This is a genomic window from Streptomyces sp. NPDC048483, from assembly GCF_040651455.1.
Lineage (GTDB): Bacteria > Actinomycetota > Actinomycetes > Streptomycetales > Streptomycetaceae > Streptomyces.
In genome coordinates this window covers 1-45,778 of the sequence record NZ_JBEZJZ010000065.1, presented here as the reverse complement: position 1 = coordinate 45,778, position 45,778 = coordinate 1, and the positions used below count along the sequence as shown (strand labels likewise).

Below are 45,778 nucleotides of genomic sequence, written 5' to 3'. Positions count from 1 at the left end.
AGACGGACCGGGGCCGACCCGAAACCGACGGCCGCGCCCGGCTCTTCGAGCTCACCGTCCGCCTCCTGGAGCGCCTCGCGGCGGACCGGACCCTCATCCTGGCCCTGGAAGACCTGCACTGGGCCGACCGCTCCACCCGCGAGCTGCTCAGCTATCTGCTGCGCGCCCTCATCGGCAGCCGCCTGCTCATCGTCGCCACCTACCGCTCCGACGACCTGCACCGCCGCCACCCCCTGCGCCCCGCCCTCGCCGAGTACGAGCGCCTGCACTCCGTCACCCGCCTCCCCCTGCCCCGCTTCGACCGCACCGAGGTCCGCCGCCAACTCGCGGCCATTCGCGGCGAGCTCCCGGCCGAGCAGGAGCTCGACCGGGTCTTCGCACGCTCCGAGGGCAACGCGTTCTTCGTCGAGGAGCTGGCCTCCAGCCTCCTCGAAGGCTTCCCGGGCGGCATCAGCGACTCCCTGCGCGACCTCTTGCTGGTCCGGGTCGAGGCGCTGCCGGACGAGGTGCAGCGCGTGGTGCGGATCGTCGCCGAGGGCGGCTCCGAGGTGGAGTTCCGCCTCCTTGTCACCGTCACCGGCCTTGCCGAGGACGAGCTGATCGAGGCCCTGCGATCCGCCGTCGGCGCCGCAGTCCTGCAGCCGTACGACGAGGGCGAGTCCTACAGTTTCCGGCACGCCCTGATGCGCGAGGCCGTGGCGGGCGACCTGCTGCCCGGTGAGCGCTCCCGGCTCAGCCGCCGCTATGCGGAGGCGCTGGAGGCCGACCCCACGCTCGTACGGTCCGAGGAGCGGGCCGGGCGCCTCGCCGGCTACTGGTTCGGCGCCCGTGACCCCGCTCGGGCACTGCCCGCCGTGATCGCCGCGGCGGCCGCAGCCCGCGGCCGGCACGCGTTCGCCGAGCAGCACCAACTGCTTGAGCGGGCACTGGAGCTGTGGGAGGACGCCCCCGAGGAGCTGCGCCGCAAGGCGATGCGGCAGGGCATGGCGGACGGCTTGTGCCTGGCCGGCTACCCCGACATTCCTGGGGACCTCGTGGACCTGCTCGCCGCGATCACAGTCGCCGCGCGTCTCACCGGAGAGCGGGAGCGGGCGCTCGCCCTCTGCAAGCGGGCGTTGCGCAAGCTGGCGGGCGACCCTCTGCGTGCGGCCTGGTTCTGGATCGAGCGCTACCAGCTGGTGCGCGACTTGTCCCGCTCGGACGGCTGGGACGAGATCGCCCATGCCCAGAAGCTGGTGAAGGGCCTGCCGCCGTCCGTCGTGCACGCCGATGTACTGACGTATGCGGCGCACTGGTACATCGTGCACCGGCCGGCGCCGAGCGCGCACGAGACCGCGGAACAGGCGGTGGAGCTCTGCCGGATCACGGGCGCCGAGATCACCGGACTCGCCGCGCGGCACACCCTGGCCTGGCTCACCATCCACTCGGGCAACGTCGAGGCCGGGCTCGAGCAGGCCCGCGACGTGTGCGCCAGGGACCTGGAGCCGGGCAACGCCAACGTAGTGCTGCGTGGCTACGGCAATCTGTCCACGGCGCTGCACGGCCTCGGCCGCTACACCGAGGCCGTCGAGACTGCCGAGCAGGGCAGTGGCCTTGCCGAGCGGCACGGGCTGCCGAATACCGCCTCGTACATCGACAGCAACCTCGCCGAATCCCTCATCCACCTCGGCCACTGGGCCGACGCCGACAAAGTCCTCGAGCGGGCCCTCGGCCGCCGCGGGGTGAGCGCCCGCATCCGGGCGCTGATCGCCGAGCGGAGGGCCGAACTGGCCCTGGCCCGGGGAGCGTACGACGAGGCCCGGCGCTGGATGGAGAAGACCGACAGCAGCACCACCGGCCCTTACCCGGAGCCACAGCACACCCTGGCCATGGCCCGCATGACCATCGCGCTGGCGGCCGCCGACGGCCGCATCCTCGACGTCCGCTCCCTGCTGGATACGGCGGTCGGCGAGGCCATCCCCTTCGGCCACCACCGCTACGGCTGGCCCCTGTTGTACGAGGCCGCGACGGCGGAAGCGCGGGCCCGCGGGCTCGCGGTGGCCGGGCCGGGGCGCGCGGCGGCGGTGGCGCGGATCCGTGAGGCGATGAAGGGGCAGCCCCAGTTCGTACCGCTGTGGGCCGCGCAGGCCCTGATGATCGAGGCCGAACTGCTCACCGTCGAGGGCCGGGACGCCACCGCCCGCTGGACGGAGGCCGTGGCTGCCACCGAGCAGCTGGAGGCCCCGACGCTCCTTGCCACTGCCCGGCTGCGGCTCGCGGAGGCGCTGATCACCCAGGGTGGTGCAGGGCCCCGCGGTGCGGCCGGCGAGCTGCTGCGGCAGGCCGAGGCGGTGGCGCGCGACTTGGGCGCGGCGCCGCTCGAGGCGGAGATCGTCGCGCTGGCCCGCCGTGCCCGGATCCCGCTGCGGCAGGCCGACGACAAAGCGGCCCCGGCGCCGGGGGCGGCGCTGGGGCTGACCGAGCGGGAGCGGGAGGTGCTGCGGCTGGTCGCCGCCGGGCGCAGCAACCGGAAGATCGCGGAGGAGCTGTTCATCTCGCCGAAGACGGTAAGCGTGCACGTCTCCAACATCCTGGCCAAGCTGGGCGCTTCAGGCCGAGGGGAGGCCGCGATGATCGCGCACCGGCTGGGGGGCTTCGACGAGTGACACTCTGCTGAGGTGCACAGCTTGGTGGGGTCCACGAGCTCCGCCCCCGGACCCCATCAGTCAGCCGATCTCCAGCCGCAGAATGCGGTCGTCCTCCTCGCGCGGGTCGCCCTGGGACGCCGCTGCCCGAGCGGTCGAGGGCGTCATGCCGGCTGGCGGGAACGACGGTTGCGGTCCCGCGGAGCGAGCCGCGGCAGCAGCTCGGCCAACTGGGGTCCCGGAATACGTCAGAGACGTCGGCGTCAAATGCGATGCGACCCCCAACCGCTCCAAGGACGTCATCTCCGACACCCGTACCGCGTACGACGACGGTGCTTACGGCGCCGCGCCCGGCAAGGGTGACGCGACCGCGACGGCTCAGCTGAAGAAGTACGACGGCGCCACCGCGATGTATCTGGAATCGAGCGCCACCTACGACGCATACGGCCGCCAGCAGACCGTCACCGAACTGTCCGCTGACCTCACCAGCACGGGTGGCAAGAGTCCTTCGCGTACCGAACGCACCGACGGTCTGACCACCAGCACCGTCTATTCACCAGGAACTGGGCTTCCCACAAAGATCACCAAGACCAGTCCACCCGCCACACCTGGTGACAGCACATCGGCCCAGACCACCACCACGGAGCTGGACCCTCTGCGCGGACAGACCGCAGCATCCGTCGACACCAACGGCAAGCGCACCGAGTTCCGCTATGACGCCTTTGGACGATCCTGGATGCTCTGGCTCGCCAACCGCAAGACCACCGACCTGCCCAACTACCAATTCAATTATTACGTCGAGGAGGGCAAGCCCACCGCGGTGGCAACTCGTACCCTGAACCCCGTCGGGGACAGCCAGGTCACCTCGTACACCCTCTACGACGGGCTCCTGCGCGCCCGCCAGGTTCAGGCGCCCGGCCCGGAGGGCGGCCGGTTGCTGACCGACACCTTCTACGACCCACGAGGGCTCGTGACAAAGACCTTCGCGCCTTACTACACCACTGGCAGACCCGACCGCTTGCTCTTCACACCCGACAATGCCCTGAGCGTCGAGAGCCAGACCTGGAAGCCATACGACGGCCTGGGCAGGGAAACCGAGTCCCGCCAAGTCGCTGGGAACGGGGACGGCGGCAAGATCCTGGCCGCAACCCACACGACGTACGGCGGCGACCGCACCACTGTGATCCCGCCCACCGGCGGGACCGCCACCACCTCCCTCACCGACGCCCGTGGCCACACCACTGAGTTGCGGCAGCATCAGAACGCGTCGGCGGAAGCCCCGTATGACACAACCCGCTACGTCTACACACCGGCGGGCAAACTGGCCAAGGTGACCGACCCGACGGGCAACATGTGGACCTACACCTTCGACCAGCGCGGCAACCAGGTGGCGTCCACCGACCCGGACAAGGGGACCACCAAAGCCACATTCGACGACCGGGGGCACCAGACCAGCAGCACCGACAGCCGCGGAGTCACTCTCGCCACCACCTACGACGGACTCGGCCGCACGACCACACTCCGGGACGACACCGCGGACGGGGCTCTCCGCGCCAAGTGGGTCTACGACACTGTCCCCGGCGCCAAGGGGCAACTCGCCGAGTCCACCCGCTTCGTCGGCGGACAGGCATACACCCACAAGGTGACGGCTTACGACCGGCTCTACCAGCCACAGCGAACCGCCATGGTTGTCCCCGACTCCGAGGGAAAACTCGGCGGCACCTACCTGGACGACACCGGCTACTACGCCAACGGCCTCGTCAAGAGTGCGTCCTTCTCCGCGGCCGGGGCACACCCGGGCGGCAACTGGACCACAACATATGAGGACGACACGCTGCGACCGATCGCTACTTTCGACGGGCAAGGTGTGCGCGCCGATACCTCCTACAGCTACACCGGCCAACCGCTGTAATACCGCCTCGGTGGCACGGGAAGTGCCGGCGGCGGCAAGAAGATCCAGATCACCAACACCTATGAGTGGGGCACCGAACGACTGGCCACCACTCGCGTGGACCGGCAGGACATCGCGGGAGTCGATAAGTTCGCGAGCTATGGCTACGACCCCGCGGGCAACATCACCTCGATCTCCGACGTCTCACGCTCAGGTACCGACACCCAGTGCTTCACCTACGACTACCTGAGGCGCCTTACCGAGGGATGGACACAGGACGAGAAGGCCTGCGCCGGAGCACCCGCCAAGGACCACATCGCAGGACCCGCCCCCTTCTGGCAGTCCTACGCCTACGACAAGGCGGGCAATCGCACCGCCCGCACGGACCACGCTCCAGGTGGTGACACCACCAAGGAGACCAAGACCAACTACACCTACGCCGCCCCGGACGGCCGCAGCCACACGCTCTGCTGTCCACCAGAACGGACGGCGACGAGACCTCAGCGAACTCCTACGACTATGACCCGGCAGGCAACACGACCAGCCGTCAACTGAGCAGCAACAAACAGACACTGACCTGGGACGCCGAAGGCCATCTGGCCAAGGCAACCACCGAAGGTCGCGCAGCCGAGTCCGTCGAGTACGTCTACGACGCAGACGGCAACCGCCTCATGGCACGCACCCCCGACAAGACCACCCTCTACCTCGGCGACAAGACCGAGATCAGCCTCGCCAAAGGCGCGGAGAGGCCCGAAGCGACGCGCTACATGCCCCTCGGCGGTGGCCACCAGGCAGTCCTCGCCGACGACGGCAGCTACACGATCACTCTCGCGGACCACCACGCCACGGGCCAGCTCGCCATCACCACGAACGACCTGGCGATGGTCCAGCGACGGGCTCTGCCTTCGGCAGCAGTCGAGGCGACAGCCCCAAGGCGTGGCCCGGAAGCAAGGGTTTCGTCGACGGCATCGACGACACCGACATCACCGGCCTGACTCACCTCGGAGCACGTGAGTACGACCCGGAAACCGGCCGCTTCCTCTCCGTCGACCCGGTGATGGACCCATCCGACCCGCAGCAGATGCAGGGTTACGCATACGGCAACAGCAATCCGGTCACCAACGTGGACCCCGACGGCCGTCAGGTCCTGATGCCCGACGGACTCGGCCACGGCGTATCGAACGGCAAGATATCCGGCTGGCCGCCGCCCGGCCGCAGTGGCGCCGGAGGCGGGTCGTCGTACAGCACCTACGAGCAGGCCAGGACGGCGATGTGGAGCCGGGGTCCGACCGGAACCCAGTTCACGAAGTTCAACATCGGCAAGGGCGAAAACCGAGGCATCATCATGGTGCGTTACTTCATCCACACGTACGACGCCATGCGCGTGGTCCCGGGCACCGCCCTCCTCCTGGGAGACAACAGATCCTTCTCCCTTGCACCCGATACCGACGCTTACCGCATGGTCCTCTTCTGGGACACCGCGTCCGGGGACGTCACGTTCAAAGTGTCGCCCTCACACACACCGCCCCGGGACACGGAGATTTCGAGCTACGCCCAAGGGGGCGGACGAGCCCCCATTCCGGTTCATGTTCCCTCAAAGATGCTGCCGGCGAACCCGCTGTATCTGAACATGGCGTCCTGGAAAACGATCCTGGGGCGGAACATACTGAACGACAACGGCTCTGACTCGGACGCCCTCAGAGTGAGCGTTCACGGAGTCCAGCCTGTGGCGTCTGTGGGTGCCGTGGACAACTCACTGGAGATCAGTGCGACTCAACACTCCGTTGGCGTGGCGCGTTCAGGTAACGCATACCCGGACTTCGAGGTCGTCCAATATCGCGATGCGTGGAGCGTGAAGAGCATCGCGCGCGACGAAATGGCCAACGAGGATGGCTACGATGCCGTCGACGGATTCCCGGGACGTCAGTTGATCAATAACCGTAAGTGGATCGACGGAAAATGCGTACGGAGTTGCTGAAAGTGAAGAAAATTTCCCAGGGAGTGGTTGCGGATTCCACGGCTCGTTGGCTCGTCCGCTGCGGGGTCCGGTATGCGATCACCTTCGTGGCGGGATGGCTTCTTGTTTCAGCGCTGGCTGAACGCCCTCTCGCTTCGACGACATCAGAGTTTTCCACGCGTCTTCCCTTCTGGGAATCTTTCCTGCGCCTTGCGGCCGACGGGTGGCGGCCGTTGCTGATGCAGGGATGCCAGTCCCTGTTCATCCTGGGATTGACCGCCCGTCACAGGCATAAGGAGACACCGGTATCCTTCAGGCTCCGCGCGTCGTTCCTACTCCTCATCCCGTTGTGGTCATATCTCTTCTTCACTCCGCCCAGCATGCTTCTGGTCATGGTGGCTGTGCAGGTGGTGTTCGGGGCACTGATCATGCCGCTGAACACGAAGCGGCGATCGAAGCGCGGCAGCCAGGAGAGCGCCTCTCCTGGCCTTGCTTGGCCGGGAGCGCCGGACAGCTGACGGCGAGGGCCCCGCACAGGGCTGTTGTGCGGGCGGGGGTTACGCGACGCCGAAGAACACGCTGCCCGTGCCCCCCAGGTTGGGGGAGTGGAAGTACGCGTTGATCGCGCGGCTCAGATCGCCCTTGCTAACACGCCTGTGCCACTCGAGATCGCCGCCCACTGGCCAGGCCACACGGCCCACCTCGACGTGAAGAAGGTGAGTTGACCATCGGTGAGTCCTTGTCCACCAGTGCTGGCCCACCGCATCCGCCTGCCCGCCGAACGATCGGACCAGGTGCGGATTGAGCCTTGGTGAGGAGCTCACACCACAACAGGCCGCTGCACTGGTAGTCGCCCACCTTCCCCTCGATTGCGGGCCGGCCATCGACGGGCCGTGGCCCCCGCCCAACAGCCGTACTGATTGAGCTGTCTCAGGCCGCCCGGTCTGGAAGGCCGTCCCATGCCGAGCCTCGGCGGCAGACGCGGCGGGCCGGCCAAAGTCACCTGTCAAACGGGGAGCCGCGTCAGCTGTATCCCCGCGGTCGCAGCACATGGACCCTCGCTCGATGCGTTGTCTTAGCCCACCATTAGGTCCTTGCTGGTCAGCTGCGCCCGAATGCCGTTCTTCGTCACGGAGATGTCGCGCAGCCGAATGTCGCCCGGCAGGCTGTCCGGCAGCTGCGCGGAGAACTCCATCTGCTGCGCGACCTTCGGCTCCCGGAGCTTCTGTAGGCCCTGGATGAGCGAGGGATCGATGCCGGTGGGCTTGAGCAGCGACGGATGGTCCACGAGCGTGTCCAGCACGCGGCCCTTCATCATCTGCTGCGGAAAGACGTGCTTCCCAGTTGCCTGTTGCAGCTCGCCCTCGTCCATCTTGTCGGCGACGGGTGCAGTCAGCTGCAGGCCACCGCCCTTGCCGGGTACGTAGGTGAGCAGGCCGGGCACCACCACGCGGGTGTCCTGCAGGGTCATGCGCAGGCCGCGGTCCCCGGTGCGCTGCAACTGCGCACGCCCCCGGATCCGAGCCTGCTTGTCACCCACCGGCAGGTTGCCGCCGGCCAGCACCGTGTTCTTCTCAGGTCCGGGCATCAAGTGGACCTGCGACGCGCCGACTTCGCGGTTCAGGTCCTTGAAGTCGAGCAGGATGTCACCGCGCACCCGGCTCAGCACCGCACCCTTGACCGAGGACGGCAGGCTGCCGACGATCCGGATGTCGTCCACCGTCCCCTTCACCTGAGCGACGGAGACCGGCCCGGCATCGACATCGGGGACATTGACCTCGACGTGGTCGATGTTGCCCGCGAGCACCTGCCCGATGAACGGGAAGCCGGCGATGTGCACCTCGGGCTCGGCGTGCAGCTTCAACGCCTTCTGCACCTGCTGCGCCGCCAGGTTCTCCGCGTAGAGCACGGCCCACCGGTCACCGAGCGCAAGAAACGCAAGAACGACGGCCAGCGCGACAACCACCTTCGCGGTCCTCCGCACGATCCGACGCGGCTTGCCCCCGGCCCGCGGGTGCTCCCTCTCGTCGCCGGCGATCGTGTTGTCAGTGCCTGCGCCGGCCGCGGTTGGGACTCCAGCTGCGCCGACGACGCTGGTGTCGGCGCCGGTGGCCATGGCCGGGCCCGTGCCGCTGTCGGCGGCAGCAGCGGTGCCAGTAGCGGCGGTACTGGAGCCGAAGTCAGCGCCGGCGCCCGAGTCGGTGCCGTAGTCGGTGTCAGCGGCGGTGGCGCTGCCGGCGCCCGTACCGGAGTCGGCGGTGTTCCCCTGGGCCGACAAGGCATCCGGCTCTTCGCCGCCCTGGGCCGACGGCTCGTCCGGGCCGTCCTGGGCAGCACGGCTCGCCGGTACCCGCGCCTTGGAGTCTGCGGAAGGTTCGTTGGAGAGCATCCCCACCATGCGACCACAGCCCAGGCACGCGAACCAAGTTGTGCACAGTCTTCGAGACACCTACGCAGAGGACGCCGAAACCGGAGTCGGTGCCGTGCCCGAGCGCTGTGTTGAGTTGAAGAAGGTCTGTCCCGCTCACTCGAGAACGAAGCGGTAGTTGCGTCAGTGTGCGCCGCATAAGCTCCCCGTATCCGGTCTAAACGTCTCATTCTGACCACTTGTCAGCGTCACAGTTATGCCACCTTCTGTGACACCGCAGGTCACGGCAGAGATTGTGAGCGCAGCCTGTCATCATGCGTCCATGAGGCATGCGGAATGGGCTGTGGGAGGTCGCGGAGCCCATGATCCCGCCGCCGAAGGTGCGGCCGCAGGGCGGTGGGAGCCAGGACACGCCTGACGAGACGGCGTTCGCGGCGATCGTCTACGTGCCGGTGAGCGGCTGTGTCTGGCGTGCGTTCCCGCCGTGCTTCGGGATGTCGAAGTCGACCGCCCACCACCGGTTTCTGCTCTGGTCGCGGGCAGGGGGGTGGGGCCGGCTGCACGAGGCGGTCCTGCACCGGTTCGACGGCGCTGGCCTGATCGACGTTACTGGGCTCCGCCCACGTTAGGCCCAAGAAGGCGGGCGAGCCCACGGGCCCGAGCCCCGTGGACCGGGGTAAAGCGGGTTCCAGGGTGCACATCCTGTCGGACGCGAACGGACTGCCCCTGGTTGTCGGCCTCTCCGCAAGGGGTCACGCGGCTGTACGACGTGACGGTGCGCCTGCCGCACTGACCCACCGCCCGTGAACGCCATGGAGCCCCGGACGAGACCGTCCGGGGCTCCGCTGTCTGCCAGGTCAGGCCGGGAGGAAGGCCGCGGCCGTCGCCGCGCCGAGGCACGCGCCGGCCACGGTCTGGGCGACAGTGTGGTACGTCAGCGCCACCCGGGACCAACACACCGCGATGGTGAGCAGGTAGGCGAGCAGCCACCAGGGCGAGTGCACGACGGCGAGCAATGCGGGGACCGCGGACGCGACCGCGGAGTCCACGCTGATCTTCCATACCGTGTTCACGGCCAGAAGGACGATGGTCATGGCCCACAGGGCGAGCATGGCGATGAGGATGCCGGTCGGGGCATGGCCGAGGACCATGACGAGCGACCCGAGCCCGATGGACGCCAGGATCACCAGGAAGATCGGGCCACGCTTCGCACGGTCCACGACGTGCCGGTCACCCCAGGTGCCCCGCTTGCGCTCCCACTCGATGTACCCCGCCGGGACGAGCCCGGCGCACAGGCACCGAGCAGGCCCCACGGAATGCCGCTCCAGTCGCCGGCGGCCGCCAGGCCGATGCCCACCATGCCGACCACGAGGACGTTACGGGGCTGAAGAACATCAGTGACGGTCCGGGCCGTAATGGCGTAACGCGTCATGCGACTGACCCCCCAGCCGCGAGCAAGCTTTGCGCATGGGACGGGCTGCTCTTCTTGTACGCCCTGGCCACTCGGCGGAGCCATGCGATCTCTCCGTCCTGGTCCGTGTCCGCGGGCTGCTCGAATGCCGCGACCGGAGCCGCGGGCGCCCCTCCCGCCTTGGCTGCAAGTGCGGCCTTGATCCAGTATGCCTGAGCGACAGCACCGTGGGCGGCCCCCTTTCAGTGGCCGCCATCAGGTTGTCGGGGACCTGATGACGCAGTTTCTCGATCGCGTCTGCGACATCGTGGATCCACCTGTCGAGCCGCAGCCCAGCGTCCATGTCGCGGCGGGTCAGCTCGCGGTAGCGGGAGAGCGGCGGCTCCATCGGGATGGCGGGGAAGGCGGTCGCCATCTCGCGCCACATCGGGTACGGACCCGCAAGGGCCCACCAGGCGCGGGCGCGGCGGAGGACCTTCGATGCCGGACTGGCTCAATGCCGTCCGGCAGGACATCTGCCCAGCCTGCGGAGCATTTTGGCGATCATGGTGGACGACCACGTGCGGGCGGCTGGGGGAGTGATCCCCTCGGTATTGAATGCCTTGGCGATGCTGTACGCCGATTCCCCCGACATGAAGTCCTGGAAGATGCGGGTGACGACGTCGGCCTCTTCTGGGACGAGTTGCCCCTTCTTCTCGCCCTTGCGGACCCAGCCGTAGGCGATACGTCCCTGGGCCTGGCCGTTCTGGGCTGAGGAGAGATGCTGGCGGGCGACGCGGCGTGCGGTGTCCTCTGAGGACTTGAGCGCCATTACGCACATCATGCGGGCCATGTGGCGGTCGCTGTCGTTGATCAGGTTCATGTGGCCGCCGGTGGCGCCGGTGACCGGGCGCTTGACGTATTCGACGATGTCGATGAGGTCTTCGAGGTCCCGTGGTTGTCGGACCAGCCGGTCGAGGTCGTAGAAGATGACGCCGTCGATCACACCGTGAGCGAGGTCGGCGAGCAGTTGGCGGAACTCGGGGCGCGGCACCATCCAGTCGATAGAGCCGTCGGGCTTGACGATCTTGCGCTTCTTGAACGCCGAGGTGTCGTTCTCCTTGTAGATCTTGGCGAAAGGGCCCCAGCGAAGACGAGCGCGTGAGTCCTCGGAGTCTTCGAGCTGGTGGTCTTCGCCGGTTTCGAGGCCGAAGCGGTCGGAGGAGATGCGCAGGTACGCGCCAGGGCGCTTGGGCGCGTAGGCGGCCAGATGGTCGTAGAGGTTGAGGGTGACCTGCCCGCCGCGGGCGTGTGCGGGGACGTCGAAGTCCTCCCAGACGGTGGGAGCTGCGGTTGTCACGGTGTTCGGCTCCTGGTGCTCAGTGGCTCCGATACCGGGCACTTTCCGTTGAAATCACGGGCTTGGTGGTGCCGTGGATCCGCTGCAGGATCCGCGGCCGCCGGTGTGGATACTGATCACCATGCGTATCGACTTTGACCCCGCTGAGATGTCCCGCAACGAGTTCTACAAGCTGCTGACCGCGACGGTGGTGCCGCGGCCGATTGCCTGGGTGTCCACGGTCTCGGCGGACGGGGTTCATAACCTCGCACCGCACTCCTTCTTCAGCATTGCCAGCGTGGCCCCGCCTGTCGTGCAGTTCAGCTCTGTCGGGCGGAAGGACACGCTGCGGAACGTCGAGGCCACCGGGCAGTTCGTGGTGAGCTTTGCGGCGGAGGGGATGGAGCAGCAGATCAATGACAGTGCTACGGACTTTCCGCGGGGGGTGAGTGAGTTCGAGGCGGCGGGGATCGCTTCCGAGCCGAGTGTGCGGGTGAAGCCGCCGCGGGTGGCGGCCTCGCCGGTGGCGCTGGAGTGCGAGGTGCACAGCACGCTCGGGATCGGGGACTCCACGGTCGTGTTCGGGCGGGTGGTGCATGCGGTGGTGTCGGACGAGGTGCTGGCTGACGGGCATCCCGAGATCGCGAAGCTGCGGCCGTTGTCCCGGCTGGGCAAGGACGAGTGGGGCACCGTCGGCGGCCTGCGGGAGCTTTCGCGTATCCGGCATGCGGAGTGGCAGGGGCCCACCCGGCAGCAGTGAGCGGGGAGGGTTTCAAGTCGGTTCTTTTCGGGGCCACTTCCGGCTCATGGAAGTCTTCGAGACTCTGCGGTGACGGTGTCGGTGCCGGCCGGCGCAATGGGCGAATGGAGTCGCTGTGAACGACGACCTTGTTCCCGTCCGCGAGTCTCTCGGGGCCGAGTCCGCCTCCCGTTCCGTGGCGGCGGCGTTCAGCAGGCGGTTTGCCCTGCGGGCAGCGGCCGCGGGCGCGGTTGCCGTACCGGTGACGGCGTACGGGACCCAGACCGCGGCCGCCGCCGACCGCGGACGGGGGCTGCGGGTGATGACCTTCAACCTGCGGTACGCCTCCGACACCCGGCCGAATTCCTGGGCCGAGCGGCGTCCCGTAATGCGCTCGCTGCTGCGGCGCGAGGCCCCGCACCTGCTCGGCACCCAGGAGGGGCTCTACGGGCAGCTGCGGGATATCGCGGAGGATCTCGGTCCGCAGTACGCCTGGGTGGGGACGGGTCGGGGTGGCGGCAGCCAGGATGAATTCGCGGCGATTTTCTATGATGCGCGGCGGCTCGCACCGGTCGCGTACGACCATTTCTGGCTGTCCGATACGCCGTATCTGATCGGGTCGGCGACATGGGGGAACACCGTCATTCGGATGGTGACCTGGGTCCGGTTCCGGGACGTACGGGCGGGGGGCGAGTTCTATGCCTTGAACACGCACCTTGATCACGCGAATCAGTACTCAAGGGAAAAGTCCGCCGCGCTGATCACCGAGCGGCTGGGCGCGCTCGATCCGTCACTGCCGCGGATCGTCACGGGCGACTTCAATGTCGCGGCGCACAAGAATCCCGTGTACGAGGCGATGCTCGGTGACGGGGCGCTCGTCGACAGCTGGGACGTGGCCGAGCAGCGGAGCGCGCAGTACGCGACGTTTCACGGGTACCGGCCGCTGGTGCCGGACGGGGACCGGATCGACTGGATTCTCACCTCGGCGGGCGTGCGGACGCGGCGGGCCACGATCAATACGTTCTCCGAGCACGGACAGTTTCCGAGCGACCACCTTCCGGTGCAGGCGGTGGTGGAGTGGTGAGTCCCGGCCTCGACCGGACGACCTGCGCGGGATCCGGGGCCGGTCATGGGGCTGGGGCGTGGCCGTCGCGGCATCTGCTGGGTGATCAGCGCTGGTGGGCGGCCGCCCCGCGGATCTGGAGGCCGTCGAGGAGTTCCTGGGTCGCGGCCGCCACGGCGTCCACCGCGTGATCGAAGACCTCGCGGTTGTGCGCGGCCGGCGCGCGGAAGCCGGAGACCTTGCGGACGTACTGCAAGGCCGCGGCCCGGATGTCCTCGTCGGTGACCTCGGGCGTGATGGGCGGTCGGAGAGTCTTGATGCTGCGGCACATGGGTCCAGTCTGCCCCCTCGTCGGTGGATACGGAGCCGCCGCAGTTCAGCCGAGCCCCGTGACCCGCATCGTGATGTTGAGGCGGCCGCTGGTCAGACCGGACGCAGGGTCGCAGGTGCCCGGCCGGACCTTGGGCACCCCGTGGTACGCGAACCGGGACGGCCCGCCGAAGACGAACAGATCGCCGGAGGCCAGCTCGATGTCGGTGTACGGCTTGGTACGCGTCTCCGTATTGCCGAAGCGGAAGACGCAGGTGTCGCCGATGCTGAGGGAGACGACCGGCGCGCCGGACCGTTCCTCCTTGTCCTGGTGCATGCCGAGCTTCGCCTCGGCGTCGTAGAAATTGATCAGCGCGGTGTCGGGCGTGTAGCCGTCGCCCGAGGTCGCGTCCTGGTACGCCTCGACCAGCGCCCGGCGGCCCAACTCCACCATCCAGTCAGGGAATTCGGCGACGCGGGCGCCATTCACGTCGTCGGCGGTACGGGTATACGCGTACGGCTGCCAGTGCCAGCCGATGCACACCGTCTGGACGGACATTACGCCGCCCCGGGGGAGCTTGGTGTGCCGGATCGGAGCCGGGCCGCGTGCCCAGCCGCGGCAGGCGGTGACCAGCTCGCGCTGCTGGGCCAGGGTCAGCCAGCCGGGGACGTGGACGGCACCGGGGGCGAGTTCGCGGCGGGAGCGGGGGGCGCCAGGGGGATGCGAGGGGCTCAAGGTTTCAGAGCGGCCGGATGGGCTTGTGAGCTGCCTGGGCGCCCGCCGGCCCTCGAGTCCCCCGACGTTCTCGAAGTCCTCGAAGCCGGGAAGTGGCGTGCTCATGTGCTCCTCGACCTGCCTTGCTGTCGTGCCCGGTATCTCGTCGGGCGCTGCCCGGTGTCTCGTCGGTCGCGTGGCCTCGTCGTGTCTCTCTTCAGCGTGCCACGGGGCGGCCTGCCGCGGAGTCTGGGGGCGGCCGAGGGGCAACCATCGCCGACCATTCTGCCGCTCGCCGGGGCGCCACGGCGCCCGGCCGGGCTACTTCAGGTCGATTTCAGATCGATCTGGAACACCTTGTCGGAGCCGTCGCCACCGTCCCCGTTGCTGTCCGCGTTCGTCGTCGTCAGCCAGAGCGAGTTCTTGCCGGGTACGGACTCGACCGTACGCAGCCGCCCGTAGTCGTGGGTGTAGTACGCCTCGGGGGTGCCCGCGGTGGTGCCGTCGACCGGAATGCGCCACAGGCGTTCGCCGCGCAGCGCCGCCATGTAGACCGCCCCGTCGGCGTACGCGACCGCGCTGGGGGAGGCCTCCTTGACCGGCCACTGGCGCTTGGGGTTGGTCATGCCGGCGGTGGAGCAGGTGCCCTCACACAGGGGCCAGCCGTAGTTCTTTCCCGGCTCGATGAGATTCAGCTCGTCGTACTTGCTGTCGCCGAACTCGGCTTCCCACAGATGTCCTTGGGTGTCCCAGGTGATGCCCTGCGGGTTGCGGTGGCCGTAGGAGTAGAGCAGGGAGCCGAACGGGTTGCCGGGGGCGGGTTTGCCGTCGGGGGTCATCCGCAGGATCTTGCCGTTCAGAGACTTCTTGTCCTGCGCCAGGTCGGGGGTCTGCGCCTCGCCCGTAGTGGCGTACAGGTATCCGTCCGGCCCGAATTTGAGGCGCCCGCCGTTGTGGTACTTGTTCTTCTTGATGCCGTCGACGAGGACCTTGTAGTCGCTGAGCTTGCCGCCGTCGAAGGTCATTCTGGCGATGCGGTTGCCTTCCGGGGCCGTGTGCATCACATACACGTCATGGTCGCTGGTCCAGGACGGCGATACGGCGATACTCAGCAGTCCGCCCTCGCCGCCCGTGGTGACGGTGTCGGGGACCTTGCCGACCTGCGTCTTCGTACCGTCCTGGGTGAGCGTGGAGACGGTGAACGAGTCGCGCTCGGTGAGCAGGGCGGAGCCGTCGGGCAGCCAGCTCAGGCCCCAGGGGATGGACCAGCCCGACGAGATGGTCCTGGGGGTGCCCGGTACGGAGGCGGGGGCGCCGGGCGGCTTGGTGGTGGCGCCGTCGGTACCGGCCCCAGAGACGAGGATTCCGGTGGCAAGGGCGGCGGCCACCATCGTGAGCGGGGCGTGACGTGCGGCTCTGGTGCGGATGCGCATGGGGTTCCTCCGGTCGGAAGGCGTGACGGGGTGTTCCCTCGGGCGGGCATCAGCGGCGCCGGGCTGATAGGCGAGCGAAGCTAGGGCAAACCTGATAGGAAAGTTTCCTGTCTGATTCTCTGTTGGCGGGAAAGTACTGCGGTCGCGGGTGCCGGTCAAGGGGTGGGACGTTGGAGGTATCTCCGTTTCCGTTCACGGGAGTTGAGGGCGGATGAGGCCAGATGAAGTCAGCTGAATCAGGGGTGGGAGAGGCTGGAGGGTGAGTTGCTATCGCGCCATTGGTCGGAGCGTTTTCCCTCCGCCCCATTGACCGGAGCCCGTTGGCTGAGGATTCTGCAAAGCGATACAAGGCGACACAACGCAACGCGGTCGATGAACCGCCGACGGCCGGCGCCCCCTGGGACCGTTGGCGAGCTGACCGGCATGAGTCGCCTTCCTGGCCGCCTCCTCAGTCGCCTCCTTCGCAGTGCGCGCCTGAGCAATGCGGCCATGCCATGTCCCTTGCACGGCACCGCCATTCCCGTACCGCACCGCCACTACCTGTACGGCACCGCCACACCCCCCCCACGAAAGGCCGCCCCGCATGAACGACGCCATGGAACGCAGGCCCCAGACCCCCGAAACCCCCCAGCGCCCGCCCGCCGCATGCCCCGCCGCCCCGTACGGCGAGCAGACCGCCTGGCAGACGCCCGACTACACGGTGATCGAGACGGCGCTCGAGGTCACCGCCTACTCCCTGACTGCCCGCTGACCGCCCGCCATGCTGCTGCAGGTGCTCGGCACCGCGGCGGGTGGCGGAGTGCCCCAGTGGAATTGCGCGTGCCCCGGGTGTTCCGGGGCACGCGCCCATCCCGGAAGGCGCCGCCGCCATGCCTCGCTCGCCGTACGAGCCGACGACGATCACTGGTTTCTGATCAACGCCACCCCCGACCTCGCCGACCAGATCGAGAGCACGCCGGCCCTGCACCCGGGCCCCGCGACACGCCGGACCCCCGTGGCGGGACTGGTACTCACCGATGCCGAACTCGACCACACCCTCGGCATCGCCCGCCTCCGCGAGGCCGACCGGATCGAGATCCTCGCCACCGGCCCGGTCCGCTCCGCGTTACGCGACCGGGCCCGCCTGGACGACATCCTCACGCCGTACGCCGCGCTCGTATGGCGGGAAGTGGGCCCCTGGCCGGTGCCGCTCTGCGACGGATCCGATGTCGAGATCAGCGCCGTACCAGTCTCCGGCAAGCGGCCCCGTTACGCGGCCGGGGAGAGCGATGCGGCGGATGCCAACGACGCATCGGATGGCTGCGACGTGTCGGGTGGCTACGGCACGTCGGGCGGCTACGGCGCATCAGGTCGCTACGGCGCATCGGATCGCCACGACGCGACGGGTGGCTCCGGCACACGCCCGCACGGTGAACCATGGGTGATCGCCGTCCGTCTGCACGACCGTCGCACCGGCGGCACCGCCGTCTACGCGCCCGCGCTCGCCTCCTGGCCCGACGCGTTCCAGGAGGCGCTTGCCGACGCCGACTGCGTCCTGCTCGACGGCACCTTTTGGGACGACGACGAACCGCGCCGCAGCGGATTCTCCCGCCGTACGGCCACCGGTATGGGCCATCTGCCCATCGACGGACCGGACGGCACCGCCACGCGTCTCGCCCCGCTCGCCGCCCGCTGCCTCTACACCCACCTCAACAACACCAACCCCCTCGTCGACCCCGATGCGCCACAGCACAAGCAGCTGGCCGAACGGGGGCTCGCGGTGGCCGCGGAAGGGATGGAGATCGCCCTATGAGCACGCCGTTCGAGGAGCGACTGCGCGCCGTGGCGCGCGAGAGTTACCACGACCGACATCCCTTCAACATCCGTATGCATCAAGGGGAGTTGACGCCGGACGAGCTGCGCCGCTGGATCCGAAACCGCTTCCACTACCAGCGCCATATCCCCGTCAAGGACGCCCTGATCACCGCAAAGCTGCGCACGCCGGAACTGCGCCGGATGTGGCTGCGCCGGATCGAGGACCACGACGGGCGGCAGCCGGGGGAGGGCGGCATCGAGCGCTGGCTGCGGCTGGGCGAGGCGGCGGGGCTCGACCGGTCGCTGCTGATGGACGAGACGGGGGTGCTGCCGGGCGTACGGCTCGCCGTCGACGGCTATGTCAACTTCTGCCGTCTGCGGTCCCCGCTCGAGGCCGTCGCCGCCTCGCTCACCGAACTGTCCGCCCCGGACATCATGCGCACCAGGATCGACGCCTTCGAGCAGCACTACCGCTGGATCGACGCCGACGGCCTGGCCTACTTCCGCGGCCGCCAGAGCCAGGGGCGGCGGGACAGCAAGGAAGCGCTGGCGCTCGTCCTGGACTGGGCGCGTACGGAGGCCGAGCAGGACCTGGCGGTCGCCGCCCTGACCTTCAAATGCCAGGTGCTGTGGGCGCTGCTGGACGCGGTCGAGCTGGGGGAGCGGCCGGCGGGGGAGCGGGCCGGGCAGGTGCGGCCATGACGGCGATGGCGCGATGGTGGCCCGTACTCGCCCCCGCCGTCCACCTCCGGTACGACCGGGTGCGCGACACCGATCTGCTGCTTCTGCCCGAGCGCGTCGTGGTCCTCGAGGGCAACGCGGGCGCCGTACTCCGCCTGTGCGACGGAGAGCGCGACGTCCCCGAAATCGTGGCGGAGCTGACCCGTCGCTTTCCCGGCGCGCCGGTGGCGGACGAGGTGCCGGACTTCCTCTGCCGAGTACGGGAGGAGGGCTGGCTGCGATGACCGCCGCCTCGCCGGCCCGCCCCTGGGCCTTACTGGCCGAGCTCACCCACGGCTGCCCGCTGCACTGCTCGTACTGCTCCAATCCGCTCCAACTCACCCAAAAATCAGCCGAGTTGACGACACTCCAATGGAAGGACGCACTCCGCCAGGCGGCCGACCTCGGCGTCGTCAGCACGCATCTCTCCGGCGGTGAGCCGCTGCTGCGCCCGGACCTGGCGGCGATCGTCGCGGCCGCCGACGGTGCCGGGATCCACACCCAGCTCGTCACCAGCGGCGTCGGTCTCGACCGGGCGCGGCTCGCCCGGCTGACCGACGCCGGGCTGCGCAGCGTCCAGCTCTCCGTCCAGCACGCCGACCCCACCACCTCCGACCTGATCGCCGGCCGCCGCTCCTTCGCCGCCAAGGAACGGGCCGCCGCCCTGGTCCGGGCCGCCGGACTGCCGCTCGGCCTCAACGTCGTCCTGCACCGCCACAACCTCGATGCCCTGGACGCGCTCATCGATCTCGCGCCCGCCTGGGGCGCGGACCGCATCGAACTCGCCAACACCCAGTTCTACGGGTGGGCGTTGCGCAACCGCGCCGCGCTGCTCCCCTCCCGTCGCCAGCTCGCCGACGCAGAGCGGACCGTGCGACGCCGACGCGCCGAGCTGGCCGACGACCGGATCGAGGTCGTCTGGGTCGTGCCGGACTACTTCGACGGCAACGCCAAGCCCTGCATGGGCGGTTGGGGCGCCCTCTCGCTCACCATCACGCCCGACGGGACGGTCCTGCCCTGCCCGGCGGCCGCGGCGATCCCGGGTCTCGACGCACCCAACGTCCGCGACCACGACCTGGAATGGATCTGGAACCATTCCGGGGCGTTCACCCGTTACCGGGGCACGGAATGGATGCGCGAGCCATGCCGCAGCTGTGACCTGCGCGAGAAGGACTTCGGCGGCTGCCGCTGCCAGGCGCACGCGCTCACCGGCGACGCCACAGCCACCGACCCCGCCTGCCGGCTCTCTCCGCACCACCCGCTCCTCCGCGACCTGGTGGACACCCCGCCCGAGCCGCCCGCCCAGGGCCTCGGCCCACCGCGCAGACCCGCCCGGCGCGTGACGGCCCCGGCAGGGGATGGGCGAAGGCCACCGATGACGCGGCAGCAGTGGGTGCGGCCGATCGGCCCCGGCCAACCCTGAATCCTGCCAACTCCTCCAAGCCCGCCAACTCCACTTGTCCCGCCAACTTCACCCACCCCGCAAGCCCCAGAAGGAAGCGACCCATGACACGACCGCACCGCTCCCGCCGATCCCTGTCGGTCGGCCTAGCAGTCCCCGCCCTGCTGCTCGGCACCGCCGGAGCCACCGGGGCCGCCGGCGCGGCGACTTCGCCCGTCGTCGCGCCTCGGGTGGCCGTCCCGATGGCCGCCGCGCCGTACGAATACCTGGGCTGGGGCGATCCGCAGAAGCCCGCCGAGGTGATGGCGGCGACCGGGACCAAGTGGTTCACGCTGGCCTTCATCCTCTCCGACGGCGGCTGCAACCCGAAGTGGGACGGAAACCGGGCGCTGACCGGCGGCAGCGATGAGTCGGCCATCAAGGAGATACGTGCCAGGGGCGGCGATGTGGTCGTCTCGGCGGGCGGTTGGAGCGGCGCCAAGCTCGGCGAGAAATGCGGCAGCGCCGCCGCGCTCGCCGGGGCGTACCAGAAGGTGATCGACGCGTACCGCCTCAAGGCGCTCGACATCGATATCGAGGACACCGAATTCACCGATGCCACGGTCCGCCGACGGGTCGTCGACGCCCTGAAGATCGTCAAGACCAAGAACCCCGGCATCATCACCTACATCACCATGGGCACGACCCCGGACGGCCCCGACGCCCATGGCAAGGACCTGATCAAGCAGGGCGCGGCGGCCGGTCTGGACAACGACGGCTGGATCGTCATGCCCTTCGACTTCGGCGGCCACAGCGGGACCATGGGCCAGGCCACCGTCAGCGCTCTGGAAGGCCTCAAGTCCGCGGTCAAGAGCGCCTACGGGTACGGCGACGTGGACGCCGACCGCCACCTCGGCGTCTCGTCGATGAATGGCAAGACCGACCAGGCCGACGAGACCGTCACCCTCGCGGACTTCCGTACGATCCTGGCCCATGCCCAGCAGCACCACCTTGCCCGCTTCGCCTTCTGGTCCGTCAACCGCGACCGCCAGTGCGGCTCCGGCAGCGACGGTGACAGCTGCAGCGGGGTGCCGCAGGAGCCGTATGCGTACACAAAGATCGTCGTGAAGTACATGGGGTGAGGGCGGAGCGGGGGAGGGGGCGGCGTACGGCGCTGTGGTCGCGGGCGGGGCCGGCATGGGACCCGTTCATCCGGGTGCTCGCGGCGGAGCCTTCGTCGTCGTACCTCGTCAGCGGGGGACGTCTACGCCGCCTCAACCACCTCTGAACGCACCGCCGTCGTCCAGACCTCCAGCAGCACCGCATACTCCGCCATGTCCTGCGCCGTCCACGCCAAGCCGTGCCGGGTGCGCACAAATCGCCTGATCGATTCATTGGCCTCGGACGCAGGAACGGGCATCCCCGTAGGGGCGGGAGGAGTTGGGGACATGTGAGACATGCTAGGGGCAGTCACTGACAATTCATCACCACGCGCGCCCGTCGTACGCTCCCCGCGCGCCCTCCCGCTGCCCTTCCCTCCGCCACTCCAACTCTCTGACCAGCAAGGACCATCGGCGACCCGTCCGCGCCTCGCTCTCTGCATGTGTCCAGTCCCACACGCTCCGCGTTCGCCCGATTTCCGGTTCGTTGATCCACTCGTACGGCCCCACCGGTTGTCACCGGAAGCGGCTACGGGTCGCCTACAGGCCGTCTACAGGCCGCCTACGGGTCGTCAACCCGCCGTCGGCCAGCCGTCGGCGACCATCAACCGACCATTGACGAACCGAGAGCGAGCTAACGGCACTTCCACACACCCTCAGCGAACCGCCCGCGGCAACCTGTATGCCACGCGCCTCAATTCAGGAACAGGCAGAACGGGTGCCCGGCTGGGTCGAAGAACACGCGGACGTCGTCCTGCGGCTGGGCCTCCGCCCGCGTCGCACCCAGCGCGACCGCATACGCTCCGGACTCGTCGAGGTCGTCGACGCGGAAGTCGAGATGGAGCATCTTCTGTTGCTCCGCCGCCCGTTCCGGCCACACCGGCGGCCGATACCCCGACTCCGACTGGAACGAGAGCCCCGTACCGCCCTCCGGTGGCCTGAGCAGTACCCAGTCCGGTTCGCTGCATTTCACCTCCCATCCCAGCAGTCGCTGATAGAAGCCCGCGAGCACATGGGCATCGGGGCAGTCCACGACCACCGTCGCCAGCGCGAACCGAGGTCTTTCCGTCATCAGCTCTCCTGTCGTTACGGCCGGAGCGTGGCTCGGGCGCGATCCGGACCGGTGCCATCCGGCCCGATCCGAAGCGCACGCTGATCGGGCTGTCGGCCGCCGAACATTACTCCGATCGGGTGGGCGCCGGAGGCCCGGTCATCACCAGTGCCCCACGGGTCAGATGCCGGTCCATGCGGGCGGCTCCAGGGCCCATTGTCAGTGGCCCCCCGTACGGTGGTCCCCGTAACTATCCGAGCTGCTGGCGCTTCTCGGACCCGCCCCGCCCCGGTGACAGCGCACCGGGGCGGGGCACCCGCTGCCTACCGGCAGCGGGAGGTGTGGTGCGACGAGCTTGGGAAGCAGGTGTGCCGCCCTGCGGCGCCCTGCCACTGCTCGGAGTCGTCTCGCACCGCAGCGTAGGCGCCGTGCATTCCGGCGTCCTGGAATGCCTTGAGGGTCCTGTCCAGCGCCGCACGGTCGGGACCGGGCCGCTCGGCGGTCGAGATGGCGGCGGCATCGGCGGCATCGGCGGCCGGCGTCGCGGGGGCCCGGACGGCCTCGCGCCATCAACCCTCGGAACTACCTTGATCCCAAATCCAGATGACACCTGCCAGGTATGGCGCCGTCGTCGCCGGTAGTCCGGCCCACTGTCCACTCCCCGGTCCCTCCTGAGGCGCGCCGCGGCTGTGTGAGTGACGATGGAATAGCGAAGGTGTAGCGGTGTACCGCGCAGGTGAGGGAGGGGCGCCGCAGGCACCTGCAGAGTCAGTTCGGGAGGCCCGGATGGATTACCCGGAACGCTATGAGCTGGTATTTCAGGCACTCGCTGTGGAAGACGACGTGGTGGTCGTCCGGCGTACCGAGAAGGCGGGAGCGGGCGGGTATCCGGTCTACGAGGATGAATCGGGGATCGTACGCGCGGAGATCAGCGACCGGGGCGAGGTGCGGATGTTGGCCAGCGGGGGCCACCAAGCGCCCCGGACGCCGTTGCTGGCGCGGCCGCTGTGCCCGTGAGCCGGGCCGGGTGAGGCCCTGGGGCAGGCGTGGCCCAGCCGATGGTGGGGCGAGCCACGCAGGAGGTCGGGTTGCGCCGGTGATCTGCGTAGCGGTCGGGCGTTCACCACTAGGGGAGGTAGTACGAAGCCATCGGGCGAGCGGCGGTCGGGCCGGGCCCCTCCGTTGAACGGTGCGGCGAAGGGGCCGCTATAGGCCCCGGAGGTGGCCCCGGCTCTGCGGCTTTTCCCGGTCGGCTCGCTGTTCGGCGGAGGCGGAGGCGGGGGACGAGGCGGGTGAAGAGGTAGCGGCGGAGGGGGAAGCAGAGGCGCCGCTGTGATCGTCTGCGGGGTCCACGTCCGGGTCCACGTCCGGGTCCGTGGTGGCCGAATCCGGCTCGGGTTCCGTGGTGTGTCCTCCGAGTACCGCCATGGCGCGCTCCAGCGTCTCTCCGGTGACCTGCATCCGGATCCTGGCCAGTCGTTCTAACTCGGTCTGCGACACCACGTCAGGGTACCCGGCGTCAGTTCAAACCCCGGCCGACGCAGGGGATTTGTCACGGCGGAGAGTCATGCGCCGGGGGAGCGGAGGCGAAGGCGGCGCGGGACGCGGCAGCCAGTCATGGGTTCCCGAGCTGGGTGGGATGTGGGTTGTCCGCCAGCGCCAGCGCATGCCGGACCGCCGCTTCCGCATGCAGCCGGGTGGTCGGGAAGACGGGCACCGGGCTGTCGTCGGGGCTGATCAGCAGCTCGATCTCGGTGCAGCCGAGCACGATGCCCTCGGCCCCGGCGGCGACGAGTTCCTTGATGATCGCTTGGTAGGCCTGACGAGACTCCTCGCGGACGATCCCGACGCAGAGTTCCTCGTAAATCACCCGGTGGACGGTGCTGCGCCCGGCGGCGTCCGGGATGAGTACGTCCAGACCATGGGACGCGAGCCGGCCGCGGTAGAAGTCCTGCTCCATCGTGAAAGCGGTGCCCAGCAGCCCCACGCGGCGCATACCGCTCGCGAGGATGGCGCCTGCGGTGGTGTCGGCGAGGTGCAGCAGCGGGATCGTGACCGCGGCGGCCACCTCGTCGGCGACCTTGTGCATGGTGTTGGTGCAGATCAGCAGCAGGTCTGCACCGGCGGCCTCCAGCGCCTTCGCGGCCTCGGCCAGTACCTCGGCCGCCTCATCCCAGCGACCTTCCGCCTGCAGCCGTTCGATCTCGGCGAAGTCGACGGAGTACAGCACACAGCGCGATGAGTGGAGACCGCCCAGACGCTCGCGCGTCAGCTCGTTCAGCAGCCGGTAGTACTCCGCCGTCGACTCCCAGCTCATGCCGCCGAGCAACCCGATAGTCCTCATCCGGTCACTCTCGCACAGATGCGCCCACCAGCTCCATTTGCGGGAATGAGCAGTCAAGTCGGGGGTGGAGAAAGTGATTTGGCGGCCTTGGGCACTGCGGTGCCGATGAGTGAAGTGGTCGACTTCGTCGATGGTGTCGTGGCCCGTGGCAGGTGCCGTTCTTGGGTACGGCTTTTGCGGGGAACTGTTGGTGAACCTGGCGTAGTTACGGGCAAGCGGGCGGGCCCCGTTGCATTAGTTATACGATCACGACATGACATCCGAAAGCCTCGTGGGTCCGCACGGCGTTTCCGTTCTCATGTGTGCCCCGGGTGGGCACATGCTGAGCGACGCAAGCGCCGCACTCGATCTGATCGGCGAGGCGATGGGGTGTAGTGCTGAAGTGGTGGTGGTGCCCGTGGAGAGGGTCGCCGACGACTTCTTCTCATTGAGCTCCGGACTGGCCGGCGAGATTGTCCAGAAGTTCGTGAACTACCGCATTCGTCTTGTGATCATCGGCGACATCAGCCCTCATGTGGCCGGGAGCCAGGCTCTGCGTGACTTTGTGCGCGAGGCGAATCGCGGCAGCCAGGTGTGGTTCGTGGCGACGCAGGAAGAATTCGACGAGAAGCTGCGGTAACGGCGGTTCCCGTCCGGACGGAAACGTTGATCGTCCGGGGCGATGTGTGCAGGCACGGTTATTATACGGGGCCGGGCCTCGCCGATCAACGTCCCCCGCGGAATCGCCCCTTGGTGTGCGTGGCCGCGTTCGCAAATTGGTGTGTCTGCATGTCATGGACGCGAATCGATGGTGTGGGACAAGTGCTGCAATGAGTCTTGAATCGACGCTCCGCGAGGCCATCGCCGAGCGCATGATCGGAATCCCTGCCGGGGAGATCGTCCTGCGGGACGAGGGCACGAAGACGAACTGGAAGGCCGAAGTCGGGGCCTTCCGACTGGCGCCGTATCCCGTGACACGCGAGCTCTACCTCGCCGTTCTGGGCGAGACGCCCGTGAGTTCGGCGGGGCCGAGGGTGCCGGTGACCGAGATCTCCTGGAAGGAGGCCGTTCGGTTCTGCAACCTGCTCTCGCAGGCGACAGGGCTCGAACCCTGCTACGCGATGGGCGACGGCCCCGACGCCCCCGACGACCCCGACGCGCAGGACGTGGTCTGCGACTGGGAGGCCGACGGCTACCGCCTCCCGGCCGAGGCGGAGTGGGAGTACGCGTGCCGGGCCGGGACGCCCGACGTCCGCTACGGAGAGCTGGATGAGATCGCCTGGTACCGCGGGAACTCCGGCGACGAGGTGCATGACGTCGCGACCAGGGCGCCGAACGCGTGGGGCCTCTACGACATGATCGGCAACGTGTGGGAGTGGTGCTGGGATGTCTACGATCCCAGCGTCTATGGCCCGTACCGCGTATTCCGAGGCGGAGGCGCCTACGACCAGCCCCGAGGATGTCGGGCATCGTGCCGCCGCAAGAGTCACCCGACCTTTCGCGTCGATGACCTCGGGTTCCGGCTCGCCCGATCGCTCCAGTAGGGCGCGCCGGACCAGATCCCCGGCACCCAGCCTGACCGGCACCGCCCCGCTCGGCCGCCAGCCCCTTGCGCAGACCAGGTCGGCGTAGGGCCAAGGTTGCCCAGAGCGGGGCAGAACCGGGTACCACGGGTACTCACCGTCCTTGCCCTTGACCCGGCGACGCCTACGACCGCGGCTTCGCCGTCCAGCGGACCGGAAGCTGCTCCGTGCCCCGGATGAGCATCCCGGTGCGCCAGGTGAGGTCGTCCGTAGCGCAGTCCAGCGCGAGATCGGGGCAGCGGTCCAGCAGGGCGCCGATGGCGATACGGGCCTCCAGGCGGGCCAGCGGGGCGCCGATGCAGAAGTGGATGCCGTGACCGAAGGCCACATGGCCGCGGGGATCGCGGGTGATGTCGAAGTCGTCGGCGGCGGCGAAGCGTTCGGGGTCGCGGGAGGCGGAGGCCAGGACGACCCAAACGGGATTCCTGGCCGGGATGACTGTGCCGCCGATCTCGACCGGCTCCACGGTGAAGCGCCAGGTGGCCGTCTCCACCGGGCCGTCGTAACGCAGCATCTCCTCCACGGCGTTGTCCAGGAGGGAACGGTCTGCCCGCAGGGCGGCCAGCTGGGCGGGATGCTGGAGCAGGGCACGCACCCCGTTGGAGATCAGGCTGACGGTCGTCTCGTGGCCCGCGACCAGCAGCAGGAAGGCCATGCCGACCAATTCGTCACCGGAGAGCCGGTCGCCGTCCTCGTCGCTCGTACGTATCAGGGCGCTGAGGAGATCATCGCCGGGGGCGCTGCGCTTGTGCTCGATGAGGCCGATGAGGTAACCGGCCATCGCCTGGGTGGCTTCGTTAATGGCCTCCGGGCCGGTCGGCGCGATGATCTCGCGCGACCAGGCGCGAAAGCTGTCCCGGTCCATGGAAGGGACGCCGATCAGTTCGCAGATGACGGTCATCGGCAGGGGGAAGGCAAGCGCGTCCACGAGTTCGGCACGCCCGCCCGGGGCGGCCAGCATCGTATCGAGCAGCTCGTCGGTGATCTGTTGCACGCGAGGTCGCAGCGCCTCGACACGGCGCGAGGTGAACTCCCGGGCCACCAGCTTCCGCAGCCGGGTGTGGTGGGGCGGGTCCGAATCCAGCATGTTGGTGAACAGCGGCGAATCATCGGCGCTGTTCACCAGTCCGGCGGTGCGCCAGTTCTTGACGAGCCGGGGGTCGCTGAGCGCGGCCCGGGCCGCTTCGTGGCCGACGACCAGCCACGCCTCTTGGCCTTCAGGGAGCTGAGCACGGTGTACGGGGCGCTCGGCACGCAGCTTGGCGTAATAAGGGTATGGATCCGCGGTGAAGTCCGGTCCGTATGCGCCCAGGTCGACGATCTCCGGAATCCGATGAACTCCGGGAGTCTCGGGAGTTCCGGGAGTTCCGGGAGTTCTTGGAATGTGTGCGCTCTGCGGGTTCTTCGGATTCTCCTGCATGCGCTGCCCCCATACGCTTCTCGGTCACTGGACGGTGACGGTGCAAAAAGGCCCGGTTCCGCATACCACCGGCACCACCTGCACGGTCACCGCAGTGCAGTGCACCACTTGCACTGCACTTCCACCGTACGCGAGCGCCACGTATCCGGCGTCGTCCGATCGGAGGAGCCGAACCCGGAGCCGGCCCCGAAGCCGTCGGCCGGATGGCGCGGGGCAGAGCGCCTGTGCCACCCGGCCCCACGCACCCGACCCGGTCCGGCCTACCCGACGCGCTCGATCTGGGCGCGGCGGATCAGGAACTTCCCTTGTTCACGTACCTGCTCGAAGGCCGCGTTGTTGAGGAGCACGCAGCTGCCCGACGCCGAAGTGACGGACACCGTCGTCGACTTGTTGTTGTCCAGATTCGTCACCTTCAACTTGGTGCCGGTGGGGAATTGGTCGCTCGACGCGGCCGGTGCGCCGCCCTCGCCGGAGAGGGTGACCGTCGAGCCGGGGCAGACGACATCGGAGGCCGATTGCGCGGGATCCTGGCCTTGAGCGTCCTCCTCAGTGGGCGGTTTCTGCTCCGGCGCCGCGTTGTCGCCCTCGCTGCTGCTACATCCGGCGGCTTTCTGCTGGGCCTGGATCTGGGCGATCACCGCTTTGCGGTTGGCGATGCGGGCCGCCGACTGCGCGTCCGGATCGGCCTCCTGGGCGGCGATGAACTTCTGGTTGTTGGTCAGTGCCGCGGCCAGCCCGTCGCAGGCCGCCGATGCATGGCTGGTGCCCGTCATGACGACAGCGATACCGCCGACCAGCGCCGCGGAGCTGACGAAAATGGTGATCTTCTTGCCCTTGCCGATTCTTCTCTTTCGGGACACGCACGACTCCAGTCCTCGAGGGGAACCCTTGGCTCGGGTTCGATACCGCCCAGTACGGAGAGCGATGACGGTCCGTTTCACCGCCGGATCAGATTTGTCCGTGGATGCCAAATCCCGGTCAGTGGTGGGGAGTTGCTGTTCGCGGCTGAGCTGGGGCGGACGCTCGGCGGGCTGCCATGAGCCGGCCGAGCGTCCGCTCGACTTTCCAGCGGCGGCGGAGCACGGCCCCGTCCGGACCCGGTGGCGGGGGCAGCCACCCCTGGCTCACACCCCCGCCGCGCCCCACCACCCCGTCAGCAACGCGCGTGAGCAGTGATATCCGCCTCGAATTCATCGACCATCGCCGGTGTGACCGTCGGCCGGCACTGTGCGATCGCGGCCAGATAGTCCTCGGTGCTCGCCCCGAGCCGGCCCTGGGCGCCCGTGCCGAGGCCGGTCGACTCCAGGTCCCGTTCGAACGAAGCCTGGGCGGCCACCCGGGCGGCATGCTCGATGTCGGCCGGGGTGAACAGCTCGCTGGCCGCAACCAGCGCCGTCACATCGACATCGGCCCGGCCATCCGTGTAGCGGGACCAGATCGCCGCGCGGGCGGCCTTGTCCGGCGTACCGATCGGGATCAGGTAGTCGAAACGGCCGGGACGCAGGAAGGCCGGATCGAGCGAGCGGATCGAGTTGGTCGCACACACCAGCAGCCGCTCGTCCCGCTCCCGGAAGCCCGGTATGAGCTTGAGCAGTTCATTGGTCACGCCGTGCAGACCGCCGGGCTGCGCCGGCTCCGCGCGTACCGGAGCGATCTCCTCGACCTCATCGATGAAGACAAGCACCCGCTCCAGCTCCGCGATACGGGCGAACGCGCTGCGCAGGGCCGCCGCAAGGTTGCCCTCATCGGCGAGCCGGGACGGCAGCAGCTCGACGAACGGCCAGCCGAGCTTGGCCGCGATACCCCGCGCGAACGTGGTCTTCCCGGTCCCCGGCGGACCGAACAGGGCGATGGCACGCGGCGGCCGTACGCCGTGCCGGGCAGCCCGCTCCGGCTCCGCCAGCGGCAGGACGACACGCCGTTCGATCAGGTCCTTCTCCGCCTCCATGCCGGCCACCTTGGCCCACAGATCGGCGGGCAGGAACCGTCCGCCGAGGTCCTCCAGCAGGCTTGCCGCGGGACCGTGGTGCGGCTCGACCTTCTCGAAATAGGCCACGGCGGGCTGCCGCGTATAGCCCGCGTTGAGCAGCCCCTCACCCAAGAGGTCTTCCTCGGGCAGCACGTACGCGATACGGCTCACCCGCGCGGCAATCAGCCGCCGCTCCAGCTCCACCAGCAGCGCACTCGCCAGCCCCCGGCCACGCCAGGCCGACGAGATGGCGATCCGCATCACCCAGCCCCGCTCACCCGCCACACAGGCGAGCGCCGTACCGATGGGCACGCCCTGGTGGACGGCTACGACGGCAGGCTGCCGGGAACTCAGCGCGCTGATGCACTCGGCGAGCGAGAACACCGACTCCTGCCCGAGCTCGGCCGTGGAGTCGATCAGGTGGACCACGGCAGCGAGATCGTTCTCGCGGTAGTCGTGGATGAGCCAGTTCACCGGTACCGCCCCTCGTTGGTGATGTTGCAGCGAGGCTAGGGGCGGTGGGGGACCGGGTCCTGCTCCACCTTGCACAAACCGGAGCGGCGATCGCTACGTTCCGTATGTAGCCAGATCCGGGTCTTGGCGGGGGTGCTACGGGGGCCTCTTCGGCCGAGGTGAGGTGGGGGCGGGTGGAGCAACGGTCTGCTCTTCAATTGGGCTTCTGCGGCGGGAAGTTGGGGTGGCGGCAAGTGATGTGGGTGCCCCCGTCCCCAACCGTCGGCGAGTGTGACGGCTCCCTGCCCTCACCCGTCATCCGTCACCCATCACCTGCAACCCGCTGGCCCCGCCCGCCCCACTCCCGGTAGCCCCGCCCACCCCTTGCCCGCGTCGACAGCCACCCCCACCCCTCGCCCACCCCCTCTGCCGCTCACTCACCGTGACGTCGAGGCGGGCGCACCGCCTCCTGTCCGCCATCTGGGAAGCCCGATACATCTTTGCGGCCGCGACACGCCGGAAGGGCACGCCATCCAATGGGTGATAAATGGGGCCCCGGCCACCCGAAAAGCGGACGTTGTACCCCGAATGCGGCGTTCTCCGGTGGTGTGGAGCCGTCTTCTGACTGACGTTGATGACGTCGCAATTGCGGTCCGATGAGCCGATGACGTGTCGGCCTTCGCAGTGGCGATGTGAAAGGACATGTCTCCATGCGCACTGCTCGCACCCTGTTTGCCTCGGCCGCCGTCTCTGCGGTCCTGGCCATCACTACTCCCGCAGCTCAGGCCATCGCTCTGGCCGGCGACGACGGCGGATCCTCCAGCAGCCGGGACCACGGACGTGGTGGAGATGACCACGGCCGCGGCGGCGACCACGACCACGGCCGGGACCACGGCCGAGGTCACGACAACGACGGCAGTAAGCCTTCCGGCGGTGTCCGCACCGGTGGCGGCGCCCTGACCAAGGGCGACGACGACTTCGGCGACGACGGATACGGCCGCGGTGGCCACGGTCGCGACCACGACCACGGCCGGGACCACGGCCGAGGTCACGACAACGGCGGCAGCAAGCCCTCCGGCGGTGTTCGCACCGGTGGCGGCGCCATGGCCAAGGTCGTCACCGAGGACTGGGGTGGCGGCGACGACGGCGACGGTGACCACGGTCGCGGCGGTGACCACGGCCGAGGCGGTGACCACGGTCGCGGTGGCGACCACGGCGGCGGGTACGGCGGCGGCGGTCACGATGGTGACCACGGTCGCGGTGGCGACCACGGCCGTGACGGCAGCAAGCCCTCCGGTGGCGTCCACACCGGCGGTGGGGGCATGGCCCTCTCCGGCAGCGGCCTGGCCGCGGGCTCGGTGCTGATGCTCGGCGGTCTCGGTGCCGGGGTGTATGTGCTCCGCCGCCGGAGTGCGTCGGGTTCCGGCGCCGCCTGACCCTGCTGCGCTCCACACACAGTTCGCTGTGCTGTCGCGGCCACCGTCGCAGATGGACGGTGGTCGCGACAACTGCCGTTCCGTATCCCGCTCCCCTTGCCAACGCCTCGTACAGGAAGGCACCGCTCCATGGCCGACCAGAAGCCGTCCCAGCCGAACCCACCCCGGACCGCGCCCGGGTCCGGCCCCGTCAGCCGTCGGCTGATGTGGCCGGCCGGAGCGTTCCTTCTGGGGACCCTGCTTGTCTACAACTCCATAGACACGCCGGACGATCCCAAGTCACAGCAGTCCGGTCCTGCGGCGGTCGCCACCGCCGCGCCCGGCGGCTCCGCTCGGACCGCCCTCCGTTCCGTCCCGGCGCTCTCCCGCTCCGTACCGAAGCGGCTGGCGATCCCCGAGATCGCCGTCGATGCGCCCTTCACCCCGTTGTCGATCGGCCCGTCCGGGCAGCTCAATGCGCCGCCCGGCAAGGACAAGAATCTGGTCGGCTGGTTCCAGGGCGGGGCGACGCCCGGCGAACGCGGCGCGTCGATCGTCGCGGGCCATGTCGACACCAAGACCGGCCCGGCCGTGTTCATGCAGCTCAGCATGCTCAAAAAGGGCAGCAAGATCGACATCACGCGGTCGGACGGCGTCGTCGCGACGTTCCAGGTCGACTCGGTCGCGACGTTCAGCAAGGCGCAGTTCCCCAACGACCAGGTCTACGCCGACACTCCGGACGCGCAGCTGCGCGTGATCACGTGCGGCGGTGCCTACAACAAGGCCGCCAAGGACTATGAGGCCAACGTGGTCGTGTTCGCCCACCTCGCCTCGTCGACCCGTCAGTGAATTCCCTACGAGAGTCAGGGCCGGTCCCGGAAAGGGGCCGGCCTCCGGCGGTCCGCCGCCGATCACCCCTCCATGGCGGGGAGTGAGAAGCCGGGTACCCGTATCCGGGTTCTCTCCTCCACCGTGGTAGCTTCTGCATGCACCTGCATACAACTTGTATGCAGCTTCGCGGTGAGCGCGCGGGAAGCGCACTGATGCGCACCGCGACGTGCCACCCGATGCGCACCGCGACGTGCGACGGGGACATCAGTGGGGAGAGCGGTGGGAATCGCGATGGGAAAAACGATGCAGTCGGGGCGCGAGAAGGCGTACGCCTATCTCAAGGACATCATTCTGACGGACCCTGAGATGCAGGACCGCTTCCTCTCCGAACAGGATCTCGCGGACCGTATCGGCATATCGCGCACACCGATCCGCGAGGCCCTCCTCCTGCTCGCCGCCGAGGACCTGGTGCGGCTGGTTCCCAAGCGTGGCGCGCACATTCCTCCGCTGTCCGGACGCGACATCGCCGAACTGATGGAAATGCGCGGCCTGATGGAGCGCTTCGCCGCCGAACATACGATGTCCCAGGGCACCGCCCCGGTATCGGAGATGGCCGAGATCCTCGCCCACCAGGAAGCGCTTCGGGGCGACGCCACCACCAGGGAATTCATCGCCGCCGACCACCGCTTCCACGCCGCCCTCGTCGCCGCCGTCGGCAATATCCTGATGAGCCGTCAGTACGACGCGCTGCGCAGCCGTCAGATCCGGGCCGGCGTCATCGGGCCGTACCGCTCGGCCAAGCGCCAGGACGAAGTGCTCGCCGAACACCGGCAGATCCTCGACTGCTTGGTCGCCGGCGACGCCGCCGCGGCCTGCGCGGCGATCGACCGCCACCTCCGGGCCACCCAACGCATCCTGCTGGCCGCGTAGTTACCGGCCTCACATGCGTCGGTTGTCCAGCACGGCCACCGCACGACGAACCCGCTCGGTTTCCTCGACGTCCACGTCGGCGGTCAGCAGATCCGGTACCGCTCCCAACTGGGCGCGTACGGTGCCATCGGGGCCGATCAGGGCACTGCTGCCCACACCCGTCGGCGCTTTGGTGGGCAGCTCCGGATCGGCCTGCGGATCCGGAGCTGCTGCCCCCACGGCCGCCAGCCAGACCGTCGCGTCCAAGGCGCGTGCCCGCACCAGAAGGTCCCACTGCGCACGCTTGCCGGGACCGGCACCCCACGATGCGGGCAGCACGGAAATGACCGCGCCCGCGTCCGCATGGGCCCGGAACAACTCGGGAAACCGCAGGTCGTAACAGGTGGCCAGACCGATGCGGACCCCGTCGACATCGATCGTCACCACCCGTGAGCCCGCCGCGACCGTGTCGGACTCCCGGAACCCGAACGCGTCATACAAGTGGATCTTGTCGTAGGAGGTGTCCACCTCCGGCCCCGTGGCCAGCAGCGTATTGGCCACCCGGTCCTCATCAGCCGGCGTGAACATCCCCGCAACCACCGTCACCCCCGCCTCCCGGGCCACCGTCCGCACCCCCTCGGCCCACGGCCCGTCCAACGGCTCGGCCACCGGCCGCAGCGGAGCCCCGAACCGCACCATGGCCGCTTCCGGAAACACCACCAACCGCGCCCCCTCCCGCGCCGCGCGGCGTACATGCTCCTGCACTGCCGCGAGGTTGTGCTTCGGATCGGTCGATGCCGTCATCTGGCACAGTGCGATGCGCATGCAGCTCCTTCTTCCTTTGCGTTCAACGCTTGTGCGGGTCGCTGTGTTCCGAATTCTGCTGTGCCGACGGGGGATCCGGAGCCGGGCGCGCTGAGGAGATGCGTCGCCCCGGCCCGGCCTCGGGAGCGCCACCCCGCGTTCAGCTGCGCCCCGCACCACCCTGCTGAAGAGCGGCGGCAACATCCGCCACATCATTCCCCATGTCCAGAACGCCATTGATATCGGCGCCGGACGTCGATGCACCATTCACTCCGGCGAAGAACACATCAAAGTGCCCCTTGCGCGTCTTCAGATATCCGGCGGCGGTCTCGGCGCCCACAGCCAGCCGGTCATTGAGCGCATCGCCACCCGCCACCGTGCCGGTCTTGGCGAAGACCTTGCCGCGTGACGGGCAGTCGCGGCAGGCGTCCGCCAACCCACCGTCCACGCCCAGAATCGGCAGTGACCTGCGGAAACGATCCGCATCGGGGGTGTGCTGCCAGTACGTCAGAATCTGTGCCAGGGCGCGCGGTGTGGTCCGGTCGACCGGATTTCCGCCTCGTCCGTCGGCGAGTTGGACGGCCTTACGGTCCACCTTCGCGCCGTCCAGGAATTTCGCGAGCACCGGAAATCCGTTCTCGCACTGAGTGCTTCCTGCGTGCGTGGCCATCAGACAGATCCCGAGATTCGCCCCGAGATTGTGGCTCACCTTGAGAATGAGCTCGGCGTACTGAGCGTACGACGGGGAGGAATACCGGGCGACCGCGGGCGCACCCTGGTACGAGTCCGGCAACCGGTCGGCAGGGTTGGGGCCGGTGGCAGCCGCGCGGACCTCGACCCCGGCCCGTTGCAGCGCTTCGATCAGGGCCGTCCGGCCAAAGGCCAGGGGATCCTTGATATCGGCCGTCCGCAGGACAGGGGCGGCGTCGGCGGCGATGGTGCCGGACAGCCGGATACGGGTGCCGTCGGCGGAGGCGCTGACGTTGATGTCGGTCGGCCTGCCCGCCTCGACGGTGCGGACGGCGGAGGTGACGCGGTAGGGCGCGACCTTCGGGCGCCACTCCAGACGGGCGCGGTCACCCGCACTGGCGCCGGGGGAGGTCCGCAGGTCAATGAGGTTGTCGTTGATGATCAGCGGAGTGGGGGTCGGGTCGAGCACCGGATCGGGACGGAACAGTCGCCCGTCGACGACCACCTCACCGTCGACCCGCTCGATTCCCGCGTCACGGACCTGCCGGGCCAGTTGGTCGATGCCGGCCAGCGGATTCTGCGGGGTGAGGGTGGCTCCCGGGATGTCGTTGGCGTAGGTGTGATCGATGTTGGTGAACGCGACCGTGCCGTTCTTGCGCGTCCGGCCGCCGAGGGTCAGGTCGCCCTGCGCCACAAGATCCAGATCGCCGTCGAGCGTCGCCCCGCGCCGCTGCCCGACGGCGTGGACCGGCGTGACGAAGCGGTGACCGCCGCCAAGGGTGTGCCAGGTGCCGCTGACGCTGAACAATTTGGCCGACGATCCGGGGATGAAGAACTGGTCGGCGTAGCGCGACTGCACCACCTCGCCACTGGCCAGGTCCTGTTGGAACAGCCCCCACTGCGCGTTCTGGTACTCCGGCTTCCGCATGATCGCGGTGATGTGCGGATCGAGGTCGTCAGGCGGGGGAGACGGCGTCGCCTGGACGAGGCCGACCACGACAGCGCCGACGACCAGCACAAGGCCCATGGCCCCGACAAGATGCCGCCGGACCCTCCGTCGCATGACGGGTGATGACATGCGCACTCCACCGATAGTGCCGTTCCGTCGCGGCGCATACCTGCCGCTCCGCGCCGCTGAACAGCGCTGCACACCGCTCCATATCCATAGGGGCCGCCACCAGAACGTACTGCGTCCCCTCACCGCACCCGCGCAGCACATTGCCAGGGTCCCCCGTACGCCCCAGCGCAACGGCCTGCACGGCGGGAACGGGCAGCAGAACAGAACCGCCCGGCATCACGGCAGGGCGCGCCTCCACCGCACCGATGGCCCATCGAGGCCGCGCTGCCCGTGCCCGCGCGCAGGAGACCGACGCGGTGCGGCGCCGCCTCAGTCCTCCGCCCGCTGCGTCACAGAGGCCTCGGTACGGTCTCCCAGGAACTCGTACCACCGGCGTTGCAGGCAGACGTACCGGGCATCGGCTTCGACAAGGCTCAAAAACGCAGTGACGGTTTCACCGAGGCGCTGGTGCAACCCGGGGTCGGTCAGCTGCCCGTCCTCGGTGAAACCCTGATGGGCCGCGGCAAGGCTGAACATGTCCGGGTAGACACGGGTGCCCAGATGCTCCAGCGGAACCCTCAGCGCCCACAGCCCCCGGTTGCCGCCGACCAGGGACGGGGAGGCGGAGACCAGCAGCGCATGCTTGGTCTTGAACGGCTGCGGCCGGACCCGGGAGACCCAGTCGATCGCGTTCTTCACCACCCCCGGCACGGACGCGTTGTACTCGGGGGAGGAGAGCACAAAAGCGTTGCACTGTTCGAGACGGTCGCGCAGCGCCAGCGCGCCGCCCGGCACCCCGTGCGCGGTCTCCAGGTCACCGTCGTACAGCGGCATGTCGAATTCTCGCATCGCGGCCAGGTCGACGTCCGCGCCGGCGTCGGTCAGCATGCGCCCCACGAGCGACGCCAGGCGGGCGTTGGTCGATCCGGCCCGTAGCGAAGCGCCGAGGACAAGTACGCGCAGCGGGCTGGGGTGGGCATCCGTGGGCATGATGACGTCCTTCCGGCAAGAGAACGGCGGCGCCTCTGCAGGCGCCGCCGTAGCAGCCTATAGGCGCTCACACGGTAATTCCGGTACGCACCGCGCCGTAATCCGCACGGCTCACCGCCGGCGCCGTGTGTCAGCGGATCCACCAAATAAGTACGCCACCCAGCACAAGGAGAGAGCAGATACCGAGATTGACCACCTTGTGCTCGAGGAATACCGCGGCGAATTCGCGGATCGTCGCACTGGGCCAGAAGTACGCGGCCGTGGGCGAGCCCACCACCTGACCATGGACTCCGGCTTTCCGGGCCATCAAAGCCGCACGGAAGGCGTGGTAGTTGTTGGTGACGACGACACACCGGTAGTCCGGCTTCGCGTCCTCCATGATCACCTTGCTGAACCGCAGATTCTCCTCGGTCGTGCGCGAGCGGTCCTCCCGCTCGATCCGCTCCGCCGGGAACCCCCGCTCGATCAGGTAGTCGGCCATCGCATGGGACTCCGGGAGATTCTCGTCCGGTCCCTGTCCGCCGGACGTCAGCAGCACGGGCGTGTTGCCGCGCGCGGCGAGCCGTTCGTACACGCGGCGACCGCGCTCCAGCCGGCCGGCCAGCAGCGGTGGCACCTTGGACCCGCCGATGAGGCCGGAGCCCAGCACCACCACATAGTCGGCGTCGCGGCGGACCCGTAGCCGTCCGTACAGGAAGGCGTAGCCGACGAAGCACAGGAAGAGGAACGAGACATAGCCGACCAGGCCGACGGCGGTGGCCCCGATGATCAGCAGCGTGCGCGAGTGCAGGGCAAGGGCGGTGACCAGCAACGCGATGAGGGCGACGATGCCGAGCCCGGCGAGCAGCGACAGCAGATTGGCGGGGCGCCTGCCTTCCTTGCGCACCATTTTCACGCCGTTGGCGATAAAAAAGCAGGCGAGCACGACGATGCCCAGCGCCGGCAGCACCAGCAGCGCCACGAGCGCGACCTTCCCCAGGAGCGCATCGGACCGCCCGAGCTTGAGGACCAGCGCAAGCAGTGCGAACGCGACGGCGAGCCCCAAGAGGACGGCGTTGGCGAACCGGCGTCGGTCGCGCAGCACGCCGACGCCGAAGAGGAAGGAGAACAAGACCGCGGGGGCGAAGGCCAACATGCCTACATGGTAGGCAAATTCGTGGTCTGCCGGGCTCGGTGCGCGGCGACGGGAGCTACCGAAGGACGGGACGTGATACGGGATCGGCGATTCGGAAGGTGCTGCCGTTGCGCGGGCCGAGCGTGACGGCGATTTCCACGCACCCTGCCGCATCCTCAACCGAGAAGGCCCTGGTCGCCTCGGCGAGCCGCGCGGTGCGCCGCCCCCGGTAGTGGAAATACACGCTGATGTGGTGATCGCCGGGACCGACGGCGATTGCCTCGGTTCCCCATTGCGCTTCGTGCCGCCGCCCGTCGATTTCGATGACCGGCGTCGTCAGCAGACGATGGAACCATGCAGCGAAGCGTGACGGCTCGACGCTGACCACGACAACTGGACATGTTTCCCGCATGAGTTGACGGTAGCAGCGCGCGTTCGTGTCACCTGCGGTTCCCGGCTGCGCCCTCGGACGCCTGGGAAGTTGTTGTCACGCGCCCCTCGTGGCCGATTGCGAGTACCGGGCGGTACGGGCACCCTTACCTCATGTCGCACGTAAGGCTGGAAGCCTGGATCGGTGGAGAGTGGCTGGAAGTGGACGCCGTGAGCGTCTCCGTAGGGGAGTCTGCGCTCACTCTCTCCTTCGAACGCCAGCGGACCGAGTCCGGGTACCGGGGCCTCATCTGGGAGCCGCTGGAGAACTTTCTGCGCGAGTACCGTGACGAGCCGGTCGTCGTGGTGCCGCTGGGCCGCAACCTGCCGGTGATGTACGGTCCCGGCGCCGTGGGACCCTTCCGGCTGGCCGAGATGCCGGACGACTGACCCTCGCCCGCCGAGGCGTCATTCCCGGCCGTGGCGATGTTCCGGCCGTGGCGTTATTGGAGTCCCGTCTGCGCCTTGCCGAACAGTTCGCCCTCGGAATAGAAGAACACCGCGTTGCTGCTGCCGTCGGCGCCGTAGCACGTCCAGGTGGTGGGGTAGCCCGCTGCGTGTTCGGCCTCGTCTTCCCGTTGGCAGGTGCTGGCGTAGTGGAGCAGGGATTTCTCGCCGCTGCCGGCCTTGAGCTTGTGGAATTCGGCGAGCGTCAGCGGGTCGCTGGTGAGTGCGGAGGCTTCGTAGACACCGGCGGCCAGCAGGACGGTGAGGGTGCAGAGGCCGGCTATCGCGCTCTTGTTCACGGGTGGGGCTGTCCTTTTGCGGATGTGGTGTGGTGGTGGAGGCGGGCCTGCCGACTCATGGTCGGAGCGCCTCGCGGCGGGGAAGTGGGTACGGCGTCACGTTGCCAGGTCAGTATGCCGCGACCCGGGAGGCCCGGTCGTCCGGCGGACGACCTACGGCCGGCGGGGGTTCGCGGTTGCCCGCCTCAGGGCCGCGAGCTGTTCCGCGGCGCCCGGCGCCGTCGGGCCGGGCCGTCCGGCGGGGCCGCCGGCGCATCGGTGGCGAGGGCCGGGGCGGGCTGTGAAGGGAGGGGCTGAAAGGGCAGTTCGCCGGAGAAGCCCACGGCCAGGGCCAGCTGACGGCCGGCGAGCCGGCGGGCGTCGGACAGGGGCAGCGCCTGGTCGCCGGCGACGATGCGAGTGGCCAGGCCGGTGAGCAGGGCGAGTGCGAGGGTGGCCACCTCGTCGGGATCGCAGTCATGGAAGACGCCCTCGTCCAGCCCGGCCGCCACCGTCGCGGACAGCGGCTGCATGATCCGGTCATTGAGCGCGGCCAGGCTGCGTGCGAGTTCGGGGGAGCCGGCCGCCCGCATTTCCAGTTCGGACCACAGACGCCACTCCATGACGTCGTCGCGGGTCAGGGGCAGCCCGAAATCGATCAGATCGGCGAACCGCTCCGGCGGCGAGGACCGCTGCTTGCCGCCGGCCCGGCGCTCCAGGCGCGCCTCGGCGGCGCTCAGGGACTGGGCGAGCGAAGCGGTCAGGAGCTGGGCGCGGTTGCTGAAGTGGTAGTGGACCAGCGCGGTGGAGGCCCCGGCGAGTTGGGCGATGTCGGCGATGCGTACCCCGTCGAAGCCGTCGCGGGCGATCAGCTCCAGGGCCGCACGCAGAATCCTCTCCCGTCCGCCGTTCGCGCTCATGCGCCGATCCTGTCACACGCCCGGGGATTGAATCGGCCACCGACTGACTTTAAAGTCAGCCGCGGCCGGTGACGTCCGCCGTCACCGCGCCGACACACCCGCCCACCGCCGCGCGCTCTCCGCCACGGCCTACGGCTTCTGGGAGATCACATGACCCGCTACGGCCCCATGTTCGGTCCCGACATCACTTTTCTCGGCGTGGATCGCTGCACCCTCGACGAGCCCGACACCTACCGCGACGCGGACGTGGTCATCGTCGGCGCGCCCTTCGACGGCGGCGTCTGCCATCGGCCCGGCACCCGCTTCGGCCCGACGGCGATCCGGTCCACCGACTACGGCCCGCACGACGGCAGCTGCCCCTCACTCGCGCTCCGCGTCGACGGCCTCAAGGATCTGCGCGTGGTCGACGCGGGCGACGTGGAAATGTTCGCCGGCGACATCGAAGGCAGCATCCAGGCCATCGAGGAGGCCGTCGCCACCATCGCCGCAAGCGGCGCGGTCCCGATCGTGCTCGGCGGCGACCACACCATCGCCCTCCCCGACATCACCGGCGTCGCCCGCCACCACGGCTTCGGCCGCGTCTCGGTCATCCACTTCGATGCCCACGCCGACACCGGCGACATCGAGTTCGGCCATCTGCACGGACACGGCCAGCCGATGCGCCGCCTGATCGAATCCGGCGCCGCACGCGGCGACCGCTTCCTCCAGATGGGACTGCGCGGCTACTGGCCCGGCCCGGAAACCCTGGACTGGATGGCGGACCAGAGAATGCGCTCGTACGAGATGAGCGAGATCGTCTCGCGCGGCCTCGACACCTGTCTGGAAGAAGCCATGACCCTCGCCCTGGACGACTGCGACACCGTGTTCCTCTCGGTCGACGTGGACGTGGTCGACCCGGGCATGGCCCCCGGCACCGGAACGCCCGAACCCGGCGGATTCACCTCCCGCCAACTCCTCGACGCCGTACGCCGACTGTGCCTCGAACTCCCCATCGCAGGCGTCGATATCGTCGAGGTCTCGCCCCCGTACGACCACGCCGACATCACCGCCTACCTCGGCAACCGGATCGTCCTCGAGGCGCTGTCCGGGATGGCGGCCCGCAGACGGGGCGACGTGTGGAATCCCGCCCGTCCTCTGTTGGACGGCCGGGGGACCCGGCGCGGCGCGGCGCAGGCCGGCTGACCGCGCCTGCACACACCGGGGGCGGCGGCAATCCCGATGCCGCCGCCCCCGGTGTTCTCAAGGCGCTGTCGTCCTGCTCTCAACGGTTGGGGCGGCGGCGGGTGTCCGGGCGGCCGATGTGCCCGGCTCCGCGCTGCACCTCGCCCAGCCAAAGGTGCGCCGGCGCGTACTGCTGGAGCGCCGCTCTCGCCTCGTTCAGCTTTCCCTGCGGCACCGGCAGCCGGTAGCGCAGCCGAGGCAGCCCGGGACCTATCGGCTCCTCGTCGCGGACCGCGGCCCAGAGCACCGGATCACGGTCGTCGATCGGGCCGCTGGGGCAGAGCTCGAAGGTGTGGACCTTCGTCCTCTTGCCGAGCTCGCTCCAGTAGATACCGACTCCGGCCAGTACGTCCCAGGGCACGACCTGGCGTGCCGTGCCGTTGTCCAACCACATGCCCGTCCGGTCCACCATGACCGCCAAGCGCCTGCCCGTCCAGATCGGGAGCCCGAAGAGCACGCCGAGCGCGCCGAGCACCAGCATGAAGACCATGCCGGCAATGCCTTGTGGCGTGATCTCGCCACGGTTCGTTCCAGTGGCCAGCATGACCAGCCCGACCACCCCGGTCAGGCCCAGCCCGACCAGCGCAAGACAGGCGAAGAGGGCGCCGATTCTGCGGCCGAGTCCGGTTCGCAGCACGATGGTATCGGGGGACGGTGAAGGATGTGGCATGGGCATGATCTGGAGTCTACGCATTCCCTGAACGGGCTGTCGGTGGGAACCCGTAGGGTTCTGACCGTGAGTGAATACGGAGACCGGGCCGACCGCACCGAGCAACTGCGGTCCAATTTCGCGCAGCAGGGGATACAGGGTGTCGCCGAGGACGCCGCGCGTACCGAGCGGGCCCAGCGTCGGGTCCACACTGTGGTGGCGGCGCTGGTGACCATCGCAGCCCTGGTAGCAACCATTTACCGGTTCGTCTCCGGTGCCCCGGTGGGAGTATGGGTTGCTTTCTACGCCGGGGGCGTAGCTCTCGGCGCATCTGGGTTCGTCCTCGTCCGGTGCGGCTGGCCACGCCTGGGGCTCGCGGTAGCCGTGCTCGGTTGCCTCGCGTTGGGGCTCGGCGACAGTGCGGGAGGGCTGATGGCGGCACGCAGCTGACGGAGACCGGACCTCGCCGCGGCCGGAGATTGTGGGCAACGGCCAAGTGGGCAAGGGCATCGACGCCCTTGACACACAGGGCCACGCCGCCGGCATCCTCGGCCACCCGGCGCGCCTCCTGAGCACCGACCGCGCGGTGATATCCGACCGGCTCGCAGACGGTGTTGAGCAACCCGGCATCGCTTCCGAGGTGTTCCAGCAGGCCGAGGCCCTGTTCGGCGGGGCAGAGGTGTCGCCCGCCGAGTTCGCGTCGCGGCTGCACTTCGCCGCGAAGGTCCTGCACGACGCGTACGCCGATCGCATTGCGGCCGCCGCACCCGGCATGCCGTGGCGGACGGTGCGGGCCTGGTGGCGGCCGGTGGGCAAGCGCGTCCCGCACCCGAACCGCATTTTTCAAGACAGGCACGGCTTACGCTGACGGCCCGGTGGTCGACCTCAGGTTGGCTTGCGCCACACGGAGATGTGCTTTGCGGAGTCCTGGGTGAACGGCGCCCCGTCCCAGTCTGCGACGCGACGTTCCAGCTCGAGCCCAGCGATCCGTGCCATCAGGTCGAGCTCTGCCGGCCAGGCGTACCGATGCCGGGAGTTGCCGCGGCGGTAGCGGCCGTCGTCGCCGTCGCGGGTGAAGTGGTGCGAGACGAGAATCTGCTCGACCAGGTCGAAGGTGTCGAAGCCGAGATGCTGCTCAGAGACGTCGAACGGCACCGCGACCTGGCCGGGCGGCAGGAAGCGCAGCGGCGGCACGCCCAGCTCGATGACGAATCGGCCGCCGGGCCGCAGATGACGCGCGGCGTTGCGGAAGCACTCGACCTGCTCGTCCTGCGTGAGCAGATTCGTGATGGTGTTGTAGACGAGATAGACCAGGGTGAACTCGCCGGGGACGACGGTGGTGGCCATGTCCCCGACGGCGATCGGGAGCATGTCCTCGTCGATCTTGCGCCGCAGGACCGCTGCCATGTGCTCGGACAGTTCGATGCCCACTACTGGCACGCCGCGTTCCCGAAGCGGGACGCCCACTCGTCCGGTTCCGATGGCGAACTCCAGTGCCCGGCCGTCTCCGGCGATCTCGGCGAGGAAGGCGAGAGTCGGTCCGAGAACGGCGGCCGAGGACATCTCGGTCTCTTCGGCGTCGTAGTGGTCGGCGGTCACACGGGTCCACAGCTCACTGCTGGTCACGGGCGGCCACTTTGCCGGGTGCCGAGGGGCGCTGTCGACGCATTTACCTTCCACAGGCTCATCCCAGGGTTCGAGGCGGGTCGGTACAGACCTTTCAGGAACCGTCCGGATCGGGGGCGCAAGGTCACGGCAGTGGTTCGGTCGTTCTTCTCGGCGCAGCGTGCACCGCCCACAGCTCGTCATCGACTTCCCATGGCTTGGCCTGGGCCACCCCACACCCCCGGATCATCAGGCACTGGATCGGCGTGAGGTCGGGGCCGTCGTCGTCGGGATGATTGAGGAGTGGTGCCAGTGTGGTGGAGGCATCGTTCCAGGGGCGCTGTCCACCGAAGCCGTGCATATCGTCGAGTGCGAACTCTTCGGCCTGCGCCAGCCACCGCCGGAACACGCTGAAGCCTGTGTAGGACCAGGACACGTCCGGGCTGTTGGTGTCGCCGTCTCCTGGGAACAGAACAAGCCCCACGATGCCCTCCTCGTTGACCGAGCACACAGGATCGGCCTCTGAAGAGGGCGACGGCAACTGAAATGATCTCGCCGTCGCTGGTGTGATCACGGCGTCTGAGCCGCGGGCGGCGACGAGGGGGAGCCCCGATGAGCCTGATCGCCGCAGGGGGAGCCGTTGGCGCCAACGGCTCCTCCGGCAGCGGGTGCTGGAAACTCAGACTCGCGGACACGATGAACTGAGACGCCGCTCTCCCCTCGGGCCTGGCAGATACGACAATCCGCGACACCGACATCGGCACGTCTCACCCCACAGCCCATCATGCCTGGTCAGTGCAGTGTCTCAGCGCTGGACCCAAGGAGACAGGACACCGGCCGCCATCGGTAGCGGTCGTGGCCGGTCGGGTCAGCGAAGGCGGCCGGCTTCGATCTGGTGCAGATGGATGAGGATGTCGTAGGAGCGGCTGAGGGCGGTATCCGGTGCGTCGGTCGACCAGTACAGGCCGTAGGACCGGGTGGGGCGGGCCGTCTCGAGCCAGGTTCGGGCCGCCGCGGGCGCGGTGCGCAGGTCGATGCTGAAGTCGCGGTAGCGGACCTTGTCGAGGGTGTTCTCATTGTGGCCCTTTGGGGCGGGGCCGACGGTGTAGGTCTTGGGCTGCTGCGTGGTGTAGTCGGGCAGTGCGTTGATGGCACCCTCGTTGAAGGTCAGCCCGATGTTGACATAGTCGTCGCCGAGTCGGCGGTGCAGGACCGCGCCGGTGGGCTCGGGGAACTCGGCCGGATTGTCGCTGATGTAGGCGATATGGCCGTTGTTCGAGGCGAGCAGGATCCTGCCGCCTCGGTGGCGCAGCCACCAGGCCGTGTTGGCGGCCATGGCCTGGTCGCGGTAGCGCATCCGCTCGGAGAACTGCTCGTCGGGGAAGGCGTAGCCGGTGAAGCTCTGGGCGATGGCGGTGGCGTTCTGCACCGCCCAGGCGTACGCCTCGCGGCTGTGCCGGTCGGCGCTGTGCGGGCGCCCCCGGTCGCGCAGCAGCGCAAGGGCGGAGGCGGCCTCGTCGGCGTCGGCCTTCCGCTCGGTCGCGCTCTTGCCGTAGAGCTGGTTGGCCATCCACGGCCCGGCCTCGGTGTCGGCTTCCGGCCGCACGGAGTCGTACGAGGCCTCGATGCCGGCGGTCAAGTCCGGGCGGTATGCGGCGAGGTAGTCGGAGACCTGGTCGAAGGTGGCCTTGCCCGGGAAGCCCAGGTCGTTGCCGACGAAGTGCAGCTGCGGCCGGCCGGAGTGGGCGAGGTTGTAGCGACGCATCCAGTGGATCAGGTCGAGGTACTCCTGCGTGTTCCAGAAGACGTACTGGCCCTGGAACTCGTCCCGCATGATCTGCGCGGGGTCGCCGACGCCACGGGTGACATAGGCGTCCAGACGCAGGCCGGTGCTCCAACTCGTCTCCAGGGTGAAGGTGGTGAAGCCCTTGGTGTCCACGAGGTGGCGGAAGACGCGCTGCTTGAGGGTGCAGAACTCGTGGCCGCTGTGGCTGGCCTCACCGAGGCCCACGATGCGGGCGTCGCCGACCATCCGCCCGAGGGCGCCCAGGTCGCTCAGGGGGTACGCGCTGCGGTTCAGGGAGTTCACCAGGCCGGCGGCCGGTGGGGTCAGTGCCGCGGCGGCGCCGGCGCTGACGGTCCCTGCGGTGAGGACGGCGGCTGTGGCCCGGCCGAGCAGGCGGCGTCGGCTGACGGGACGGGCGCGGCTCATGGCATCTCCCTCAATTGGTGGGTACGGCGCGACCTTAGACAGATTTGGACGCTCGCACAAGACACTCGTCTTAGGCGTTTGCATGAGACGTTCGATCGACCCACCGGGTAAGGTTCCCGGCATGGGAAATCGCGAGGATCTGCTGGCGGGAGCCAGACGCTGCCTTGAGGAGAAGGGCTGGGCCCGCACCACGGTGCGCGACATCGCGACCGCCGCAGGCGGCGTCAGCATGGCCGCCATCGGCTACCACTTCGGCTCCCGCGAGGCGCTGTTGAACGCCGCTCTCATCGAAGCGATCGACGAGTGGGGCACATGTATCGGCCGCACACTGGCCTCCTTCGGGGAAAGCGGAAGCAGCCCGGCCGGGCGCTACGAGGCCATGTGGACCGCGATCATCAAGTCCTTCCAGGACGACCGGACCCTGTGGCTGCACCGATGCCTGGCGCGGCGGCAGCAGCCTGCTGGTACGGGGCGCTCTCGACGCCCCCGCGACCGTGGAGCTGTTCCCCGCCCGGCTGCCGACCG

General features: G+C 68.9%; 49 protein-coding genes and 3 pseudogenes. 27 read left to right on the top strand and 25 right to left on the bottom strand.

Annotation, left to right across the window (positions count from 1 at the left end; all coding sequences use genetic code 11):
* The 7 genes from AB0D04_RS27850 to AB0D04_RS27820 form a co-directional block, all read left to right on the top strand.
* A partial coding sequence (locus tag AB0D04_RS27850; protein ID WP_362708562.1) for a LuxR C-terminal-related transcriptional regulator occupies positions 1–2,645 on the top strand: 2,645 nt, incomplete at its 5' end.
* Between the two features lie 145 nt (positions 2,646–2,790).
* A complete protein-coding gene (locus AB0D04_RS27845; RefSeq protein WP_362708559.1) occupies positions 2,791–4,536 on the top strand; it encodes a hypothetical protein in 1,746 nt (581 codons plus the stop codon).
* Positions 4,537–4,632: 96 nt separating this feature from the next.
* On the top strand, positions 4,633–5,070 hold the full coding sequence (locus AB0D04_RS27840) for a hypothetical protein (protein WP_362708556.1): 438 nt from the start codon (positions 4,633–4,635) through the stop codon (positions 5,068–5,070).
* 116 nt (positions 5,071–5,186) lie between these two features.
* On the top strand, positions 5,187–5,510 hold the full coding sequence (locus AB0D04_RS27835) for a hypothetical protein (protein WP_362708553.1): 324 nt from the start codon (positions 5,187–5,189) through the stop codon (positions 5,508–5,510).
* A complete protein-coding gene (locus AB0D04_RS27830; RefSeq protein WP_362708573.1) occupies positions 5,483–6,493 on the top strand; it encodes an RHS repeat-associated core domain-containing protein in 1,011 nt (336 codons plus the stop codon). Before AB0D04_RS27835 ends, AB0D04_RS27830 begins: the two co-directional genes overlap by 28 nt.
* Positions 6,475–6,990 carry a hypothetical protein gene (locus AB0D04_RS27825; RefSeq protein WP_362708550.1) on the top strand — a complete coding sequence of 172 codons (516 nt, stop codon included), beginning with the start codon at positions 6,475–6,477 and terminating at the stop codon, positions 6,988–6,990. Before AB0D04_RS27830 ends, AB0D04_RS27825 begins: the two co-directional genes overlap by 19 nt.
* Positions 6,991–7,273: 283 nt before the next feature.
* The gene (locus AB0D04_RS27820; RefSeq protein WP_362708548.1) at positions 7,274–7,396 is read left to right on the top strand and encodes a DUF6193 family natural product biosynthesis protein; all 123 of its coding nucleotides are present in this window, start codon (positions 7,274–7,276) and stop codon (positions 7,394–7,396) included.
* 151 nt (positions 7,397–7,547) lie between these two features.
* Here AB0D04_RS27820 and AB0D04_RS27815 read toward each other — a convergent pair whose 3' ends face one another.
* Complete coding sequence (locus AB0D04_RS27815; RefSeq protein ID WP_362708546.1) at positions 7,548–8,588, bottom strand: DUF2993 domain-containing protein; 1,041 nt, start codon at positions 8,586–8,588, stop codon at positions 7,548–7,550.
* 581 nt (positions 8,589–9,169) lie between these two features.
* On the opposite strand from AB0D04_RS27815, the pseudogene AB0D04_RS27810 reads away from it, so the two are divergent.
* Positions 9,170–9,587 (top strand): annotated as a pseudogene (locus AB0D04_RS27810) (transposase); the annotation flags it as partial.
* A gap of 110 nt (positions 9,588–9,697) precedes the next feature.
* Here the strand turns inward: AB0D04_RS27810 and AB0D04_RS27805 are convergent.
* From AB0D04_RS27805 to AB0D04_RS27790, 4 genes and pseudogenes are all read right to left on the bottom strand, one after another.
* Positions 9,698–10,272 (bottom strand): annotated as a pseudogene (locus tag AB0D04_RS27805) (hypothetical protein).
* Positions 10,269–10,454: a DUF6545 domain-containing protein gene (locus tag AB0D04_RS27800; protein WP_362708570.1), complete on the bottom strand. Its 186-nt coding sequence runs from the start codon at positions 10,452–10,454 to the stop codon at positions 10,269–10,271. Before AB0D04_RS27800 ends, AB0D04_RS27805 begins: the two are co-directional and overlap by 4 nt.
* A gap of 98 nt (positions 10,455–10,552) precedes the next feature.
* A pseudogene (locus AB0D04_RS27795) lies at positions 10,553–10,666 on the bottom strand (hypothetical protein); the annotation flags it as partial.
* A gap of 78 nt (positions 10,667–10,744) precedes the next feature.
* Positions 10,745–11,590 (bottom strand): recombinase family protein, encoded by an 846-nt coding sequence (locus tag AB0D04_RS27790; protein WP_362708543.1) that lies wholly within the window; start codon positions 11,588–11,590, stop codon positions 10,745–10,747.
* Between the two features lie 121 nt (positions 11,591–11,711).
* Here AB0D04_RS27790 and AB0D04_RS27785 point away from each other — a divergent pair, with 121 nt between their 5' ends.
* Together AB0D04_RS27785 and AB0D04_RS27780 are read left to right on the top strand one after the other, a co-directional pair.
* Positions 11,712–12,329: a flavin reductase family protein gene (locus tag AB0D04_RS27785; RefSeq protein ID WP_362708540.1), complete on the top strand. Its 618-nt coding sequence runs from the start codon at positions 11,712–11,714 to the stop codon at positions 12,327–12,329.
* Between the two features lie 175 nt (positions 12,330–12,504).
* Positions 12,505–13,392 (top strand): endonuclease/exonuclease/phosphatase family protein, encoded by an 888-nt coding sequence (locus AB0D04_RS27780; protein ID WP_362708568.1) that lies wholly within the window; start codon positions 12,505–12,507, stop codon positions 13,390–13,392.
* Positions 13,393–13,477: 85 nt separating this feature from the next.
* On the opposite strand, the gene AB0D04_RS27775 is transcribed toward AB0D04_RS27780, so the two are convergent.
* The 3 genes from AB0D04_RS27775 to AB0D04_RS27765 all read right to left on the bottom strand — a co-directional run bounded on the left by AB0D04_RS27775 (position 13,478) and on the right by AB0D04_RS27765 (position 15,828).
* A complete protein-coding gene (locus AB0D04_RS27775) occupies positions 13,478–13,702 on the bottom strand; it encodes a DUF2277 domain-containing protein (RefSeq protein ID WP_362708538.1) in 225 nt (74 codons plus the stop codon).
* A 45-nt stretch (positions 13,703–13,747) separates the two neighbouring features.
* Positions 13,748–14,521: an alpha-ketoglutarate-dependent dioxygenase AlkB gene (locus AB0D04_RS27770; RefSeq protein ID WP_362708536.1), complete on the bottom strand. Its 774-nt coding sequence runs from the start codon at positions 14,519–14,521 to the stop codon at positions 13,748–13,750.
* A 200-nt stretch (positions 14,522–14,721) separates the two neighbouring features.
* Positions 14,722–15,828: a PQQ-dependent sugar dehydrogenase gene (locus AB0D04_RS27765; RefSeq protein WP_362708533.1), complete on the bottom strand. Its 1,107-nt coding sequence runs from the start codon at positions 15,826–15,828 to the stop codon at positions 14,722–14,724.
* 595 nt (positions 15,829–16,423) lie between these two features.
* Here AB0D04_RS27765 and pqqA point away from each other — a divergent pair.
* From pqqA to AB0D04_RS27735, 6 genes are all read left to right on the top strand, one after another.
* Positions 16,424–16,579 carry a pyrroloquinoline quinone precursor peptide PqqA gene (gene pqqA, locus AB0D04_RS27760; RefSeq protein WP_362708531.1) on the top strand — a complete coding sequence of 52 codons (156 nt, stop codon included), beginning with the start codon at positions 16,424–16,426 and terminating at the stop codon, positions 16,577–16,579.
* 9 nt (positions 16,580–16,588) lie between these two features.
* Positions 16,589–17,620: an MBL fold metallo-hydrolase gene (locus tag AB0D04_RS27755; protein WP_362708528.1), complete on the top strand. Its 1,032-nt coding sequence runs from the start codon at positions 16,589–16,591 to the stop codon at positions 17,618–17,620.
* Complete coding sequence (pqqC, locus tag AB0D04_RS27750; RefSeq protein ID WP_362708526.1) at positions 17,617–18,324, top strand: pyrroloquinoline-quinone synthase PqqC; 708 nt, start codon at positions 17,617–17,619, stop codon at positions 18,322–18,324. The genes AB0D04_RS27755 and pqqC overlap by 4 nt, the downstream gene beginning before the upstream one ends.
* On the top strand, positions 18,321–18,587 hold the full coding sequence (pqqD, locus tag AB0D04_RS27745; protein WP_362708523.1) for a pyrroloquinoline quinone biosynthesis peptide chaperone PqqD: 267 nt from the start codon (positions 18,321–18,323) through the stop codon (positions 18,585–18,587). Before pqqC ends, pqqD begins: the two co-directional genes overlap by 4 nt.
* Positions 18,584–19,765 carry a pyrroloquinoline quinone biosynthesis protein PqqE gene (pqqE, locus tag AB0D04_RS27740; protein ID WP_362708521.1) on the top strand — a complete coding sequence of 394 codons (1,182 nt, stop codon included), beginning with the start codon at positions 18,584–18,586 and terminating at the stop codon, positions 19,763–19,765. The genes pqqD and pqqE overlap by 4 nt, the downstream gene beginning before the upstream one ends.
* 83 nt (positions 19,766–19,848) lie before the next feature.
* Positions 19,849–20,865: a chitinase gene (locus AB0D04_RS27735; RefSeq protein ID WP_362708518.1), complete on the top strand. Its 1,017-nt coding sequence runs from the start codon at positions 19,849–19,851 to the stop codon at positions 20,863–20,865.
* A 712-nt stretch (positions 20,866–21,577) separates the two neighbouring features.
* On the opposite strand, the gene AB0D04_RS27730 is transcribed toward AB0D04_RS27735, so the two are convergent.
* Positions 21,578–21,955, bottom strand: coding sequence for a VOC family protein (locus tag AB0D04_RS27730; protein ID WP_362708515.1), 378 nt, complete (start codon positions 21,953–21,955; stop codon positions 21,578–21,580).
* A gap of 765 nt (positions 21,956–22,720) precedes the next feature.
* Between AB0D04_RS27730 and AB0D04_RS27725 the strand changes: the two genes are divergently transcribed.
* Entirely contained in the window at positions 22,721–22,951 is a 231-nt protein-coding gene (locus AB0D04_RS27725) for a DUF6296 family protein (protein WP_362708513.1), read from the top strand.
* 189 nt (positions 22,952–23,140) lie between these two features.
* Here the strand turns inward: AB0D04_RS27725 and AB0D04_RS27720 are convergent, their stop codons facing one another.
* Positions 23,141–23,434, bottom strand: coding sequence for a hypothetical protein (locus tag AB0D04_RS27720; RefSeq protein WP_362708510.1), 294 nt, complete (start codon positions 23,432–23,434; stop codon positions 23,141–23,143).
* A 115-nt stretch (positions 23,435–23,549) separates the two neighbouring features.
* Positions 23,550–24,278 carry an aspartate/glutamate racemase family protein gene (locus AB0D04_RS27715; protein ID WP_362708507.1) on the bottom strand — a complete coding sequence of 243 codons (729 nt, stop codon included), beginning with the start codon at positions 24,276–24,278 and terminating at the stop codon, positions 23,550–23,552.
* 253 nt (positions 24,279–24,531) lie between these two features.
* Between AB0D04_RS27715 and AB0D04_RS27710 the strand changes: the two genes are divergently transcribed.
* Together AB0D04_RS27710 and AB0D04_RS27705 are read left to right on the top strand one after the other, a co-directional pair.
* Entirely contained in the window at positions 24,532–24,897 is a 366-nt protein-coding gene (locus AB0D04_RS27710; RefSeq protein WP_362708504.1) for a DUF4180 domain-containing protein, read from the top strand.
* Between the two features lie 190 nt (positions 24,898–25,087).
* Positions 25,088–25,801: a formylglycine-generating enzyme family protein gene (locus tag AB0D04_RS27705; RefSeq protein WP_362708501.1), complete on the top strand. Its 714-nt coding sequence runs from the start codon at positions 25,088–25,090 to the stop codon at positions 25,799–25,801.
* A gap of 163 nt (positions 25,802–25,964) precedes the next feature.
* Here the strand turns inward: AB0D04_RS27705 and AB0D04_RS27700 are convergent, their stop codons facing one another.
* The 3 genes from AB0D04_RS27700 to AB0D04_RS27690 form a co-directional block, all read right to left on the bottom strand.
* Positions 25,965–27,260 (bottom strand): cytochrome P450, encoded by a 1,296-nt coding sequence (locus AB0D04_RS27700; protein ID WP_362708498.1) that lies wholly within the window; start codon positions 27,258–27,260, stop codon positions 25,965–25,967.
* Positions 27,261–27,520: 260 nt separating this feature from the next.
* The gene (locus tag AB0D04_RS27695) at positions 27,521–28,120 is read right to left on the bottom strand and encodes a hypothetical protein (protein WP_362708496.1); all 600 of its coding nucleotides are present in this window, start codon (positions 28,118–28,120) and stop codon (positions 27,521–27,523) included.
* A 293-nt stretch (positions 28,121–28,413) separates the two neighbouring features.
* Positions 28,414–29,703 carry a bifunctional GNAT family N-acetyltransferase/ATP-binding protein gene (locus AB0D04_RS27690; protein WP_362708493.1) on the bottom strand — a complete coding sequence of 430 codons (1,290 nt, stop codon included), beginning with the start codon at positions 29,701–29,703 and terminating at the stop codon, positions 28,414–28,416.
* A gap of 689 nt (positions 29,704–30,392) precedes the next feature.
* Here AB0D04_RS27690 and AB0D04_RS27685 point away from each other — a divergent pair.
* The 3 genes from AB0D04_RS27685 to AB0D04_RS27675 all read left to right on the top strand — a co-directional run bounded on the left by AB0D04_RS27685 (position 30,393) and on the right by AB0D04_RS27675 (position 32,858).
* Entirely contained in the window at positions 30,393–31,118 is a 726-nt protein-coding gene (locus AB0D04_RS27685) for a hypothetical protein (RefSeq protein ID WP_362708491.1), read from the top strand.
* Between the two features lie 129 nt (positions 31,119–31,247).
* Positions 31,248–31,946 (top strand): class F sortase, encoded by a 699-nt coding sequence (locus AB0D04_RS27680; RefSeq protein ID WP_362708489.1) that lies wholly within the window; start codon positions 31,248–31,250, stop codon positions 31,944–31,946.
* A 285-nt stretch (positions 31,947–32,231) separates the two neighbouring features.
* Positions 32,232–32,858 carry a GntR family transcriptional regulator gene (locus tag AB0D04_RS27675; RefSeq protein WP_362708565.1) on the top strand — a complete coding sequence of 209 codons (627 nt, stop codon included), beginning with the start codon at positions 32,232–32,234 and terminating at the stop codon, positions 32,856–32,858.
* A 9-nt stretch (positions 32,859–32,867) separates the two neighbouring features.
* Here AB0D04_RS27675 and AB0D04_RS27670 read toward each other — a convergent pair whose 3' ends face one another.
* From AB0D04_RS27670 to AB0D04_RS27650, 5 genes are all read right to left on the bottom strand, one after another.
* Complete coding sequence (locus AB0D04_RS27670; RefSeq protein ID WP_362708486.1) at positions 32,868–33,662, bottom strand: carbon-nitrogen hydrolase family protein; 795 nt, start codon at positions 33,660–33,662, stop codon at positions 32,868–32,870.
* 139 nt (positions 33,663–33,801) lie between these two features.
* Entirely contained in the window at positions 33,802–35,358 is a 1,557-nt protein-coding gene (gene dacB / locus AB0D04_RS27665; protein ID WP_362708484.1) for a D-alanyl-D-alanine carboxypeptidase/D-alanyl-D-alanine-endopeptidase, read from the bottom strand.
* 360 nt (positions 35,359–35,718) lie between these two features.
* On the bottom strand, positions 35,719–36,378 hold the full coding sequence (locus tag AB0D04_RS27660) for an NAD(P)H-dependent oxidoreductase (protein WP_362708481.1): 660 nt from the start codon (positions 36,376–36,378) through the stop codon (positions 35,719–35,721).
* 130 nt (positions 36,379–36,508) lie between these two features.
* A complete protein-coding gene (locus tag AB0D04_RS27655; protein ID WP_362708478.1) occupies positions 36,509–37,513 on the bottom strand; it encodes a YdcF family protein in 1,005 nt (334 codons plus the stop codon).
* Positions 37,514–37,568: 55 nt separating this feature from the next.
* Complete coding sequence (locus AB0D04_RS27650; RefSeq protein ID WP_362708475.1) at positions 37,569–37,904, bottom strand: hypothetical protein; 336 nt, start codon at positions 37,902–37,904, stop codon at positions 37,569–37,571.
* A gap of 131 nt (positions 37,905–38,035) precedes the next feature.
* Here AB0D04_RS27650 and AB0D04_RS27645 point away from each other — a divergent pair, with 131 nt between their 5' ends.
* Positions 38,036–38,311 (top strand): hypothetical protein, encoded by a 276-nt coding sequence (locus AB0D04_RS27645; protein ID WP_362708473.1) that lies wholly within the window; start codon positions 38,036–38,038, stop codon positions 38,309–38,311.
* A 53-nt stretch (positions 38,312–38,364) separates the two neighbouring features.
* Here the strand turns inward: AB0D04_RS27645 and AB0D04_RS27640 are convergent, their stop codons facing one another.
* Complete coding sequence (locus tag AB0D04_RS27640; protein WP_362708470.1) at positions 38,365–38,667, bottom strand: hypothetical protein; 303 nt, start codon at positions 38,665–38,667, stop codon at positions 38,365–38,367.
* Positions 38,668–38,852: 185 nt separating this feature from the next.
* The gene (locus tag AB0D04_RS27635) at positions 38,853–39,566 is read right to left on the bottom strand and encodes a TetR/AcrR family transcriptional regulator (protein WP_362708467.1); all 714 of its coding nucleotides are present in this window, start codon (positions 39,564–39,566) and stop codon (positions 38,853–38,855) included.
* Positions 39,567–39,716: 150 nt separating this feature from the next.
* Here AB0D04_RS27635 and speB point away from each other — a divergent pair, with 150 nt between their 5' ends.
* The gene (gene speB, locus AB0D04_RS27630) at positions 39,717–40,748 is read left to right on the top strand and encodes an agmatinase (RefSeq protein WP_362708464.1); all 1,032 of its coding nucleotides are present in this window, start codon (positions 39,717–39,719) and stop codon (positions 40,746–40,748) included.
* A 79-nt stretch (positions 40,749–40,827) separates the two neighbouring features.
* Here the strand turns inward: speB and AB0D04_RS27625 are convergent, their stop codons facing one another.
* Entirely contained in the window at positions 40,828–41,463 is a 636-nt protein-coding gene (locus tag AB0D04_RS27625) for a hypothetical protein (RefSeq protein ID WP_362708461.1), read from the bottom strand.
* A gap of 60 nt (positions 41,464–41,523) precedes the next feature.
* Here AB0D04_RS27625 and AB0D04_RS27620 point away from each other — a divergent pair, with 60 nt between their 5' ends.
* The gene (locus tag AB0D04_RS27620; protein ID WP_362708459.1) at positions 41,524–41,886 is read left to right on the top strand and encodes a hypothetical protein; all 363 of its coding nucleotides are present in this window, start codon (positions 41,524–41,526) and stop codon (positions 41,884–41,886) included.
* A 46-nt stretch (positions 41,887–41,932) separates the two neighbouring features.
* Positions 41,933–42,304, top strand: coding sequence for a hypothetical protein (locus AB0D04_RS27615; protein WP_362708457.1), 372 nt, complete (start codon positions 41,933–41,935; stop codon positions 42,302–42,304).
* 17 nt (positions 42,305–42,321) lie between these two features.
* On the opposite strand, the gene AB0D04_RS27610 is transcribed toward AB0D04_RS27615, so the two are convergent.
* The 3 genes from AB0D04_RS27610 to AB0D04_RS27600 form a co-directional block, all read right to left on the bottom strand.
* A complete protein-coding gene (locus AB0D04_RS27610) occupies positions 42,322–43,062 on the bottom strand; it encodes a class I SAM-dependent methyltransferase (RefSeq protein ID WP_362708454.1) in 741 nt (246 codons plus the stop codon).
* Positions 43,063–43,186: 124 nt separating this feature from the next.
* Complete coding sequence (locus tag AB0D04_RS27605; protein WP_362708452.1) at positions 43,187–43,525, bottom strand: hypothetical protein; 339 nt, start codon at positions 43,523–43,525, stop codon at positions 43,187–43,189.
* A gap of 384 nt (positions 43,526–43,909) precedes the next feature.
* Positions 43,910–45,253 (bottom strand): erythromycin esterase family protein, encoded by a 1,344-nt coding sequence (locus AB0D04_RS27600; RefSeq protein WP_362708449.1) that lies wholly within the window; start codon positions 45,251–45,253, stop codon positions 43,910–43,912.
* A 121-nt stretch (positions 45,254–45,374) separates the two neighbouring features.
* Between AB0D04_RS27600 and AB0D04_RS27595 the strand changes: the two genes are divergently transcribed.
* On the top strand, positions 45,375–45,778 hold a 404-nt coding region (locus AB0D04_RS27595), incomplete at its 3' end, for a helix-turn-helix domain-containing protein (protein WP_362708447.1).

What these genes read in the sequence shown, in the direction of transcription:
- AB0D04_RS27845 (WP_362708559.1), top strand. Translation starts at nt 2,791, where the DNA reads ATGCCGGCTGGCGGGAACGACGGTTGCGGTCCCGCGGAGCGAGCCGCG.
- AB0D04_RS27835 (WP_362708553.1), top strand. Translation starts at nt 5,187, where the DNA reads ATGGCACGCACCCCCGACAAGACCACCCTCTACCTCGGCGACAAGACC.
- AB0D04_RS27825 (WP_362708550.1), top strand. Translation starts at nt 6,475, where the DNA reads ATGCGTACGGAGTTGCTGAAAGTGAAGAAAATTTCCCAGGGAGTGGTT.
- AB0D04_RS27815 (WP_362708546.1), bottom strand. Translation starts at nt 8,588, where the DNA reads ATGGCCACCGGCGCCGACACCAGCGTCGTCGGCGCAGCTGGAGTCCCA.
- AB0D04_RS27785 (WP_362708540.1), top strand. Translation starts at nt 11,712, where the DNA reads ATGCGTATCGACTTTGACCCCGCTGAGATGTCCCGCAACGAGTTCTAC.
- AB0D04_RS27775 (WP_362708538.1), bottom strand. Translation starts at nt 13,702, where the DNA reads ATGTGCCGCAGCATCAAGACTCTCCGACCGCCCATCACGCCCGAGGTC.
- AB0D04_RS27770 (WP_362708536.1), bottom strand. Translation starts at nt 14,521, where the DNA reads ATGAGCACGCCACTTCCCGGCTTCGAGGACTTCGAGAACGTCGGGGGA.
- AB0D04_RS27765 (WP_362708533.1), bottom strand. Translation starts at nt 15,828, where the DNA reads ATGCGCATCCGCACCAGAGCCGCACGTCACGCCCCGCTCACGATGGTG.
- pqqA (WP_362708531.1), top strand. Translation starts at nt 16,424, where the DNA reads ATGGAACGCAGGCCCCAGACCCCCGAAACCCCCCAGCGCCCGCCCGCC.
- AB0D04_RS27755 (WP_362708528.1), top strand. Translation starts at nt 16,589, where the DNA reads ATGCTGCTGCAGGTGCTCGGCACCGCGGCGGGTGGCGGAGTGCCCCAG.
- pqqC (WP_362708526.1), top strand. Translation starts at nt 17,617, where the DNA reads ATGAGCACGCCGTTCGAGGAGCGACTGCGCGCCGTGGCGCGCGAGAGT.
- pqqD (WP_362708523.1), top strand. Translation starts at nt 18,321, where the DNA reads ATGACGGCGATGGCGCGATGGTGGCCCGTACTCGCCCCCGCCGTCCAC.
- pqqE (WP_362708521.1), top strand. Translation starts at nt 18,584, where the DNA reads ATGACCGCCGCCTCGCCGGCCCGCCCCTGGGCCTTACTGGCCGAGCTC.
- AB0D04_RS27735 (WP_362708518.1), top strand. Translation starts at nt 19,849, where the DNA reads ATGACACGACCGCACCGCTCCCGCCGATCCCTGTCGGTCGGCCTAGCA.
- AB0D04_RS27730 (WP_362708515.1), bottom strand. Translation starts at nt 21,955, where the DNA reads ATGACGGAAAGACCTCGGTTCGCGCTGGCGACGGTGGTCGTGGACTGC.
- AB0D04_RS27725 (WP_362708513.1), top strand. Translation starts at nt 22,721, where the DNA reads ATGGATTACCCGGAACGCTATGAGCTGGTATTTCAGGCACTCGCTGTG.
- AB0D04_RS27715 (WP_362708507.1), bottom strand. Translation starts at nt 24,278, where the DNA reads ATGAGGACTATCGGGTTGCTCGGCGGCATGAGCTGGGAGTCGACGGCG.
- AB0D04_RS27710 (WP_362708504.1), top strand. Translation starts at nt 24,532, where the DNA reads ATGACATCCGAAAGCCTCGTGGGTCCGCACGGCGTTTCCGTTCTCATG.
- AB0D04_RS27705 (WP_362708501.1), top strand. Translation starts at nt 25,088, where the DNA reads ATGAGTCTTGAATCGACGCTCCGCGAGGCCATCGCCGAGCGCATGATC.
- AB0D04_RS27700 (WP_362708498.1), bottom strand. Translation starts at nt 27,260, where the DNA reads ATGCAGGAGAATCCGAAGAACCCGCAGAGCGCACACATTCCAAGAACT.
- AB0D04_RS27685 (WP_362708491.1), top strand. Translation starts at nt 30,393, where the DNA reads ATGCGCACTGCTCGCACCCTGTTTGCCTCGGCCGCCGTCTCTGCGGTC.
- AB0D04_RS27680 (WP_362708489.1), top strand. Translation starts at nt 31,248, where the DNA reads ATGGCCGACCAGAAGCCGTCCCAGCCGAACCCACCCCGGACCGCGCCC.
- AB0D04_RS27675 (WP_362708565.1), top strand. Translation starts at nt 32,232, where the DNA reads ATGCAGTCGGGGCGCGAGAAGGCGTACGCCTATCTCAAGGACATCATT.
- AB0D04_RS27670 (WP_362708486.1), bottom strand. Translation starts at nt 33,662, where the DNA reads ATGCGCATCGCACTGTGCCAGATGACGGCATCGACCGATCCGAAGCAC.
- dacB (WP_362708484.1), bottom strand. Translation starts at nt 35,358, where the DNA reads ATGGGCCTTGTGCTGGTCGTCGGCGCTGTCGTGGTCGGCCTCGTCCAG.
- AB0D04_RS27660 (WP_362708481.1), bottom strand. Translation starts at nt 36,378, where the DNA reads ATGCCCACGGATGCCCACCCCAGCCCGCTGCGCGTACTTGTCCTCGGC.
- AB0D04_RS27655 (WP_362708478.1), bottom strand. Translation starts at nt 37,513, where the DNA reads ATGTTGGCCTTCGCCCCCGCGGTCTTGTTCTCCTTCCTCTTCGGCGTC.
- AB0D04_RS27650 (WP_362708475.1), bottom strand. Translation starts at nt 37,904, where the DNA reads ATGCGGGAAACATGTCCAGTTGTCGTGGTCAGCGTCGAGCCGTCACGC.
- AB0D04_RS27645 (WP_362708473.1), top strand. Translation starts at nt 38,036, where the DNA reads ATGTCGCACGTAAGGCTGGAAGCCTGGATCGGTGGAGAGTGGCTGGAA.
- AB0D04_RS27635 (WP_362708467.1), bottom strand. Translation starts at nt 39,566, where the DNA reads ATGAGCGCGAACGGCGGACGGGAGAGGATTCTGCGTGCGGCCCTGGAG.
- speB (WP_362708464.1), top strand. Translation starts at nt 39,717, where the DNA reads ATGACCCGCTACGGCCCCATGTTCGGTCCCGACATCACTTTTCTCGGC.
- AB0D04_RS27625 (WP_362708461.1), bottom strand. Translation starts at nt 41,463, where the DNA reads ATGCCCATGCCACATCCTTCACCGTCCCCCGATACCATCGTGCTGCGA.
- AB0D04_RS27600 (WP_362708449.1), bottom strand. Translation starts at nt 45,253, where the DNA reads ATGAGCCGCGCCCGTCCCGTCAGCCGACGCCGCCTGCTCGGCCGGGCC.